Genomic DNA, 57,671 nt, shown 5'->3' with positions numbered 1-57,671 from the left:
TACGGCGCTTTGTCATATACACTCCCTCGTGATTATCCACGTTTACGTCAGTTGCGCATACAAGATATTTACAGTTATTATACACACAATGTTTGCTTTCATCGCCATTTCTTTATATCCCACTACATATGATCTACCCTGCCGTTTCTTCAATGAAAAAAGAGGAGATGCATCGCTTCAAGCTCCTCAACCATCGTACCCGTTAGCGCAACGATTTATTTTCATCAATACAATCGTAAGCATCTCCAAGTGATTCAAACTCTTCTTTCAGCCAGTACCACCGTTCACCGTTATTCTGAAACAATTGATTCAATAACTCAGTAAATGATTTAGCAATTATAGGACATTCTCCTACAACTCCATGTCGGTCCCTCACGCCAAGTTTTTGCAAATCACCCATTACGAATCACAAACTCCTGTAATCAATTTCTATCTCCTCTTTTGTTCCCGTTTTGAAAAAACGTATCTTTCCTTTATCCTTTACAACATATAAATCCGTTCCAACTGGCATATTATATATCATAAGTATAGAGGGATCGATGTTAGCAAGTGTATTGAAATCTAAAAAAACATTATTATCGGCTATATTTATATATGATTCGCTATCAGATTTACCGATGAAGCGCCAACCATTATCCTCAGGGGCTACAGATTTTACTCTAAAGCACCATTTAATTGGAGTTTTTCCATTGAAAATACTTTTTGTGCATATGCATCCACCAGCATTCTCTATGAAAATAATTGGCTTTTTGATGCCTTTCCTTAATTTCCAAGCGTTCCAAAAATTCCAAAGCATAAATTTCCTCCGTTCCAACCAGAGAGTGAAAGTTAATCCGTTCCTTCATAGTAGTTGAGAAACGACAGCCATTTTTCTTGATACCTTAATCCGCGTATAATCCATTTAAGAATGTGTTGAAATCCGGAGCTAGTTCAATAATCTGTTCAGATTCCACATCGATGTAAATAACAGGAGGCTCTTCTTTTGTATTTCTGTAATCAAATGCAACCCACGAATGTCCATCTCCGGAGAATAACACAATGCTTTCCGGCAATCCCCATTCTTCTATTAAATATTTGCTTTTTAAAATACCGTCTTGTTCACCTATTCCCATAATATGGTCAACATCAATATGGTCTTCAGCCCATGAGGTTGGAATAGTAGAGGGGAATGAGTCATAAATTATGTATCCGCCATTCTGTTCTTTCAGTAGATTGATATAAGATTCAGGCAGCTTTACCTTAAGGTTTTCTTCAGCTTCTTCTACTGCTTTATCCGTTAAGGGTTTTAACTTAAAGTACTCATTGTCTTTTCGCCATATAGTTTTCATCATTGAATGTCTCCCTATAAAATGTTATAAAACGACTTCCATCAATTAATCTAAAGTACGTTTTCGGAACTGAGAAGAGTTAAAAGGTTTCGCCGATCGGGAGGGTATTTTTACACGGTGTTTTAAGGCCGTCCCCTCCTGAAATGCTTAAGGTTGAGTAAAAACGCGAGTCAGTAAAAATTGTCATCAATATTAGAGATACTAAGAAATTTTTCTGCGATCGCGATAATTTAATGAGCGAATAGTATCGACTCTTTCAAAGTCGTCAATATGTTTATGAACCGATTATTACACTTACATACCGAAAATTCCAAGAGCCGAAAGGCTCTTTTTTCCAAAGCCTAAAAAACTTTCCTTGATCTTGCTGTGGTTCCCTTTGTTATTCTGCTGCTGGACGCTCTGCCTAAAAGGCAAGCCCTTCGGCCTCGAGCCGCCCGTTCCGCGCTGTTCGCACCATCCTCCATTTCCACCATCCGACAATTACTTAACAATAATTTTTCCATTTGCTAATCAATGAGTCACTGTCTTAGGGTTGACGCTGTTCTCGTCGTTCTGCCGCATGATCTTTCCATGGTGAGCTGTTTGTTCTAAAACATACAAAACAAGCCGAAAAGTCCGTCAACCTCCAACTTCGGCTTGTTTTATTATAGTTATAATTGAACACGGTGTTATCGTTTGCTTACCATCCCAATTCCGCGAGATATTTGGCGGTGCGGAATCATTTGGCTTGTAAAGGAGTTTTCGTTTTCATACCATGCCGCTATTTTCACCAGGGTATTGTTAGTGAGCCGGCCATAACCGGCACTCTTTGGGACGTACTATCCAGTTTGCCATCCAAGGACGGGATGACGAGCCCTATTGCTTTTGCAGCCCAGGTTGACGTTGGGATGATGTTGCTGGCAGTAGAGCGTGCCCGTCTTAAGTCGCCTTTGGCGTGTGGGCCATCAAGGGTATTCTGGTCGTTCGCACAGCGAGGCTACTGATCAATGCCGGAAGCCTCGTCTAAGTTGATTATTGAACTAGCGTACCCGTTTAGTTAAGCGAAATATCTCAAAGCAGTCCGGCTAAGCGTATTGAAGTACCCACTCTTTTATACGGGAAGCAACTTCGGTCACATTGCTGTTTGTTGTATCTACAGTAGGCATGGGTGGAGAATACGCGGTGTCTGCATTATCGATCAGCCATTTTGCAAAGTTTTTATAGTCATGAATCTTATTTTCTGGCCAATCCCTTGCACGCAGTCTCTGTTCTCTTGCATCGTTAGGCCAATTTCGTTCCATATATACTCCACCTTTTGAAGTAGTGTTTACATTTTTTCTATTTTATTTTCCACGAAATTAACTCAAGTCAACAAGGTAGAGTTTCAATGAAGTCAATATTTAGTATATGAGGAAGATTCCATTTAATTGTCCGTGTTAAGGCTGCCGATAAATGCCGGCAGCCTCGTCTTAATTGATTATTGAGCTCTCGTACACGTTAACGTAATGAGGTTATCCACGAACATTCCTACTTCTCGTTTATCCGTCCCGGGCTCTCGCCGTCTGGCCGGACACGAAATATAACAGCCCGCCCGCCATCCAGAACGGCTCCCAGAAGAGGAGCCGCCACCAAGCTGAGTAAGGGTCTACCGGCAAGCTCAGCATGCGAACCAGCGCGAGCAGCACCGCCGCGAAGTTGAGCAGCCCGTATAGGAAAAGAAAAACTCCGCCGATCATGACGGCGAAGCGGAGCGCTGTACGGATGAGCCCGCTGTTCCAACGGATCGTCAGAGCAAGCAATACGAGCGCACCGGCAACCTTGGCCGCCCCTGTTATCCATACGATGAGAATGAAGGCTTCGTCGCGCAAGACGGCTTGCCGCGAAATTTCTGGCCCGAGCGTGTCGACCCCGAGCTTGCCGCCGCCCGCCCAATAAAAGCTCATGCAGGCGAATAACAAAGACCAGACGGCCCCGCAAGCGATAGGCCATCGTTTTCGTCGAGCGAGCATGGCGGCACCACCTTTGGTATGTACTTTTGAACTATCCTGCCCGTTCTTCAACGGACAACGGCAGCCGATCGTGTGCCGACTGCCGTCATGTCGTTATTGAATTATCGTACCTGTTAGCCATCCATGCTGCACAAAGCGCAGCACCACAGAGAGTGAAAGTTAATCCGATCTTTCATTGTAGCTTAACAATGAGTTTGTGTTAAATTTTATCTGAATCAGGGTGAAGATTATTTTCGATTACTAAGAAATGATTGAAAATACCTATTACACTTATTTTATTGTCCTCGTCCCCGAAAATATAAGAATCCGCTATCAAGTATTCGTGAAGTGATTTAATTATCATCTAATGAACTGGAGCAGGTCGCCGAGGCGCCTGCTCCATCATTTCACTATCGTACCCGTTAGTTGAGCATTCGCCACACATACTGAAGTAATTTTGACTTACAAAAGAAATCATGAGCAAGCACCTAGTCACTTCTGCCCTTAATCAATTTTGTATATAGAAGTGTAGTGTCCAAAGAAAATAAAGTTTTAAATCTTTGTGGGATTTCTATTACTAATGAATTTTTGTTCCTTGATTTCTTCAAATCTTTCTTCAAGTAATGGAATAAACATAACAGCATCAAAATCTTGAAAGCGGTCTTTGTATTTTAAGATAATCTCTTTAAAATATAGAAAAATATCATCGCAAAGCGTTTTTCTAGTTTCATCTTCTGATAAAGTTTCATACTTATTTAAAACAAGCATTTGGTCTATTATAAGTTTATCATCCTTTTTAATATATCTTGCAAACGACTTTAAATTACCCACTTCAATATATCTTAGAAGATAAAATCTAAGAATAGTACCCAATGTAATATGACTGTATTGTGCATTGATCTTCCTTAATTTGGGGGCAATTGAATCTTGCCAAACATAATCATTTAAGGCATCGGTAATATACTGTAACACCTTATTATTTATATCAGCTTTTTCTACAGTTTCTCCCCCATAAGAATCAGATGTAATCTTAAAAAAAATACCCATAATGATCTCCTCGCCTAATATAAATTAAATGTCCATGAGTAAATCCACGTAGGATCAACAGATCCAGTTTAAAACTTTATTTTCTTCGGACAGCAGTTTATGAAAATGTTAAATTAATTTACAGAACTTCTTTAGATTCTGTTTCAAAGCAGACTTAGCTTTAGCATTCATATCATATCCCCGTCCAATAAAATGACTAACCGTTTTCCACTCTTGTTATTATCCTAATTGGATTGTACCACATTTTTTAAGAAAGTAGAGTAAAGGGCTGGGGATCCCAGCCCCTCCTCATCAAACCGTACGTGCAGTTTTCCCGCATGCGGCTTTCGACGTTCTTCATCCAGGGCAGTACGGTTTTTCCATGTGCATAATGTTTTCAGTCCTGTACGTTGAAGCAGAACATGCATCTCTGACCAATTCTGCTTGTGCTTTCTGCGTTTGTTATTCCAGAACAGTCTCAATCTCCTCAGAATATACCAGTCCACTTTAGAAAGGAAACAGTTTGCCATACATTCTACTGGATGATCTGGACTTCTACGCTTTACCACATATGTGATACGGTTCTCCGCACTGTCTATAACGGCAAGTTTTAGGGCCATCCCACAAAGGATGGCCCTATCATTGAACCAAAATGAAATCAATTTGTTCGGCTCAGTTATGATAGCTCCAGGCATTTAAGCGGTTACCATCAGGATCGTAGAAATGGAAGCATTTTAACCGATCCCCGACGATCTCGCTTGTTTCGATTCCCCGTTCTATCAACCAGCGACGTGTCTCGACCAAATCGCTTCTTTTCTTGATTTGCAAATAGAGCCGCGCGCTTGGGTTTGTCCGATGCGGTGTGACCCGGCGGGAACTTTCTGCAGCCATACGAAGTCCCACTTATACCTTTCATCGCGCATAAGGGCAAAGCCCTGATCCATGTAGTTTTTTTTGCCCGGCTTCAAGCCGAGCGTCTTCTCATACCATTCCTGTGATGCCGCTAGATCGGTCACCCCAAGCCACAATGGTTTTAAGCCGTAACATAATACTCTAGACTCGGGATGTTTGCCTTCGAGCTTGCGATCCTCAGTCAAGGTCAGTTTGGCTCCGCCAAAGGCGACGATATCCGCGGCCAATGTACCACGCTTCCTGATGAATCCAAGAGCTATACACATTGGGAGTATGATTATGCCGGAGAAGCGGGCAAGCCTAGATTTGCTTTTGTTGTCACAGATGAAGCATTAAGACAAAAGTCATACGACTTCGAAGCAATTGAATACTATCAGAAGTTTCAAGAGTTAAGCAATCGGTCTTGGAACAAATTCCTACCTATTATGTTGAAGATGTACGGCACATTAAAATGGTACTTCATGATCAATTACCGGAGTATGTTAGCCCCTCGCTTTTTTATTTTTGATTGAAAGGAACGGGATTTTTATCTTTTAAACTTGGATTTGGCCTAGCGTTTTGTTAAAGTGTCAGCACTTCCTCTTAACCGCTCTTCCAAAATCAAGCGCAGCTCATCAGGAATCCGTTCAAACTCGACCCCTTTCCCCAAAAACAAAAGCCAATCCGCATAATACTCTAGCGCCTCAACATCGGTCACATCCAGTTGATCATTGAAAATCCCACTCGACTGGAACATCCCTGTAAAGGACAAAATAATCCCCGGTGGGTGTAAGCGTTTAAAGCGCTGAACCCCAGTCGTATCAAGCTTTACAACCAGATTGGACTCACGTGCACCAAGCCGTTTTTTGCTTAAAATCTCTTGCTCAGACCGCTTCATCTCCTGCTCGGAAATTGCCGAATCCCGCAGCATCTCAACAGGCAAATAACGAAACTCATCGATATCAAGATCATAAACCTCGACCAGCCAATGAGCGTTTGAGTTAAAAATATGAATCAAAAAAACGTCCATCAACTGCGGCAAGCCGGGACTCGGCTCATAAATCAAGCGCAGGTGCTTATCCCGCGCAGCAAGCGAAATCAACTGGTTCAACTCCGCAGGCGCCGCATCATCGAGTTCCAAAAGATTCGGATTGGCAGGATTTGTATTTTCAAAAAGCAAGATATTATTCAGCTCGATCAGCTCGTCGTGCTGGGTTTGCGACGCGATGCCGATGAGTTTTTCAGTGATGGAGCGGCGATTTTGCAAAAAAGGAAGCTGCGAATTTTTCGAGGCGATAAAGCTGATAAATATCGCTTTCAGCTCTTCTGGCGTGAAACGGACGGCGGACAGATACTGATTTTGCAGGACATTGTAGCCACCCCCGCGCCCAAGCTCGGTCGTCAGCGGAAAACCCATCGCCTGTATCTCGTTAATGTCGCGGATCGCCGTCGCACGAGAAATCTTGAACTCCCGCTGAATCTCTGCAATCGTAAAGTGCGCGCGGTTATTGATGAAACGCATGATCAGGTTCACTCGTTCTGTCTTTTTCATGAATTTATTGTATCAGAAATGCAGCATCAGTACTGATTTTGATTCTGTTTTTACATTACTTTTTAATTTTCAATAAAAGTATCGTTTTTTGATACATTTATCGAATAATATCAATCTTGTAAAAATAAATCGACAAAGGAGAAATCAAAATGTCTAACTACTCCATCCAAACCATTTCAGAAAACTACAAAATGACTGCTTACGGTGTTTCACTTGAAGACTACAACGATTGGGCAGGTAATGCAGCAAAAACAGCAGCGAAAAAAGCTGAAATCACTGAAAACGGCAAGCTTGCCGATCTTCTCGCGCTCGCTGACGGGCAGGAATATCAAATCAACTACGTCATCGACGGCAAAGCCTGGCGCGGCTTCGGCGTGATGGGTGCATACGAAGTGGAAGGCGCGGTCATCCTCGACTTCCTCGCTGGGGACTACCTCGTGGTTCCTGGCAATGGCGCTGACAAAGACCGCCTTGCTGACGAAATAACAGGCAAAGTTTTCGGCGGCCTGCTACAAGAAATTACAGACTACAAATATGTTGGCCCTGGTAACTCAACCTTCGTAAAAGCAGCTGAAGACGGTAAATTCTACGGCGAAATGTGGCTTCGTGTAAAAAAAGTAGTAGGCTAATCTCAGTCAAAGGAGCACTCTCATGGCAAATTACACAGTTGAATATAAAAAATCATTTACATTGACCGCTTTTGGTTTTTCAATTCATTCCAATTTCCAAGACGTACCAGCTTTGCAAAAGGAAAAAGCAGAGTTTTGGGGAGGACTTAAGGCTGACGGGCGTTTTGATAAGCTTAAGGCGGCCGCAATAGATGATCGCGAATGGTCAGTCAACGAGGTTTATCAAGGCAGACCGTGGAATTATTTCGCGGTAGAAGCTAGCAAATCGGTGGCTGACGCAACACGCATCATCGAGTTTCCAGAGGGCGAGTACATCGTGCTTGCAGGAACCGGCGACAAGGAAACTTTGTTTGATCAGTTGACTTATCGTGCTTTTGGTGAAGTCTTGGCACAAATCACAGACTATGCTTACATCGGCGGTCCAAATGCGACTTATCGCAAAGAAAACGGTGACGGCACTTTCTACGGCGAATTTTGGGTCCCTGTGGTTAAAAAATAGTAGGATGGCAAGAAACTCACTGTAAACAACCTATTTCTCCAAAGATAACTCATTGCAAGCCAAGAAGGCTGCCCATGAACAGGGCGGCCTATTTACTATGGATACAATGTATTGAGTTATCGTAAGGCTTCATTGACGAGGATTGACGATAAAAGAACATAAAAATGAAGATCAGCCTTGCGCAGAGTTGACTCAGTTCTACTAATCTACCTGTTAGTTGAGAAAAGGCTGCATTTATGCCGGCAGGTGACACTCTCACATGTGCATTTGTCCAAACAATTATACAAGTTTAAAGCATACGATACATCACAATCAAATCTGAGTAAGGACAATGTATTAGTTGTCATATCCGATCGGAAGAGGTGGGGTTTGTGACTGTTTTGACTCGTAAAGTAAAGGGAACTTTCTCTCTGTTTGCAACAACGAGTGTTCGAAGAAATAACGTGGGGACACTCGGAGCAAGTAAGGTTTTCATTACAAATGCTGCAACGGGCGTACATGATACGCTACTTAGTGTTCAACTTGGTGGCTGTAATCTGATTACGATTAAAACCCAATCGGTATCCAGAAATACTAGCCGTCTGACAGCCTCTTTCGGTAAACAAATTCGCGGAATAACTAGTGCGAATTTGACCATTACCCAAAGAAATGGCAAGACATTCATCCAAGGACTCATCAACGGAAAGCGGATTGTACCCTTTACTTGCAGCTCAAGCTGTAGTTGCGGATTTCGCAAAACTGTGAAATTCCAGAACGGAACTACGCTTCGCGTTCGTATCGATAAACAATTGGAGCTGGCATTAAACCAGCTGCTTTTAAAGCTGGCTCGGGAAATCAGGCGATCCACACCTCACCGGGGTACTCCTAATTCGATATGTAGAGCTGCTTGTCAAGCCGCTGCACTAGCTTGCAGAGCTGCCTGTCTTCCCTTCTTTTTGCCTCCTTGCTTAAGACTGTGCGAGGCTGCTTTAGATGCCTGTCTCGCCGCATGTTAACCTAGATGGAAAAGTCCTTACATGTCATTCTCAAGAGGTTTTGGTTAAAATCGATTATTGTTAAATTATCATGTCCGTTAGGTGAACAAAAAGCAGCCGCCCATTTTGGCCGGCTGCCTTCGCGGTATCATATTCAACTACTTGTTAGATGTTAAAGGGATATCGGTAAGCAATACATTGCTAATTTAACTCCATCCTATCTCACGACGATGCCTGAGCGTTATAAATGAGTTTACCTTATTCCGTAACTCGCCGCTGCTGATTTGATAGGAGTTGCCTTACTTTCTGCACCATTATTATTCACTGCTGTGACCTTGTAGTAGTACGTTTTACCAATTGCTGCCGTTGTATCTGTGAAGGTCGTACCGCTCACCTTATCGCCTATAGTCTGGTACGTGCCGTTCGCGGCATCAGAGCGCATTACGTTATAGCCCGTTGCGCCTTCAACTGCTTTCCAACTGAGGATAACTTTCCCGCTGCCTATATCCGTATCTGCATTGAAATTTCCGGGAGCAGGCAAGACCACAAATATTGGGATTATGGGTATATCCGGTTTAATTATTATGATGTCTTTAAGATTAATAGCCGATTCCGGCTTAGCCTCTTTAACAACGGAGTCTTTGCTTTCAATACCAATATTATTCACCGCTGTGACCTTATAGTAGTACGTTTTTCCATTTTCAACTGTGGTGTCTGTAAACGTGTCGCTATCTGTGGAACTTATTGTTGCATAGGTGCCCTCGGAAGCATGCGATCGCTTCACATTGTAACTAGTTACATTGTCATCTTTGTTCCAACTGAGGATGACCTTCCCGCTTTGCGATTCAGCGATGAAATTGTCAGGAGCAGGCGGTATGATCAATTGGGCTATCGGTCCTTGTTTTAGTATTTCAGGGTCTATAACGCGAATCTCCAGGTCATTAATTCCCTTGTCAACCCATGCCCAATTACTAAGTCCGCTTTCCCCATATTTATCCACTGCCGTGACGACGTAAAGGTATGATTTAAGATAAGAAGCCGTAGTATCCGTGAACGTAGTGCCGGTAACTTGAGTAGCTATCGTTTCCAATCCTTTGGAATCTGCATTCGCTCGCTTCACATTATACACGACAAAGCCGCCAACATTGTTCCAGTTGAGAACGACTCCTGAACCACCCCTTGCAGCGGTTAAATTTTGAGGCTCAGGCGGGGGCAAATCCACAATCTTAACCGATAGGGTTCGGGATGGCGCGCTTTCTCCATATTGATTCACTGCTGTGACTTGATAATAATACGTGTTCCCTTTTTGAGCTGTCGTATCCGTAAACGTGGTTGTTGTAAGGTTGGAGCGTTTTGTCACGAACGGACCTCCAGGTGAATCCGATCGCTTCACATTATAGCTCTTTGCAGCGCCAACCTTTTCCCAGCTCAGTTTAACATCGGTTCGGTCTATTATGGCTTCATTAAACTTACCGAATTCATATAACACTCTATTTAATTTGGCATTCAGGTTATTAGGCGCCGGCGGTGGCGGACAATGAATATCTTGCTGATACAGCGGAGCATTCAAGTCAAGTAACGTCTTTTTGACTTTCCCTTTTGCTACCCAAACATCATAACCTGCGATCACATCCAGTTTGAGAAAAGCATCAACCCGGATATTGTCGCATCGCCCCTGCTCGTAATATCGATAATAGCCCGCTCGGATTCCAGGATAAAGTTCTATACCCGCATATGCTATATCCAATAAAGTCAGCGTTAATTGAAAATCCGGGCCGGCAGCAAGACTGGCATTGACATTGGAGTTGACATCTAACGTTGCCGTGTTCGTTGTGTTATTAATAGGGCGGAAACCGTTACGAATCGAATAGCTGAAGCCCTGTTCCAGATGGAATCGGTCTTCAAATTTGATTTCTAATGAAGCTTTAAAATCGGGATCGATTCTCAAATATAGTTGCCCTTTAATGAATACACCGGTAAAAACGGGTACATAAAATGGAGTTGTCAACGGAATAAATTTGGACTGGGTTAATGCTCCTTTTGCTTTCACGGTCACGTTCGTTGTTATATCTCCGGTAAGCACAAGTTTAGCGTAGAAATCCAAGTCCACATCAAACCAATCGACGTCAATATCAAGACCGATATCTGCAATAGCCCCCAAGTTACAGAAATTCATTCCGGCGTCGAGAACAATTCCTTCGAAACTTGCATTCTTCATAGCTATTTTGAAACATGGCAGCTTCAAGGATGTATCCTCTATGCTTACATCATTCGTCGAAATTTGGATCGAAGGATCAGCCGGAACGAGCATTTTCGGATTAATAGGCTCTATGGAATGCACGTCAAGCTTGGAAAAAACTTCTCTAATCTTTGGAACTGATGTTTTCACAACAAGAGCGCCATTCTCCTGACTAACGGACTCCACTTTTTTTGCAATACCGCCATAATATTCATCATTCGGAGGCATGACAAACACATCGCCAACATTTAATTTCAATTCCGGATCCTTAATAATCCATGTAACATCATCTTTTTTGGAGTAATTTGTACTCTTGCTTTGCTTCACTTCAGGTCGGTATTCCACAATTTTTCGAGTAGCTTCCGGTTCCGGTGAAGGTAATTGCCCCGGTTTATAATGAAGGGCGCGTACCAGCATAACTGCCGCTTCAGCTCGGGTAGAATTATTTCCGCCTTTAAACGTACCATCCGGATATCCTTGAATAATTCCCGTACCTAACGCTGCTTCGATCAAGTCGCGATTCCTCATAATATCCGCTTGATCTTTCACATTTTCAAGTAATTTCTCATCCTTTTGCGGCGGTAGCTGCAACGCTCTAACAATCCAAACCGCCATTTCATAACGTGTAATGGGCTGGCTCGGCTTAAATCCGTCTGGAAAATCGGTGAGGAGCAAGATGCCGTTCGTTAACCCAGCAGCTATATAGGGTATAGACCAACGCTCCTGTTCAACGTCTTCGAACGGAACATACATGGAGTCTTGCGGAAGTTTTCTTAGCTCAACAAGCATCTTTAGAAACTGCTCCCGTGTTACATTGCCAGTAGGCTGAAACGACCCGTCTTCGAAACCAGCCACGATGCCCGCTGCGGAAAGCTCCATAATTTCGTTGTACGCCCAATGAGACTGAATATCTCTGAATGAAACAGGCTGCGGCTGGGCTCCTTCGTCGTTATTGCTTTCAGCAACAGCAAGATTCGGAGCGATTATGCCGAACAGCATCAGAAAAATGGATATCCAAATTAATGATTTATAGCTTCTTCTAAAAATAATTACACCTCCATTCTTACGTTAAACAGCCATCAGAATGAGTTGGTAAATAATTATTCTTTTCTTTTCTCCATTCCGATTCCTCCAAATCGATGTAGTGTAATCAACACGAATATACCAAGAGAACCGTTTCAAAAGCGTTTCAATAACAAACCGTTAAGTTGAGCGCTCCCGCACTCAAAAAAGTACCGACGGCGTTTCGTCGAACACTTCCACACACAAACATAAGAATCTTTTTCCATATGGAGTTATGATCTTTGGCGTAAAATTCCTCAACACTAACACTGCGTGAAGTCCTAAAATATCACAATACCAGCACGGACATAAAAAACATCGCCGCATTACTGGCGATGTTCATTCAGTTAATGTACAATTTTTTTGCTAAGTAGTAACTCCTGCTCCAATTAACAAGTTGAAAAATCAAGCGGCTTCAGTTTATTAGGCAGCCGGCTTACCTACTTATCGGGATCTCGAAACTAATATCTCTCATACTTTGTATCCCCTATTGGGTATCTTATGAATCCGATCCGTCCGGCTCGAACAAAACCTCTTGAGGCGTACCAATCCTCCCGATTGGATGGGTTTTATTTAATTTATCTGTGACTCTTCCAAATCAATCCGTATGTATTGTACCTGGACAAACGGCATTTTCGCGTATCCCTTTTCATGCATACTCATTTGAGGGCGCTTCCTTTTTTATGTAACTAAACTGCCTGTTAGCCCCACCATGCCGCGCTTCGCGGCACCACAGATGATGAAAATTTTGTTAACCATACAAATAATGGAACAAACGTATGTGTAGTCACAGTACCACCCGTTCAACTGGTGGTTTGATTTGACCCCTTCAAGGAGCATGTTACTGGCAGCGCCTAAAGGCGTGGTTTCGCCAGTCACTTTTATCGCTCCCCCTAAAGGGTTTTCTTAATTGCCTTGTCTTCGATGATATCCGCTTCTTCGTGAGCGTCAAAAAGCCCCCACCTGGCGGTGGGAGCGGATGATCAACTTTTGTTAGTCCAACTTTTTCTTCACCCTTTCTTGTTGTGCATAATGGGTCTCCCAGGTTCCTCAATATTCAAACAACGCAAATCATGCTATAATCCCACAATGAGGTGATATCAATGAAATTTCTAATCGTAGTTATAATTTTGGCAGTGTTGTTTGGTGTTTTCAAAAAGAAAAAGAAGTAATTCGTCGTGATGCGCATCAAGCACGGTTCTCTTTTAGGAGAATCTTTATATAAGGGGTACTCCCTTACCTGTTTGTATTCAGATGTCGGAAACCCATTTCAGAGGTGGATTACATTATTCTATTTACCTCACGGTTTGAAACATAATGCTTTCGGCTTGAATCACGGTTCCGGACTAGATTTCCGCATGAATGGCGCTGCCGGTTGTTTTCGACTCAATCTTACCTGCCAACAGCTAACAATCTCTTAAGCACCACAGCAGCTTCCGCTCTGGTAGTCAGACCTTGAGGCACAAAGCTGGCGTCTGTTCTACCGTTCATAATACCTGAGCGAACAACCAATTCAACATCCTCCATGGCCCAATCGCTTATGGAGTCTATGTCATGGAACTCCAGCTCAACCGGCGGAAGCTTCTCTGTAGATGTAGCACCCAAAGCGAATTGCTTCGCTCTCATGAGCAGTACTGCCAATTCTTCCCGTGTTATAGGATCTGCCGGGGCGAAGCTGACGTTTGTCTTCCCCTGAATGATTCTAGCCGAATAGGCGCTGTTTACTGCATCCTCATACCAAGAGTCTTGTGCCACATCCGTAAAAGGACTTCTGGCTGCACCTCCTGTTTTCAGTTCCAGTGCCCTCACTATTAATGCAGCGAATTGAGCTCTGGTTATAGGAGCTTCCGGCATAAAATGCTCATTATCCATCCCTTCTATAATGCCCTTGGAAGCTAGCAGCTCGATATCCTCCTTGGCCCAATGTCCTATTAGATCCAGGAAACCTTTTTTTGGAAGCCGTTTGGCATCCACTGTGACGCTTTTCCCTACTTTGTACGTTTGATCGGATAAATTGTGGTCAAGCGCCTTGATCGCTTCCCATCGCACAGTGGAGTTACCCTGCTTTTTGAGCTTGAAGGTTAGAGTGCCGATGACCATATCTCCGCTTTCACCATTCACATTGCCGATTTTGGTGTGAGCGATGGTAATCTCATTTTGTTTGACAATGGGCGATACAGAAAAACCCTCCATATTCGCCTCGGCTTCCACCAGCTCCAGATAGCCAGGTTCAAAGGTAAACCTTGCTTCAAAAGCGTATAAATCCTTGATACTTTTTCCCCTCATAGTAAGGATGACCTTGCCATCTGCCGGTTCATCTGCCATCCATTCAAAAGACGGAGCCATCTCTTCACTTGCACTCCAACTTGCATTTGCATTGGTATTTCCGCTAATATTAGCATTCGCGGTTGCAGACATCCCCAACGCGAGCATAATGATAAAAAGAATTAATTTACGATACATACGGCCATCCTTCCATTAGGGCGTGTCTGAAAACCCGCTCGGGGTCATCTTTCACCGCGTAAAATCTGCTACCCTCGGAGTTTCCAGACACACCCTAGGAGTTTTAGTTAGTCATGATCTACTTCTTTATCTTTATCTTTCTCTTACTCTGAAATTCTCCTGGCAACCGCCGCCAGATCCTCAATATCAATTTTCCCATCCTTATTGAGGTCGGCCTGCTTGACTTGCTCCCAGTCCGGGCTGCTGCTATTTTTGCCATAATTGGCTGCTACGATCGACAAATCCCCTACGCTCACTTTACCATCATGATTGATGTCACCGGCAATAGTTCCCGCGCTTCCTGCTATAACAAGCATACTTATGGAAGACGACGCGGCTTCGGTCTCATTGCCGCCGGCATCCCCCAGCGTAGCACTTGAAATCGATATAACACCTGAAGCTGGAAGGGTCGTTGCCTTGGCCTTAAAGGTAAGCTCGACTACTTCCTTATTACCTGTTATTCCATGACCAGCACCTTCGCTAGCAATAAGCAAGCGCAGCTTTCCAACGGGCTCCTTAATGGTACGAACAACTTTTATCCCTTGGTTTAGGGACGTCGCCGATACAAATTCCATTACAGCAGGATCATAATCCAGCTTGATATCTTGTGCATATACACGCTCAGTAACACCGCTGAGTCCGACACGTACTGTAAATTTATTACCTGCCTGGACCGGGCTGTCGCCAGTTATAGTCGTCTTCAACTCAGCAGCAGCAGATTCCTCATCCAGCACATAGAGCCTGCCTTCTCCCGGCGCAAAATCAGCGGATAAAATTCCCGTTACATTGTTATAAGCTGCGGCAGTTTCCAGCCCAGTAGCCTTCGATACTTCTTTAAGCGAGTTTGGCAATGTCGATAACGAAAAGCTCTGGGAATAGGCATTTTGCATATCTTTATTCACAACCATCACGTATTCTCTGCCATCTGCATTCTCGAAGCGTGAAACAATCATCGGCATTACCGGACCGGAACCCGATGGCTGCCAGAAATAGGAGGAAGGCAGCTCTTTGGTAGCAGACGGCAAATCTCCGGTGTGATACACATCTTTGGATGTAAGTGATAAGAGCGCCGATCCAAGATTCAATACTTCTGCATTTAGATTTTTCGCCCATGTATATGAAACGTTTTTCGCTCCTCCAGGTAAAATCAACCCGTTGTTGAACCCGGAAAAAGGAGGCGTCTCATAGGTGAAGTAAATTAACCCCTTAGCTCCGTAAGCGAGATTCGTATAAGCTTGATACCTCATCTCGCTTTCCGTTGGCAGCCGCAGACTGTTAGTGATGCTGACCGACTGAATGTATGACCAGAAATTCACATCGCTTAACAAAGCTTGCCGACGGATGATTTCCAGGTTTTCGAAGTAATATGGGTTGTTCTGGCCGTTGTACTGGAACGGATAATGGTCGAAAGCTAACACGTCAGGATTCAGTGCTACGTACTGGTTTACGTAGTCTTCGTACGCTCTTCCAATAATGGACTGGTTAACGGCGTAGTAAAAGTCCGCGTCGATTGCTCCACCGTTTATATAACCGGTTCCGTCAGAAAACCAGTCATGGCCGTTCGCCGAACGGATAACATTTTCAATCTTATTATCTCCGCCGCCGTTGTGCGTCAACTCCCAATAATAGGTCGTATCTTCACTGACTGCGACATTTAACGGGATAGAAATCCATGTCTTTCCGTCAGCACCGCCAATCGTACTATCGGCAATCAGCGTATGTTTAGCCGGAGAATCCCACAATGATAATGTCAAATATTCATCAATATTCCAGGTAGTGTGATCCAAATACAAACTGATGTAGTCAATGAACGTCTCATTCGGTCTTGTCTTGAAGGTTTGACCTAATGTAATAGTGGAAGATATATTCTCACCGGTATGATACCACATCGTCCCTAATTGATAATGGGGGTCTGCATAGTTCGGGAACAGGTTGACGAAGTTGATAGAATCGGGGTCATTCAGCTTCAAGCGATCCGATGTTGCTTTAATCTGGGAATACATGGTAGATGACGGTTCATCAATAATATTGTAACCGAGAACAGTTGGGTTATCTTTGTAATGATTGGCGATTTCATCGATTGTCGCATCTGAAGGTCGTTCACCATCCCAATAAGCAGGACTAGAAAACTCAGCGTCAAACACCAGGTCGAACGGCTGAGCAACGCTATCTATATAAGCCTGTCCCCCTGTATACTCATCCGCGATACTCGCTAAAATCCCGATCGGTTCGGTGCTGTCGGTGGTGAGTTCGTAATAATATTGATAGTTATACACACCCCCAGCATAAATATCAAACGTAAGGTCTTGCGAAGCAAACGGACCCGTCAACGTTCTTTTCAAAGCGATGGGACCTCGGGCCGGAGAGGGGTAAACGACAACCGAAATCGTTGAAGTGGTCGACAAGCTCGCCGCATCCAGGCGTATCGAGAATGTACTGTGCCCATTCCAGTCCCCCGAATAAAATGTTTGGCCTACCGGCTTGGTACTAGTAAGCTCAACGACCCTCCCGGTCTCCACCTGCGTTACATGCTCCCTGCTGTTAAACGATAACCTTCCATCGTCCACAATCATTTTTAATCCGTTGGCAGCTGCGTAATGAAGTGCCTTGTTCGTTTCATCGAACGTATCGACAAAATTCGTGCCTAGCATAAAATTGACATTCATATCCGCGATTTCCGCATACTTGGCATTAGTCGTCTCCCAAGATGCGGGAATGAAGTTTATCCCGATGGGAAACTCGCCGTTAACTGTAGGATTGGCGGCATTGACGGGTACGGAAGCTGCAAATAGCGCAATGAAAATCAAAAATACGCAGAGCTTACTTCGTGTACGATTCATTTTAAATACCTCCTATTTTATCATTCTATCGACCACTGTTTTCCACTTTAATCATTGCTTCCACTCCACTTCACATTGATCTCACCTCCTTCGAGCAAAAAGACGAATACGCGCCTGCGCCTAGTTCCAGCTATGGGATCGTTCCTGCCGCCCATAAAGTATGTCCTTCTATTGTAACCGCTTACAATATGTCTAATAATAACCTCATGACTCCGTCACCTGAACAAATACGATGATGGAATGATCACTTTACAAGAAGAAATTCGGTAATTTCATTCCATGATCCCATGAAGCGCTGACCGTCATCGATTCGGCGCCTCACCAATCATGTGAGGCACCGATCAGAACGGTTCGCATGCATAATTGATTCCGCTATTGTCGGCTCAGGACGGTCAGCTTTACGACAAGCCTAACGTCTCTTAGCCAATCACGCGGTATATTGCACTCGAATTACATGTCAATGTCAGAGACGCCGCCGCGATGCGACTCTGCCTTCACCATAGCGATCGATAGCTGCTCACGCTTCCCGTTCGCAGACTCGACGCATAGTGTGGCATAACTGTAACCGCCGACCTTACCCCGGATCGCTATGCTTTTACTCCCGGTACCGTCAGCCGCCGTCACATGCACAACCTGTACCGCCACATCCCATGAGACGAGCAACTCCCTCCACAGGTCGGCACTGCCCGTCAAATCAATGACAATGCACTGCTGCAGTACCTTCTCCGTAATTTGCCGTACAGCCTCGTCACTGCTCGTGTAATGGACCGGATCGATATATAGCTCGCTCAGGATCAGCTTGGCACCGGACAGGTCCGATGCCGCCTTCATAGTGATCCGCAAACTTCCGGCGCTGCCGTAAGGGAAATTGAGGCAGGCTACCGCCGTTTCATTCCCCGTTTCGCTGCTCGCTTCCGCTGCCAGTTGCATGACAGGCTTGCCCTCTTCCTCGCTAACCGATACGCCTCTGCCGCCTGTCGTCCAAGCGGCAAGACCGCGGTCAAACCACTCCGTCATCGTGCGCTCTTTTAGAAACGTCGCAGAAAACTGCACAATTTTTGCATGCGGCTCAATCCAAGCCTCGCCGTCCTTGCTCTGCACGGTAAAATACTTCACCAGCACGTCATCGCCGCCAAATGCGGTCGGGAAAGGATACGAAATATGCGTATCGGCAGGATCGTCCGTCCGTCTGTGAACAATTTCACGATAACCATTCCAAGTGATACCGCCATCTTCGGAAATGGCCGCATGCATCGCTTGACGGGCGTAGCTGATACTGATGGCTTCGTTAGACGGATAACCCTCGCAATGGTTCCATATTTTCACAAGGTCCCCGTTATCCAGCCGCACGAGCGAGCTTGGTGAATTGGAGGAACGAAATCCTGTTCGTTTCACTTCCCCCCACGAAGCACCGCCATCCGCAGAAAGTGCATAATATAGGTGACCGAGCGTAGTACGGATCAGCATAAGTAGGCTTCCATTGTCGAGTTCACCTATGATCGGCTCCATCGCGCCGGTTTCCACATGCGTCTCACCGTCGGATACACTTAAATCGTTGGAGACTTGCCACGTCATCCCTTCGTCATCGGAAAAAATCGTGCTGCAAACGAAGCATAAGCTCTCGCCGTTTCCACTTTGTACCAGCGTCGAGAATGGCACGACGATGCGCCCGCCGGATGTTTGCAATACACTGTTGATCGCGCCGGTATAGCGATCCAGGCACATCACCTTCTGTGTGACCGCATTCGTGCCGTGAATATCATCCATGCGCGTATGCAGAATGTCTCCTTGGAAATCGTTTTCCTCCCAGTTGTAGGCCGTGATGCGAATGGAGAAAACGTGTACAAAACCATCGCGGCTTTGCAGCAGATGTACCCCGCTGATCCAACCCGGCTGGCGGGGAAAGGAGACAATCGTTTCCGGATTTGTCCACGTCCGTCCGCGATCGAACGATTGCCGACCGAACACATAATGCGAGCTGATTGTGCGGTCGAGTGAATGGAGCGACTTCTTAGTCGCGCCCATGATCGTGAACAAGCTGCCATCCGACAAGACAATGACGGGACCGACATTATAGTTGCTGTCTTCGTAAAGCAGTTCGGCGACTGCGGAATGAATCATATGTGATTGCATGGAAAATATCCTCCTCGTTTAGAGCCTGCGTTACATCCGGTTCTATCGTTCAAGATAACTTGTCAAAAAAAAGCTTCAGCTTCTCCATCTGATCGTCGGTCAAGTTATTATACGGCGGCCGGCGCCATCGTTCAGCCACGCCGAACAGCTCCATCGCCCCGTGGATAACCGCGTCGAAGTCGGAGCCCAGCTCAGCAACCGTATCCATGAATGAAATATCATACACGTTCACAATGCGCGCCGCTTCGCGGATATCATTCGCCTGCACCGCCGCCCAATACTGATGCGCGATATCCGGTTTGAAGCGCATGTACATCGACAAATAGGCATCAGCGCCGTAAGGCAGCGCGTCCAAATGATTTTCTTTCCTTCCGCCGGACAGGAACGTCCAGCGCCCTTCCACCATATGCGCCAGCCTTCGGCCGTACGCTCCAACGATGTCATCTTTGACAGCAACAATGCCATTGTTGCCCTCCACCAGCGTTTTGATCGCCGCAAGCGGAACGCCGACGCCTGGAGCGAGCGCCGTCACAACCATCACCGGCATGACATCGCTGATCCGAGTGAAATGTTCGACCAGTGTCTGCACCGTACTGGAGCCGGCCCAATGAGGCGCAAGCGGCATATACACATCGACACCGATGTCTTTGCAGTAGCCGGCAAAACGGATCGATTCACCCGTCCACCAATTACCGGTGGCGACCACCAGCTTGCGGCCGGCATTCTGTTCCACAACGACGCGCGTCACTTCTGCGATTTCGGCGTCTGTCAGAATGCTGTACAAGCTATCTCCATATGTGAGCAAAATCGTACCGCTGCTCGCCGTCTCCACGATAAAGTCGACGACGTTCCTCAGCGCCTTGTAGTCGATATTGCCTTCCCGGTCAAACGGGGTGCTGACCGATGCGATCGGCCCCTTCAAATAAGCTTTCACTTTGTCTCGTATGTCCATTATCCTTACTCACCCTCCTTTAAGGACTAGCCTTTTATCGAACCCGTCAGCACGCCTTTCACAAAATGCTTCTGCAGAAACGGATAAACACAAATGATCGGCAATGTCGTTACAATGATCATCGCCCCCTTCAAGCTTTGCGGCGTTGGCTTCGCCGTCAAGGCGCCCATCAGCTCCGCATTCAAATCCTGACTCGTCATCGTCAGCACAATCTTGCGCATCAGTACCTGCACCGGATACTTATTTACATCATTGATATAAATGACTGCGTCGAACCAAGCGTTCCAATGCGCCACCCCGTAAAACAGGCCGATCGTGGCAAAAGTAGGCAGGCTGAGCGGGAACACGATACGAGTCAAAATACGAATCGGCGAAGCGCCGTCGATTGTCGCCGACTCCTCGAGATTTTCCGGCAGCTGAGAGAAGAAACTTCGCATAACGATCATATTCCAGGCGCTGATCAACCCGGGCAACATGAGCACCCACAACGTATTCGTCAAATGCAAATATTTCATTAGCAAGTAGTTCGGCACAAGTCCGCCGTTAAACACCATCGTGACGAAGACAAACATCATGATCGCGCTGCGCCCCGGCAGTTGTCTGCGCGACAGCCCGTACGCCATCATCGATGTGAAAGCGAGATTGAGCGCCGTACCGATTACCACTCTTGCGATCGTGATGCCATAAGCGTTATATAGAATCGAACCTTGCGAGAGCAAGACATGGTACGCGCCGAAGTCCAGCTTTTGCGGGACCAAGATAAAGCTGCTTCTGCGCAACAGCTCGGCTTCACTGACAAGGGATGTCGACAGCACGACGAGAAAGGGCAAGACGAAAAGCAGCATCAGGAAGGTCAGAAAGGAATAGTTCGCTACCCGGAATGCGGTTTCTCCCATCTTTCTCTCCATTCGGGACATCGTCTTTTTCATCTTCCTACCATATCCCTTCCTGACCGAATTTTTTGGCAAGCCAGTTCGTGCCAATGATTAGTACGACCGCAATAGCCGATTTGAACAGTCCGACCGCCACACCGAACGAATACTGCACTTCGACAAGCCCCTTCCGGTACACGTACGTGTCGATAATATCGGCAACGTCATAGACCGGGGGAGAATAGAGCAGGAAAATTTGCTCGAATCCGGCTTCCATCACGCCACCGATTTGTAAAATAAACAAGATGACGATGATATGACGCATGCCGGGCAAAGTAATATGCCATATTTGCCTCATGCGGCCAGCGCCGTCGATGCGTGCAGCTTCGTATTGCTGCATATCTATGCCTGCGATAGCGGCCAAATAAATGATCATCCCCCAACCGACTTCCTTCCAAATGCCGGAGGCGACAATAACGGAGCGGAAATAGCGCTCGTCAGTCAAAAACGAAACCGGTTCATAACCGAACAGCTTGACGATCTCATTGGCTAAACCGCCGTCTGTCGTCAGCAGCGTCGTCAATAGACCGGCAACCACGACCATCGAGAGGAAGTGGGGCAAATAAGAAATCGTTTGCACAGAGCGCTTAAATGCCATGTTTCCGACTTCATTAAGCAACAATGCGAGCAAGATTGGTGCGGGAAACCCGAACAGCAACCGGTACAAGCTGATAAGTAGTGTATTTTCAATAATGTCCCAGAAATAATAGGAGTTGAAAAAGTTTTGGAAATGCTTAAACCCAACCCAATCGGCGGTTAGCATCTCCCGCAGCCCATCGAATGGTGCAACATCCTTGAAAGCAATAATCAGGCCAAACATTGGCGTATAATGAAAGACAAGAAAGTAAATGATGCCGGGAACGATCAGGCTGTAATACAGCTTGTTCTTCCGCAGCAAAGAAAACGTTCGCGCGTTCATTGGCCGCTCCTTTCTGAGTCAAAAAGTCTCGAACACCCCCATTTTTTCATCGTCCGTTACCCTCCTTTTGATAGTTGATCGTTATCGGATTTGTCGGCAGCACTTCATCCAAAATGCCGATGCCCGCATTCTATCACCGTGCCGAGTCATTCGAAAATAGCAATGATATGCTATCCATGCCACTTTATTGCCAACTGCATGATTATGGAACTTTTCTCGGTCGAGTAACGGCATATTCTCCAGCCATATGTCCCCAATGCAGATAATCTTCGCAGTACTTTACTTATCCCAAAAATGCCAGCTGATCTTGTGTTAATTTCAGATCTTCAGCTTTCAAGCTAGCTTCCAGCTGATCTTGTGTTCTGCAGCCAATAATCGGGAAAGTATGAAAAGTCTGCGAGGTTAAATAGGAGAGAACAATTTCGGTGATTGAACGCGATAGCTCCGATGCCAGTTTCTTAGTCCTATCAAATCTTGCTCGGTTGACAGCCGTTCTATACATAGGGCTGATCCTTCTATCATCCGGGGAAAATTGGCCGGAATCCCATTTAGTAAATAAACCCTGCGCTTGGGAGGAGTAAGGAAATGCCGGCATCCCGGAAACGATATGGTACTGCTTCATAACACTATCCATAGCAATAAGCGTTGGATCGACAACTTGTGTTTGATCGGCTTCCGCTAAGCTCCACATCATTTGATTACCGGAAAATCCTTGAACACCGTTAGCTTTTGCATAATCCTGCGCTTCGATAATGCGCTCTGTAGACCAATTTGAGCATCCAAAATAACGGATCCTCCCCGCTTTTACCTGCTCATTCATTGTTTCGAGAATTTCCTGAACGGGTCTATGCGTATCATCACGATGCAAGATATAAAAATCAATCGTATCGACCTGCAGGTTGCGCAAGCTCCCTTCTACATCCTGAGCAATATCCTTCTGCGACATTCTCGATAACTGCATGCTTTCCAAAAACGGATGAGCCCCTTTAGTGGACACCAGCATTTGATTGCGGTTTTTTCTGGCTTTCATCCATAAGCCGATCGTTTTTTCACTGATGCTAACTTCAATTGCAGGCAGCCAATTCGCATATACCTGTGCTGTATCAATAAAATTGCCACCGCGTTCTGCATATGCATCCATGAGACGGAATGATTCCTCTTGATTCAAGCGACTGCCAATACTCGCCCCTCCCAAACAAAAGGTTGAGCATAATAAATCCGTTCCTGTTACAGGTTTAAGTTGCATTTCAGATTCCTCCCAATCCTTAAATAAGAAGATAAGGCATGTTCGCGGCGAAAAGAATCGCTTGCGTACATGCCTTCCCTCCTAGCAAGTCTTCAACTATGTGCAGCTACTTTATCTCATTGTAAGCCGCTGTATAGGCGGTAATCCATTTTTCCATACCAGCCTTATTCAACTCTTGCAGGAAGCTGTCCCACTCTCCGATCGGCCTTGCGCCCCGGATGAATTTGATCGTCTCCTGCTCAATCATCCGGTTCAGGTCATTAAGCGTTGGGATTTTCTCCGCCAGTGCATTGCTGTCAAACTTGTACTCCACATCAAACAAAGCAACTTTTTTTGCCTTTTCCGGATTGGTCAGGAAGTTTCTGTAATACTCGAAAGACGGTGCATTTTGCGGGCTGGCATCGCGGAACTGGATCGTCCAGGCGAACGACATCGCGGCGATAAGATCGCCGAGGTAATCGCGATTCAGTCTCTCGTATACGTGATTGGTTTTATCCACCCACTTCCAATGCTTCCCCTCGATGCCGAAGTAGGCCAGCATGTAGTTGTCGAGATCCGTTTGCAGCCAATTCATGTATTTCATCGCCGCTATCGGATTTTTCGAATTTTTGCTGATCATCCACCCGTTTCCGCCTGGCCCGCCCATCGTCATCGTCAGTCCTTTTGGTCCCCGGAGCTGATCGGCGACGACGTACTTCGCTTCCGGCACGCTCGATTGCAGCGCAAATTGATTGCCAAGCTCGCGGGAATGCCAGTGCGCCCCGACCGCTACGCGGTTTTGCTTGATCAATTCGATCTGCTCGGCACCTTCGATCGTGAACGCTTCTTTGTAGATATACCCTTTCTTGTACCAGTCGGCCATTTTCGCCACGAAATCTTTGTACCCCGGGTTAAGTACTTCCGGCTTCACTTTGCCGTCCGCATCCAGCCATTTGCCGTATCCGACATCCATAAATCCAGCGGCAAGCGAATGGGATAGTTCCTCTAAAGTCGTGAGCAACGGGATCGTTTTGCCGCCGCCTGCCGGGTCTTTTTCCTTGAATTCCTTCAGTATCGCTTCCAGTTCTTCCATCGTCGTCGGCATTTTCAAATTCAGCTTCTTCATCCAATCTTCCCGGATCAGTACCGTGTTGCCGGCTGCCGGTGCATTGATCGGAAGCCCCCATATTCGGCCGTCCTTCGTTGAAAGCGCTTCCCATCCGCCTTTCCATTCAACCGGCCACAGCTTTTTGCTATTTTGCCCGTATTTGTCCAGCAGATCGTTAAGAGGCATTGCCGCACCTTTTGCCTGATGAAGCTCCATACTGCCATTAAAAATGTCCAGCGGCTCGTTGGAAGCGAGCATAATGTTTAATTTGTCATCCTCCGAGCCTTTCGGCGGGATGATTGGAATGACCTCAATGCCGATTTTGTCAATAATCGCTTTGCGCACTTCTTCGACTGCTTCCGGTTTGCTGCTGTCAGTTACCGACGATAAATTGCCGCCGTTTGCGTACACATATACCTTCTCAATTTTTTGCTCTCCCGGCGTTGCGCCCGGCTTTACTGATGCCACATTGGAAGTCACGGCCGGTTCGACAGTTTTGCCTGACGAACAGCCTGCCCCTACCAGAATGACGAGGCATAGAGCGTTGCTCGCCAACACCCATTTTTTCATCGTTGTTGCCCTCCCTTTATTATTTGATTGTCGGCATCGCATTGGCCAATTGCGAATACTGATGGCCGAAGTTTATCACCGTGCCGCGTTATTCGAAAATAGCAAAGTTATGCTTTCCATGCCACTTTATTGCCAACTGCATCATTATGGCACTTTATTCGGTCGACAGCACCTCCATCTGTGGATTTTGCGATATTCTTCGGGGGAGTTCCGGTTAGCTAATGCATTTCCGCCAACTCGCGACGTCGTGCTAGAGACTTTCACTCTTGCTTCGATGCGCCGCCAAGTACACAAAAAACACCGTTGGCCGGTGTTTTGTCGAGCGCTGCCTATTAGCTTAATAAATAATGAGAAGTCAACTATGATTGGACTGCGAGAAATCTTTCCACGATGCTATCCTCAAAGTGATGAGGCAAATTCACCTTCCCCCCGTATTTAGCTGAATGATAGATTGCCATAATAACTTGGTATGACAGCATCGAATGCTCAAGGTCACACAAATGCCCTGATTCTTTATTTAACACATATTCATTAATCGAGTCCAGATAAGCAATCAACGCCGCCATATACCCTTCTTCCCAACTCGATTTCTCAATTGTATGTAAGTGGGTCCTATAATTTATCACTTCCAGGTTCTGATTTAAGGCAATTTTCAGCTGCCCCTCCGACCCATAAACATCAAGACCGATATGTAAGTGCAGATTCGTTTCCCCTGGAATAGACCTTGCGAATGCCCCGCATTCGATAGTTGCGCGAACGCCATTTTCGAATAATATAGCAGCCATCGACTCATCCGGCGCGACGATTGAGGACGTTCCTCCACATAGTCCGGTTTGCCCCATCACCCAGCTTACAGGACTGAAATCATTAAAGAACATGACCATATCAATGATATGTGAGCCTTGCTCCATAATGTTTGCTCTTGAAGAAGCGCGAATAAACTCGATTTGACCTATGGCACCTGCTTGTAACAAATTGCGGGCCTTACTCCAGGCTGGCAAATATTTATGTTGGTGGTTAACCGTCACCAGTTTGTTATGCGCTTTACATATACGCTCAATCTCATAGGCATCGGATGGTGTTAGTGCCATCGGTTTTTCAATATTGATTAATTTAACACTAGGAAACTGCACAATCACCTTCACCAATTCAAGTCTCACATCCGCACCTGTAACAATATCGACAACATCCGGGTTCGTTGCATGCAACAATTCTGCTAAATTCAAGGAACGATTGGGGATCTGGTATTTATCTGCAAGAGCATTCAGTCTGTCTAAATTGGAATGACCACAAATACCTACCAGTTCAATGCTATTACATGCTCGGTAAGCATTGGCATGAGCATCCGCCCACCCCTTAGTCCCAACAAGTACGGCTTTCAATTTCATAATTTTTGTGCCTCCAAAATAATAAAATAATAGTATTTGACTGGATTTTTACACAAAAATGCGCCGGTATAAATAGCAAAGTTATGCTTTCCATGCCACTTAATTACCAACTGCAAGATTATGGCACTTCATTCGGTCGCAAGCTCCTCCCATCCATGCATTTTTCGATATTCGCCGGGCGTAAGTCCCGTATGCTCTTTGAATACTTTGATGAAATAATTCGTATTGTTATAGCCGATCCGCTCAGAGATATCCTTGATCAACAATTTCGATTCGAGCAACAGCTTCTTGCCAGATTCGACTCTTGCTGTCATCACGTATTCGGAGAACGATTGGCCGGTATGTTCCTTGAAAAGGCGGCTGAAATATGACGGGCTAAGCTGCAACTGCTCGGAGATCTGGACGAGCGAAATATTATCGCAATACGTTTGTTCAAGCAGCCGAAACGCCTGCTTCACGTATTTGTTGTTCTTTTCTTTGTAAGCTTGGCCGATATAAGTTGTGAAATCGCCGATAATGTCCGAGAACCATTCTTCAATTTCTTTCAGATCTTTTTTCTTGAGCAGCACCTCATACAGATTCGTCTTGCGTCGCAGTACGCTCTCGATGTCAAGTCTGAGGCTTGCGGCCGTCTCTACCAAGCTGCCAAGCAGCCGGATAAACGCTTGCTGCAACTGGCGAAAATCAACTTTGCGCTGCTGCTCCTTCAAATCTTTGACAAACTCAGTGAACATCCCTAGTGCCTCTTCCATCTCTCCGTTGAGTATGTAATTGTTTAACGCGGCTTCCTTCTCCTTCGGATAAACAAGCAGCGGAATATTCTCCAGCCTGACATCCTCGATGTAGATAACATCGCTGTTGCCCGAGATGACGCGGTGCCGCTGCGCTTCTTTCGCTTCCGAATACGCCCTCTGCAGCTCACAAACCGTCCGCGAATGGTTGCCGATTCCGATCGTACAACCGATTCCGATCAATTGCCGAATATCATGTGCAACCCGCTCAGCGAGTGCGATCATGTCCGTCATTTGCGTTGGGTGACAGTTGATCATGACGACAAAGCGATCCTCGATCAGCTCCATCACGATCCGGTTCCTGCCGGCCGGAATCATCGCTTCGATCATGTCTTCGATTCTCAGCTTGTTCATCTTCATTCGCTCAACGTCCGCTTCGGGATCGGCGATTTCTGTAAGCGTTATCACAAAAAGCGCAATATCGTCCAAATAGAGTCCCAGCCCGAGGAATCGCAGCCGATCGTCGATCTCCTCGAGTGTAAAGTGGTTGGGGCGCAGCAGGGAGTGGACGTACATCTTTTTGTAGGCGGGCAGACTCTCCTTCAATCTCTTCTGCAAGCTCTCCTGCAGCTCGTATGCTTCCATAAGGCTGCTGCGAATAACTTTCAATTCACCAAACACTTTAGGATTTGTGGCGGTCCCGCCGCCTTCATAGCTCTTGTCTTTGACGAATGACAGCAGATGACGGATCGGATTATATATGTTGCGCGATGTAATAAAGACGAATACGCCGCTAGCCGCAACAAGCATCAGCGCCGTGAACAGAATCAAATTTTTCGTGTTGTTAACGCTTTTATAAATGTTGTTCACCAGTATCCCGTTGATAAACGTCCATCCGAGCACTTCGGAAGACATATTCGTCACGTGCCACTGTTTGCCCAGCATTTCCGTTTCGAAAGAGCCTTGCCTGTGCTCCTCAATGAGACGCAGTACATTCGGGTCGCCGCTCATCTGCTCGCTGACCGCAAATTGGCGATCGTAGAACATCAGCTTTCCGCCAGCGGACAGCACGAAAAACGCGTGGTTGCCATCGCGGATCAGCTTGTGGAAGACGGCGCTATAGATCATTTCCGCATCAAGGTTGATCACCACATAACTGTCAGACAAGGAGGCAGACATGTAGACGATCGGCAGCACCAGCTTGCGTGTACCGTCCAGTTGTTTCGCTTCACGCAGCTCGCTGATCGTCGGATACGCGCTTATGCCTTCCGTCGACAAACTCCACGTATCATCGTAGAAATCGTCAAACGTAAAATTGGCGCTACCGGTCAGCACGATATGTTTGTTATGATCAAAATAATAGACGGAATGGATGAATTCATTCGATTCTTTCAAATTGTTCAAATACCACTGCGCATTCGACTTGCTGTTCACGTACAAGTACAACTCGCGCAAGTCCTCGTCCCGATAAACTCCGTCCAACGTCTCGTAATAGCTGCCGAGCGGGAACGCCTCAAACTCCTTGATCGCGCCGCTGAGTACCGTTTGTTGGAAGCTCGTGCCGATGTGCTTGACGATCATCTCCATCGTATCGACCGTCTGCTTCAAATACATTTCGTTTGCCGTGCGCAGCTCAGTCTGCATGACCGACGTTATGTTGCGATACAACACGAGGCTAATAATCAGAATAGGCAGTAAAACGATTACCATTGTGTACGTGAATAATTTAATGTAGAAATGCTTCTTTTTTGCCGAAATGAGCCATCTACTTAGCAGAACGACCACTCCTTTCCCATATCGCTGACTAACCGCAACCCACAAATTATGCAGCCGCATTGTGGACTAAAATTATAAAGCATAGCGGCTTCTTGTAAGTTATAAAGTTATGCGCGCGATGCCACAATTTTGTGCCGATATGTAACATTTAAGGAAAGCGTCATTGCGTTTTGCCTTTGAACTGATATTTTGTAGTGCGATTAACCTGTCAAATAAAGGGATAGAAACCATTGGAGTATATACGATTAGAAATGAAAAGCAGCCATTTCAGAATAGTTTATTTCCTTTCTAAAACAAATCACCCGACCGTGAAACCGTTAACATATAGTGTTCCTATTGTAACCTACGACCACATTAGAGAAAACGGAAATTTATTGCTATCAATGCAAATTTGATGTCATTTGGGCAACAACATGAATACGAAATTCAGCTTTTAATCCTTTTATACTTCGAGTCTTTCTCTAAACCAGCTGTGCCCTCATACCGCGTTGGGGTGTTTCTATTATGCCCGCCCCTAATTGATAAAAACCGAAAGCGCGACCTTTTCATCGAATTATTGAAGAAAAGGCAATAAGCTTGGGGAAAGATGTCCTCCGGTCTCCAATTCCCTAAGCCTCGCCATTTTCCAGTTCCCTTGAAACAGAGGATTGTTTGCCCGCTTCAAAATGTTTTTTAGGTTTGAAAGTCTATTAATGGACCATCCGCTCTGCTCAACATAAAAACCGTTCCATCCAGAAATATACTGGAAGAAGAACGGTTTCTAAGTAGGTCTCTCAGGCTTTCTCAAGTAAATACGCGAACGGTTTATTCTCCTGCCAGCATGAGCTTTTCCAGCTCAAGCGGTTCTATGTACACGCCGTCCTTGTAAGCTCTCATGTTCCCCCCAGATATCTCATCGATAAGAACAACTTGCCCGTCCTTTTTCAACCGGCCAAATTCCAACTTGATATCATACAGCTCGATGCCCTTCTTGCTAAGCTCGTCTTTCACGACTTGACTGATTTGCTTCGTCAGTTTTTCCAGATCTGCATACTCTTCTGCCGACAAAATATGCAGCATTTCAAGAGCGGACTTGCTGATCGGCGGATCTTGACGCGCATCATCCTTTAACGTCACTTCCACAAATGCATCCAGTGGTTGCCCTTCTTGCGCATATAAGCCATAACGACGAAGAAAGCTTCCTACCGCACGATAGCGACATATGACCTCAAGCCCTTTGCCGAACACAGAGGCGGGAGCAACGGTCATCGTTGCTTTCTCGATATCCGCATCGATGTAATGCGTCGGAATGTTCGCTGCATTCAATTTCTCGAAAAAGAACCTCGTTAAGCGGAGTCCTGCCCGCCCTGCACCTTCCATGACTAACCCGACTGTATTGGCGCCGGGATCGAACACTCCGTTCTCCCCTGTTACATCATCCTTAAACTTCAGCAGGTAATCCCCATTTTCCAGCTCATATACATCTTTCGTCTTTCCCGTGTACATACGTTTCATAATGTGTATCCCCTTCTACAACAGTTAATTTAGCGAATATTTTATATTATAGCATCATTAATTTAATTGCCATACCGAATAAACAAACAAAAACAAACAATACTAGCTTGTAATGCTCCGTTCATCCTCCGTTCATATTGCAACTGTATACTCATAGTGCAACAGAGAGAGGGAGGCACAGTTATGAATATGGCATGGAAAGAAATCAAGAAGAGTAAAGCGAAGTTTATTATTCTAGGCTCCATAATTTTTTTAGTTAGTTTTTTAACCTTTATCATATCGGGACTCGCCAATGGTTTATCACAAGATAATGCAGCTTTAATCAAGGATCTACGCGCTGGTCATTTCTATATGAATGAACAAGCCAATGAAACCTATAATCTTTCCAAAATAGATCCAAGTGTACAAGAAAACATCTTAAAGGAACATAAAGATGCGGCAGCACTTTCCATTCAGATGGGATTTGTGAACGATGCAGAGGACAAGCAGCATGGTGTTGCTTTTGTGACTTCAACCGAATCTACTTTGTTCGAGAACGTGAATCCGGGAGAAATTGTTTTAGATCGTTCTTTAGAGAAAGACGGTATTCAAGTAGGAGATGTATTAACAAACAATCAGTTCAGCGGTGAATTTAAAGTCATCGGATTTGCGGACCAGAAGAAATACAGCCACGCACCCGTTGCTTTTATCCATATGGATAACTATAAAGAAATGTACCGTGTGAATACGATGCAATTGCTTTTCATCCCAGGGCAGGATCAACCACAGTTTATTGACGGATTACAATCATTTTCAAATGATCAGTTTCTGAACACCATTGCGAGCTATAGTGCAGAACAAATGTCCCTTAATATGATTATTTGGTTTTTAGTCGCCATTAGCGGCATGTTGTTTGCGATTTTCTTCTATATGATGAATGTGCAGAAGATCGGATTATACGGGATCTTGAAAGCAATCGGTGTAAAAACAAGTACATTATTCCGTATGATGTGGGCTCAAATGTTCTTCATTACCGCAATCGCACTAGTATTATCCATCGCACTCAGTCAGGGCTTTAATAGGATCGCACCGCAAGGCATGCCTTTTAGTCTGACGATCGGGACAACCATTCAATTGTCGATCTTATTCTTAATCATTGGATTTATCGGTGCAACACTTTCCGGTCTTCAAATTCGAAAAGTTGAGCCGCTACAAGCCATACAGCAAGGAGATATCTAATATGACTACCTTCACAATACAAGACGTCCGAAAAACATTTACGAATGGCGAAGTCAACGAACAAGTATTAAACGGGATCAATCTTTCCCAACAACAAGGGGAAATAACGGCTCTCGTAGGTGCTTCAGGTTCTGGAAAAAGCACGCTTCTAACGATCGCAGCAGGTCTTCAGCGCGCATCTGGTGGACAAGTCATTTTCGAGGGAAAGAACATGACCGACATGACACAAGAAGGGATTCGCAAAATACGCGCCAGTCAGTTCGGATTTATTTTTCAATCCTCTCATCTCGTGCCCTTCCTTACCGTAGAAGATCAGCTCATGCTGATGCTTCATGTGTCAGAGACCAAAATGAGTAAACGCGAGCAAAAAGAAGAAGTCATAAAGGTACTCAAATTGGTCGGAATGGATCATCGTAAAGACGCCTATCCAGCCTCATTGTCGGGTGGGGAGAAACAGCGGGTTGCGATTGGTCGTGCCATCATCCACAAGCCAAAAATGCTATTTGCTGATGAGCCCACTGCAAGTCTAGACTCCAAAAGATCCAAGGATGTCATGATACTCATCCGTAATTTGACGAAAGAATTTAACATTACAACCTTACTCGTGACGCATGATGAAGAAATGCTCTCTTATGCAGACCATGTCATCACGATGAAAGATGGATTGATTATTTATTAACGAATAAGCACCTTCATTCTGAGGGTGCTTGTTTCTTATCAATGCTAAAAGCTCCGGGGGGAAGTTTTCCCACTGGAGCTTTTTTGCCGATGCTTTCGGTCAATTAAATAGTATCGTATTTGATACCAAATTTTTCTCCAAGTCATCTCTGCCGATTATCTGCAACAACGGATTTCTGAGGTTCGCCCACGATACAAGATCAGCCGGCTCTAATTTACCCTATTACATGAGCTCAATGACACAAAACAGGGTCCCGTCGGGTGTACTATTGCTAGGTCCCATGCCTGGGTATGGACCTAAAGGCTGAAGCGAGAGAAACTTATGCCAGGCTTCATGTGCTTGAGGGGAAATTACGACCAGGTTCGGCGGCGCCAGTATATTGCCATTTGCGTCATACTCGCCTTCTGCCAGTTCGGTGTCGCCAGGGCCGCCTAGAAAGAGCGGCCACTTGTGATGGATCGGCCACCCCAAGGGCACTGTTAAGTTGAATGGCGGCCCTTCAATCCGAGTTCGGTACCTCCCGATTTCCGGACGCGATGGGTTGTAAAGTGAGCTTCCAATCTTTACTAATAGTGGTTGGTCGGGCAAGTCAAAACGGCTGGACTCGGGTCGAGATCCAGGATCGTTGATCCCCTTCTCAAAATGCCAAAGCGGCATAGGCCAGTGGATAGGTATCGCCCCCGGGTATCGTTCCTGACAACGACGGACCTTTTGATCAACAGGAAAGGCCTGCGTTGAAGTATTGGTGACCGATAACGTGGCTGTACCAAACGCTGCTGCTACTGCCTGTGCTGACGGCCCAATCGGAACAGGCGGAGTTTGGGCAGGAAGTGGTGGAACAAGCCGCAGAGGCGGGGCGACCGGTTGCGCTAAGGCTACCGGACTTGCTTGAAGGGCTGCGCCGCCTTGAGTCCCAAACCCTGTAGCTAATGGGGGTTCTGCGAGAGGCACTGCTGCCCTCCCGCCACCCAGGATTAACCGTAGCGTAGGGGGCGGTGTAGGCGGCCGAGTAACTACGCTGGATTCGCTTGCCACTAGGCCACCTGCAGTTGACATTATAGCCTGCTCCCACCAAGCCGAATCTTGCATAGCCGCTTCCCAAGAAAGGATCCATGATTCTTTTGCACCGCTAACATCTCCACGGAACATAGCGTCGATAAATCGGGCATACTCCACCTCGTATGGGCGGGGCTCCCCTCTAGAATAGGACAGGTTTCCGGTGAATTGGTAGGCTGAATGATGTTTTAGAAATAAGTCCAAGGAGTCCGGACCGACTACGTACTCGTTGCGTCTAGCATCAGTACGATAAGCGATATAGTACATAACTCGGGGCGTACCTTCAACCGGATTGCGCACATTCGGGGCCAAGATGTAATTCCCCATACGAATATTGCTATTGTTGGGGACCATGACATTAAAGGGTAAGTTATTTTGCGTGAAATAAAGGGAGATGCCGTGAAACGCATCGGGGTCGGCGGGCAGTCTGGTTGAATCTTCAGGGAGCGAGTCCCTTTGAAGCATGCCATCGGTGGTTTGAGTAAGCCACGTCGACTTTCCTTGCTGGAGCACATGGGTCAGCTCATGGGCCAGTAAACGTTGTCCATCCGTGGTTTGCGGTGCGTATTCTCCATTCCCGAAAACAATATCGGTTCCGAATGTAAAGGCCCTTGCACCAATCAAGGCTGCCGCTCCCGCAGCGCGCCCGCCGGCATGGATGCGCACATTGTCAAAACCGGTGCCAAAACGAGTTTCGAAGAACTTACGGCTGTTCGACTGCAAAGGTGCTCCCTCCGTGCGAAGCCCTGCTATTACCTGATCGAAATCGGTTGGCACCGATAGATTGGACATAGCATCGCCCGCGGGTTTGCGAAGTATCTGGCTGGCCAATTTGTCGGATTTTAATGAAGTATACGAAGGCATTTGCATCACTTGATCCGCAACACGATCCGCTTCCCGCTCATAGGGGTCTCCTGGCTGATTCATCGTAAGCTTGGCCTGAACCCACATTGTCGGTTTGGATGTCCGGGCCTCTCCTCTACTCACCGTGGAGCGGGATCGAGTTTGTACTTCCATTGCTCTACTCATTGGGACCACTCCCGAAAAAAATATTTTGAGCAAGTGGTGAAGTTATTCGGCAACAACCTTTTCCTAATCGTGATCAACGGTCGTTTCATGGTGAGATTCAAAGCGGTTCTAGTTGTCAGATTGCGATAAATACCGAGCCTTCGGTCTTTTTGACAAGCTCATCTTCGGCTAATCTAGCCAACAATTTTTCCAAGTTATCTCTGCCAATCGGCTTCAGCAACGGATCTATCGATAGTTGATCCGATGTCCGCCCACGATACAAGATCAGCCGGCTCAGCACATATTCTCTGTACCAGAGATCATCTCCGTCAGCGGTCATATCATCCTTGTTCACCGATGGCGGAATGACCCAATATCGGATCATGTATGTTATCGCGGCTTCGTCGTTGTTAGAACGCTGGTCTTGCAGCAGGATTTGGAACGTAAATTTCTTCAAATCGTATATCGCGGTCAAGTTAACGTCTTTATCAATCAGGCGGCCCATAACGCCAAACTGCGACTTTTTGGAAATATATTCGACGGCAAGGTTAATGGCGCAAGGTTCTTTTATAGGCAGCTCAATTTCCGGGGAAATACGTGTACCGTTTGCCTTCACCTCTTTGAAAAGGACCCGACCCGTTATGACATCGTTGACTTGAACAGGCTCTGCCCCCTTACCAGGAATGGTAACTACAGCAACATTATCGTTCTGAGCTACCGAAACCCCATCGCCCACAAACTGAATGCTTGCAGCGGTTATGACGGTTCCGCCAGCGTCGGTCACGGCCACCTTTTGCGGTTCGGTCAGCACGCCGGACAGATTCGAAACATTGATTTCGTCTGAGCCGCCTTCTTGATGGCTTAAACCGTGGCGCAATAGCTTCCCTTCGAAGGAGTCTTCGAGACCGAAAAGCTTTGCGAGCAGCGGATTGCTATATACGTAAGTGCGCCCAAAATCCAAAACTTTTCCAATGGATCGATCCGCTTTTACCTCGATTTTGGCCAAGTAAATGAATGACTGCTCAGGAGCGACCCAACCGCCTTCATGCTGATCCGCGAAATGCTGTGCTGTGATTTGGTCGAAAATCTCCTCATGCGAATGGACGGAGACATCGCTGCCAGCAGAGTCAAGATCTTGAAGCGCACCATTATCGTCAAGATGCAATTTGCCAGTGATCGTCGCGACCATCTTCGCCAAGCCAGCTCTTACGACATAGGTGAGTTCGAAAACGGTTCCGGCAGCGACATTCGTCAGCTTAAACGCCAGATTGTCTTTGAATAAATAAGTGTAGGAGTCAGGCAGTTGCTCCTCAGCTTGAACGACAATCGTTTCGTCTGCCGGAATTGCCGCAAGAACGGTCAGACGGAGAACGACCTGGAATGCGTCATCCGCTTGAATCCACCTCGGTACGATGCGTACGAGATCTAACTTATCCGTATGCAACAGCGTCGTTGTTTCATGCCTGGCCCATTCGGGCTTATCGACTTTTGGAGCAATATTCGTAAGCCTGAGATTGTAGCCCTCCGCCATCCGGTTCGATTCGCATTCTTCGTGGCAGCAAGAACCATTCAAGACCGCAGGCATCGGTTCAATCGGACAATCCTTGTACGCCAAGGTCAAGTATAGAACTGGATCGTTTTCTGCGCCGGCCGGAAACACATCCAGATCGCGTAAATCGGGTTCGATAGGTTGCCCGACTACGATTTCTTTTCCCGCTTCATCAAGCCCTACCCCTGACTCGATATGGAGAACATGGTTATCGGCGGCTTTTACCCTTAACCCCCAAACAATGCCATAGCCATGAATCAGCCGGTTTAATAAATGGCGTTTCTCATTGAAATATCGCTGCTCGTCTTTGAAATCGCGGGTCGTCAACAGTTTGCCGGTAAAATAGTTGTTTCGCTGAAATACATGCTTTTGGTTATCGGTCATAGGCTAAGGCCCCCTCGTTCGAAATCAGATCACCTGAGAATGTCTTATTGAATCCGGCTATTTACAGTACCAAAATCTTGTGTTTTCGGGATCGCCCACCATTTTAGCGCAAACGAAGCCGGTTCCCGCGCCGCGCGGTTATCTGTCATACGAAAACGCAGCTTTTTTTCCTCTTTGAAGTAGATAGCGTTTACGGTGATTTCACTTGGATTGGCAGGCGTTAGTTCGTTTTCCGTCTCTAATCCATAGGAAAAAAGCGTGCCTTCCGGCAAATCGATGTCGATCATATCGGACAAGAAAACAGCGCCTCTTCTGCTGTGGCTAATCACAACCGTGCCCGAATACACCTGCATTGCTGCTCTGACCAGCACCATGCCATCAGCTTCTTGTACGGATAGTCCGTCGCCGAATACGATTCCTGTTGCTTGCGTTAGCTGCTTATCGTTGTCGTAATGGATGCTGACCTTTTGGGGATCGGACAGTAAGCCGCTCAATCCGCCTACGTCAATCGGATCGCTCCCTCCGGCTTGATGGGTTAGCGCGTGAGGAGGTAAGTGATCGAAACCCCTTCCCTCGCAGCCGAGAAGCTGGGCCAGGTAAGGATTGCTATATACATAGGAGCGGGAGCCGGAGTCGATCTTCTTGATCGCACCTGCAGCGCTTAGCTGTAAAGCAGCGAGGACGATGCCGGATGGTTTTTGATCATGCGAGTCATCGCCTGATAATTGGGCCAAATAGCCCTCAATCATCCGCTGATAGTAGGAAGCTGCGGGAAGAATCTCAACCGTACTTGCGGTTTGATCCGCTGGATCTTGTTCATAGATCAGAAGACGGATCGAGCCAGAACCTGGTTTGCTGCCTGCGCGAACGGTATATTTCTTCTCGACTTTCGTATTCTTAACGGCGTTATCCAATTGAAAGCGCAAGGAGTCCGAATGAATCACCGTGAAAGATGAGGGCAGCTGCTCGGTGATCTCGTAAGTCAGAATACCTGAGATCGTTTGTTTAACCGTCACCGAGAGTACGATTTCGAAAATATCACCTGGTTTCACATAAAGAGGAGCCGTTCGCTCAATGACAACACTATCGTTTTGAAAGACGACTTTCGTATCTATCATCAGCGAGCAAAGCTCGGCTTTAGGCACAGGTGCGGTCGTCGTCAGCTTAACATTAAAACCTTCTAAAATTTTATTTGCCTCGCAAGGATCGCAGCAACCCGCTGTCGCATGCACATGCTTACGCTCTCTGGCGCATTCCTCATAACTAAGCAGCAGATATACGGTCGTCTCACCGTCGATTTCCACCGGGTACCCATCCATGTCGCGGATGTCCGCAAGCTGATTGTAATCCCGGCTTACGACAATCTCCCTTCCACAGCTGTCGATCCCGACTCCCGCGCGAATCAGGATGCCGCGTTTGTCCGTACTTCCCGGAAGCAGTTCTACCTGTAAACCGTAAACGACGCCGGACCCATGGATGAAACGATTCAATAAGTGCCGCTTCTCGTTCAGATAATGCTGCTCCGTTTGAAAATCTCGCACCGTCATGAGCTTCCCGGTATAGTACCGGTTTCTTTCGAAGGCGTGCAGCTGGTGATTGGCCATGAACCCGGTTCCTCCTTTTACAAATTAAGCGAGCACCGTGTAGGCGCTTCTTAGGCTCGATATCTCAACTTGGCCGAAAGGCGAATCATTCAAAAGCACAGAATCGCGCGAAACGATGCTGGAATCGAATCGGGAATCCGGCTTGTTAAGCGTCGTGTTGATTCCGAGATACGTGTGCTGATCCAGATAGATGTATGGTTCCAGCAAGGTGACTCCTCCGCATGTATGCGCAGGCTTCTCGGTTTCGACGATGCGTCTTACCGTGGCATATTCGCTTTCCGTACGAATTTGTCCAGGCTTTAGCAGCACGCAAAAGTGATAGGGATCGCTGCCGAACAAACGCTCCAGCAGTTGAATGACGGCTTCGTCTTCTGCGCACCTAAGCTGATAATGCTCGACGATATAGGGACGCTCGCCTGTAAAGAGGCGGATCAACTCTTCCATGCCGTCTCTTGTTCCGCGCTGGCTGTATAGCTTAGGAATTTCGCGGACCAGGCCGCGCAGCCTGTCTTCCGGCCAATTCTCGTCGTATGCAACAGCGAGCCAGGATGCGAGCCATCTCAAGAAATCCCCGGATACACTGTCCGCATCGAACCAGCGGGCAATGGTATCGATACGCCGTTCCGATGCGGAAAGAAATGTCTCGAACAGCGATAGAAAACGTTCGAGGAAATCACGGTTATCCTCATCCTCTTGATAAACGGCTGGTAAATAACGCAAATAAGAGATTCGTGGAAAGACAGCTTGAATGCTGCGGATGATCGGCGATTGATTCCCGTTACCGATGAGTTGGATACGGACCCATAGATACCTTTCGCTGCGGTTACGAATGAGCAGCTCTTTAGGGTTCACGAGCGAGGACGACCAACCGTTTATTCCTTCCACATCCACCAAGTTCTCATTTGAAGTAAAGTAAGACACTTCGATTTGCGCGTCGTCAGGAATCCAGGCGTCGATCACCAGCTTGTGCCACGCCTTCCGATCTACCTCTTTCGTCTTATCGAAGGCTTTCGTATAATATGTACCTGTTGACAGCGGACTTCCAGACTTCCGATAAAGAACCTGTTCCAGCTTCAGCCCCGTGATCGTCCCGTTCTCACGATCGAGGATGTACAAGCGGCCGCAATCATTGAGCTTCAGTCTGTCCACATTGCCTCTATATGCGGCTATCGGTTCCTGGCTCATGCCTTGCTTATCAAACCGATGCACAAAGCGGTCTTCCTCCAGGCCATGCGGCTTCCGATTCTCGCCAACGAAGAAGGAACTGAAGTTGTCGATGGCTAGTCCGGAAGGAGATTGCAGCGGAATTTGGAATGCCGAATCAAACTGGCCGCCTTTGAACGCGATGATCTGTTTGTCCGCTACATCAAGGATATGCAATAACCCTTCCGGAGATAGGGTTAGCGCAACTGGTTGCTTCCCGTTCAGCTCGGCAGCCCCGATATCTTTCACGTGATTCCCGTTGGCATCAAAATGAGAGACAAGTTTACGATCCGTATCAAGCACGTAAAGCCATCCATCCAATGAGACTACGAGTTCATCAGGATGAAAAGAAAGACCACTGCCGAATGCTTGACCGTTGGCATCAGTCGACTCCCCTACTCGCCATATCAACTGTCTATTAGTTTCGGCAAATCGTAGCATGCGGTTATAACCTTCTCGAGAAGTAACGATAATTCCGCCTTCCGCATAAGCGATTGCCGTCGGTTCGTCCGCGCAGTAGTCATGGAGGCAAATCCATTCCTCGAAGCGTGATTCCAGCAGATCGTATTTGTATACAAAGCGTGCTTTCCCGTCCAATAGATAGAGCGTTTGGCATGGACCAACAGCGGCATCTGTCAAAGAGAAGCCTAGAGGCAGCTTCTTTGAATCGACCACGTACTCAAGGGCATATCGCTTCACTTTGCGCAGCGAAATGCCTTCTTCTCCTTGCGGCTCGACATCGTGAAGCCGACCTTCTATCCAAGCCTCCCGATGATTGACCGTCAGAAACAAAAATTCATGTTCCTCGTTTATCGCCATAGCAACCTCCGTATGGTCCGCAGTCCGCCTCGGCGGAAACAACTTCGATAAGGTGCGAATCGGAGTAAACCAAGCTGTGCGGAGGAATCATGACATTCCCCTCCGTATCTTGCCGGATTCCTTTGCCAGAGGCAGTCATCCTGACTTGGTGCACGCAATCGACGCCCTGAACTCGGCCGATAACATCGTAGATTTCGGACAAATAGATAGCCCGGCCAAACGACCACCCCGTTCCATCGGCACCACCGGTCAACGGATGCATGAAACGCAGCAGAGCGGCGACGGCTCTTTGTCTGACGGCTTCCGCATCATAGCCAGGCTTGATGCGTATTCCCGCTTCTGCCGATGATTTCACATAGACCGGCGGCACCACGCATAATCTCGTTGTCAGCAGTCGATGCGGATGAAGATGCCGGCATACGTTGTCCAGAAATCCTTTGCTTGGCATCGGATTGGCATATTCGCTGTATGGCACGACAACAACCGTGACGGTTCCCGGGGACGATGTTCCGCTCGAATCCGAATTCGGAATCGCTTTTGCGCGCGCTACCCGTAAACCAGGCGTAGACAACGCAAGCGTTTCATAATCTTCCGAGGTGGCGGCGCTATGTGCAAGACGCAGTTGTTTTCTTGCCCGGATCTTGGCATTTGCCAAAGATTCGCTGTCCGTTCCGCCAACTGCCGGGATAACGTTATCGACCGTAAGACTTGAGAACAATGCGTTCGAACGGAGCCATCGCGTGATGGTGTGAGCGCCGATATTACCTTTGTCACCAGAGCTGGTTTGGTAACGAGACACCATGATGCTGCCGATGCCGGGAGAACTGCTGCTTGCAGGCTTCGGTATCGCTCCGTTAATGCCATCACCGAACAGGATCCGGCCCGTCTCCGGCTGCAGAACATAATGCTTGTCTTTCGGACCCGAGGCATCCAGCGAGTCGACTTGCTTCCAATCGATCCATTTCGGTAGGTCATTCGTCTCTTCGTAGACTTGAAGCTTCATCGATTTCGGCAATACCGGACTGGCGGTAAGATCAAAGTATTGTCCGGGAAGGCCATTCGAGCTGCCGGCTATTTCGTCTAAGATCGTTACCCGTTGAACGGCTGACACGGTATTAAGAAGAATCCGGTCAATCAATGGGGACAGTTCGTAACCGGCCGTTCGAACCGTAGCGCGTATCCATATCAAATCTTCTTTGAACCGGTCCACGGTACGTCGAAGCGAATCTCCCGGCGCGCGTATAACCAATCTGCCGCTGCACGACAGCATTCTCGTATTGTCCGAAATGACGATAAGCGGTGACCATTTACCCCCATTGGCTGCTGAAAAATACTCCCACTCGAGCTTTGCCGATGGATGGATCGGCATACGCCGGCTTCCGTTAGCGCCTACGCCTCTCGCAATCGGGTAATCTTCAAATAAATGAAAGGTAATGGATATAGGCTCATCTGCAGGAAAAGGATCATTGAATCCGAGATACAGCTTGTTTCCCGCTTCCGCCCCTTGCCCGAACGCATGAAAGTACAAGCCTTCGCGACCGTTTGCATCGGAATGATCAGCGGCGCCTGAAGGCTCGATTCCGATGACTTTCTTAAGCTTGACTGAGGTCGCGAGTAGCGGCTCTTTCGTTTCGAACACGACATCGTTATCTTCGGTGGTCAACGGCGTCGACTTGGGAATGAGTATCTTCGCACTCATGTTAATGCCGTCATTGAATGCGAGTGTCACATCCGTAATGGCAGCTTGAGCAGCTTGAGGCATCTGGCCAATCAGCTTCAGAAATTTAAGTTCGTTGACATCGCGGACTTGGTCCAAGTAATAGTGCTGAAGCTCGGATAACCAGGAAAAGAGCTCGATAAACGTCATGCCTGGATCGTGCGCGTTATGGTCCGTCCACCCGGGGGCAACCGAGGGGATTTTTTTTCTTGCATCTTCTACGAGTTGCTCGTATGTTCGATCATCTAATCTTGGTAAAGGCAGCATGTGCTCCCCCCTCTCATCGCGCTCCGGTTACAGGCAAGCTCGTTACGGTCAACTTATGTTCGCCGCTGTAAATCAACAGATACGGCACGGTTCGAATATCCATCGACGTCTCCGGCGTTACGGAAATTGAAGTTCCGGTCACCGCGTCTCGAATCGTCATACTGAGCTCCTCAACGTGGTCCACATTGCGATCCGCCTCGAACAGCGTATAGAAATCACTTAAGCAAGGCAGCTTTCCAAACTCCCAGCCCCGTCCATCCTTACCGCCTGTCAACGGATGCAAATATTCGCTTACCGTTCGGTGTGCCGATTGCGAGACGATCGGGACGTCATCAAACGAGCTTACGACTAGCCGTGCGGATACCGAGACTTCCGCGTAGAGCGGGCCAAGCGCTTTAATATGCCGCGGAGATGAAATAACGCTCGGCGCCCTTTCGCGCAAATACGCTTCTACTTGCCGGCGAAGCTGCGGTGAAGGGCTTGGCTTGGCCTCGGCGCCTTGCGGGACGAGAATCACGGTCACCCAGCCGGATTCATGCTCGCCTCTATCATTGAAATTCGGCAAGCATTTCACTTTTGTTATGCCTTGAGCAGCCTGCAGTGTCAGATGCTCGTAGTCTGATGCCGAGACCGCACGATTTCGGATTCTGAATGAGCGCGGTCCCCGTTCCAGCGCTTGTTCGAGCAACTCGGTATCGAAGCCGCCGCCAAACGGGTAAGGATTGCTTGCGCGATCGACATAAGCAATTGACGTTCGCATGATTTTGATCTCATTCGCGCCGATGTTTCCCGCGGTTCCTCCGCCTGCAGCATAGTCGGCCTTGATGTTGTCGGAACCGATTGACGGAATCTTGCCGTGGTTGTCATCGCCGAATTGGATGCTGCCGAAGGTCCGATCGATTTCATAATGACGTCCATTTGGAGTGGAGTCCTGAATATGCTCAATCGGAGTCCATCGTACCCAGAATGCCGTTGTATTGCCGGCCTCATCTTTCGTTTCCCTAACCTGCGCGGCCGGATCATCTCTTAATGATTTGCGTTCTTCCTCTGTGAGTGTGCGAAGCTCATCCACAAAGATGTCTTCCGTAAGGACCGGAAATTTGCTGAACGAGAACGTCTGCGATGCATTTCCGCTGCTAGAGCCTAAACGTTCTGCCGTTATGCTCTCAGCATGAGCGGTCATAACCGTGTTGATATGTATGCCGTTCATCTTCGGAGACGGTGCGAGATTCGTGTTCGCATTATGCGGGAAGCGCGGATCAAATAGAGTAAAATCTGAACAAGGCGCCGGTCCGCATGTACAATCCTCTCCCCTTCCTTCTTTCTCCGCGGCCGCTTGAATAATCCTGATCTTCCTATTTATTCGCAAAGCAGTGCCTAGCGGGTCGGCTGAACGGTAACGATCCTCGACATCTATTGCGCGGATCCAATACAGCGATTTGCCGAATTGCACCGAAGCCGAAAAGTCGTTCTGCCCGATGAACGCCACGCATCCACTTTGCGTCATATGTTGCGTATCGTCCGAAACGTCCAGCCTCGCCCAACCTTGATGAACTTGATTATTGCGGTAATACTCCCACTCCAACCGGGGAAAGGCGGCTTCGGTGTAAGCTTGATCCTGCAAGTTGACATACATGCTGATCGGTCCTTTTAACGGAGGCTTGTCGAAGCCAATATACAGACATTGATAAGCGTCGGCCCGTTTGTAAAAGGGCTGAGCCATTTTTCCGTTAGCCCAATCGGTGGTTCTCTCCTGGAAATCCAAGTTGTTGTGGGTGAAGATGTACTGCGCATTCGACTTGTCATTGCTTGTATAGGTAAATCCGATACTCTTAAGTTGAGGTTCTAGTATGGATGTGCGATCGATATTACCGTCGGATGGAGTATATTTTTCTCTACCGTAGTCGCCGCTTACGATTCTGCACCGAATCCAATAATTCGGTTGGCCGTTAACGGTCGTTTCAGCGATATTTGTCTGATTTTTGAATTGAATCGTCCGAACCGAATCATTGATCTTATTATCAACGACTCGAAGACTCACCCAGCCCCTGCCATCCCAATATTCCCAAGAGAGCTTGACCAGGGCATCATTGTAGATATCACTTTGTACACGGAAGCTGAGCGTAACCGTTGCTCCTTTTTTGGAGAGGGCCTCCTGATTCGCTAAATAAAAAGTATCGTAAGTCCTCGGCGTCGTTCCGAAGGGATAGATTGGATCTTCAGACAAATTCAGCGGGATGTTATTGTAAAAAGCTAGATCCGGCGGCAAGGGCGTTAACTTCTCAACCGAAAAATGCAGCGAGTCGAGCAGCACATCCTCCGCTTCTTCGATCTGGCCTGGCTTGACGATACCCCGAATCCAGCGGCTCTTGATGCCATTCACTTCATTTAGTGTGAGCGGAGTACCAGCCTTCTTCTCTAGATCAATGTAATTCTCTTTGCGCACCGCATCGAAGGGTAACCATTCGTCAGCCGTTGCATATTGCCAGTCGAGCTCGGCCAATAATTCGAGCTGCCGATCGGTTAACGTCCTCCCGACGAAATTCAGCCGAATTCGAACGTCTGAAATGACGTTGAATAGGTCGTTATGACCTAGATAGATCGCATGTTCTTGAAGATCGGTCTCGGCGAACAACTCGAACGGCTCGCTGGCTTTCCCATCCCATAAACCGGAAGGCGCCTGCGTAATCATATTCGCGCTAGGCATATACGTAAACGCCTCAGTCGGCTTAGCCGGTGTTGCCATGATGGGCCTTTCGGTCTCAAAGACGATTGGGCTGCCTCCGTTCGAAGCTGGTGCCGCGATCTGTGTTCGCGCAGGAATAAGCACGGGATCACGCGCTCCCGCACTTAATTCAAACGTAACCGGCCCTCTGGCCTGACTAGCCGGCTGCAGCTTCATTCCGAGCATGTTCAGGAAAGCGATGAAGTTTTTATCCGGCACCCGATTCAGCCGCTGAATAATGCCGGCGTACATCCGGGCAAAGATGTTCATCAGCGCCGTGCCGCTATCTTGATTCGTCGCAGGCAGCCATTCCGGTGTGTAGTAGGGGGCCAGCTCTAGCATTTCCTTTACGATCGCGTCGATGTCTCTTGCGTCCATGATTGGGGCTTTCATCGCTTCACCACCAGGCCGATAGTCGTTCAACCTTCTTTTAAATAAAACGGAAATACGAGATTATAAGACTGGTTCGTCGATCGAACCATGAACTCGATATCAATAATTAGCTGTCCGAGGTCCAGCAAAGCGGGTTCTTGCGACACCGTTACGCCGATCACCTGGATGCGAGGCTCCCACCTGATCAGCGCCTCTTTAACGCTGGATTCCATTAACCCGATGGTCGCTGTATTCAACGAGGCGAACACGAAATCGTGAATGCCGCAGCCGAAATCGGGCTGCATGACCCGCTCACCTTTGACAGTGAACAGGATAATCCGTATGGATTCCTCGATATCCTGCTCGTGCGAAGACATTGCGATCTTCCCGGACAGTCCGTCGACTTTGACGGGAAACCGCCAGCCGGTACCCAAAAAATCGTTTGCCATCTCGATCCCTCTCTTATCCGATCATGACATTTGGTGCTCCGGACAATATCGAATTCGGTGGACCGCCTTCTACGATGACATCTCCGAGTCGAGCCGCAGGAAGTGAATTAATGTACACGGTGGCACTTCCGACGGTGACCGTGCCTACACTGTGGGGATTAGGCGAAGTTACAGGACAAGCATGCGTATCCGATATAGCACGCCAGGCTGGCATCCCGCCGATAAATACGTTCACGCTTCCCGGACCTGGCCCGAGCGGCGTTCCATGGCCTGTCATATCACCTACTCTTGCGGCTGGCGGCATATCGTTCACTCCTAGCGTCAGTTAATGTTTACCATCGCGCCTTGAATCGTGAGGGCTGCGCCTGCTTTGATCGTTAATGTGGAGCCTGCGTCTATTTCGATCGTTTGCGATTTCAGCACGAGACGCATGGTACTTTCCATCACGATTTCATTCGCATTGGAATCAATGACGATGGAATTGGATCCGGTTTGGTCGACAATTTCGATTTTCTCTGACGCCGACGTATCGTCCAGTGTAATCCGATGACCGGATTTCGTATGCAGAGTAACCTTCTCCTTGCCGCTCTTGTCGTCGAAAATGATCTCGTGTCCGCTGCGCGATGTGATTTTTCGGATATCGTTATTGCCATTTCCGTTCTTCTCCGGAGGTGCATCCTGACCGTTCCAGAGCGCTCCGATCACGTAAGGATGGTCGATATTGCCCATTTCGAAGGCGACCAGTACTTCATCTTCGACTTCCGGCAAGAAGAAGCTGCCACGGCCTCCGCCGGCCATTAATGTCGCGATTCGGGCCCAATGGCTTTCGTCATCTCCTTTGCGCCACGGAAATTGCAGCTTTACCCGTCCCATGTTCTCCGGGTCTTGATTGTTGGTCACGATTGCGATTACGACACCTTGCATTTGTTCGCCGCTCTGTTCGCCATTTTGCAATAACTCCATCAAGCTCATAGCGCATTCTCCTTGATATGAAAAGTCGTCGTGTACCCGGAGCTGCCGATCGTATGCGTGCTCTTCTCGATGTAATACGCTTTGCTGAATCGCTTGCCGAGTCCCTCGAGCTGAATTCGGGTTCCCGGTTTAATCTCCGGAATGCCGATCGATTCACCGCTTCCTTTGATCAGCCCTTCTGCATGCTTGTTCAGAATCGATTTCGCGAGCTGATCCGCCTCTTGCTGCGAGAATACGGGGTAGCGCGCGTTCTCGCTGATCTTGTCGGTGGCCGATGTCGACACGAGCTCGCCTCCGCTTTTCTCTTTGGACTGCTTGCCGGCTTCGTCTCCAACCCGGGCGGTACCGATAATTTCTTTCTTCGCTTTCGGGTCCCATCCGCGCACTTCCACTTCCTGGACCTGTCCGGCAAAGTTAAGCTCGGGTTGAAAGCTGATGAGGTTCTGCTTCCAAGCCAAAGTCAGGAGAGGATCGCTGTCTAGGGCAGGTTTGCGGAAATAGAGCGTGTCGCCGAACACGTAAAATTCGAAGTAGTTTTTTTGCGCGAGCGTTTGTACCAACTGGTAATCGTTTTTACCGGAGTCTTTCGAAATTTTCGGATAGATCACTTTCGTATCGTCGACGACGCTTTTAAGCCCGTATAGCTTTGCGAGCGATGCGGCAATTTCGCTGTGAGTCATGTCGTTCCAGGACTTCGGCTCTTTCTTCTGCATCAGCAGGTTGGACAGATCGAGTCCGCTGACTTCCAAATGCGGATTTCCGCTCGACGGAAATTTAGTCGTGATCGAGGTGACCATCCCGACTAGCATGAGCTCCAGCTTGTCCGCGTAGCCCATTTTGATCGTGATTCGTTTCGTCGCTGGAAGGAACGAGTCGATCCATTTCAAATCTGCCGCGACATCATCGAAGGCCAAATCGATGGTAAAGGAGAAATGGTCGGCTTCATCTAACGCCAAATCGACCGTTAAATTGGAGATGACCATACCTGCCTTTAAAAGGTTTCGGCCTTCGATTTCGATGACGAATATTGGTGCGTAGAAGTGGTTGTATTTGAGCTCCAATTTCTCGAACTTCATGCGATCACTCCACAGGTGGGATGGAAATCTGCTGGCCCGGCGGCAGCTTGCGCGGATTGGTTATGCCGCTGGCTTTCGCGATGTCGCGCCACTTGCTCGCATCGCCATATTGCTGCTCCGCGACTGCGGCTAATGTCGTGCCAGATTTGACGGTGACTTGCCTGATCTGATCGAAAGGTGCGTTTTCGGCAATCTGTTCAATAATGGGTTTGTATTCTTTGAACGATACGTTTAGCGTGGCGCGGACGGGAATGCCCGTTCCGAGAAACATCGTAAACTTCTGCGACACTTTCTCGATGACGCCAACGAACTGGAGCTTGCCCCAGACGAACTTGCATACCGGTGGTGCATGCAAGCGCTGATCGATATCAAGCAGTGAGACGACTTTCCCCGTATAGGTCCGCACGTCCTCCCCCTGCTCATAGGAGTCGAAGAACAAATCCATCGACAGTGTCTGCGCATTGCCGCTGGTGAATTGCGTAGCAGGTACGGACCTGCCGGGAATGGTGACCGACTGGTATTGGTTTGCCTTCTCGATGGAATATTCCGTCGGATTGAACAAGACCTTCACGGGCTCCCCCTTAGGGGCGCCCATCTCGTCTAGGGGCTGAATGAGCGCTTTTTCTAATGCCACGGGAACCTCCGGAAATTCGGCCTAGTAACCTTTTCTTTGTCGTTCAAGCTTCAGCTTGCGTTCGATCGCTTGATACACTTCATCGGATAACCGCTTCATATCGATAAGCGGCGTCGTACTCTGCATAGTCGGCTGCGGTGCCGGGGACGCTTCAGCCTCACTTCTCCTCTCGGGTTGCATGAATGGAGGACGGTCATCTCGTTCCGTTTGAGGCTTCGCCAATTCCAATGATACAGGTTTCGAGTAATTAAACGAGTATGATGCATTCGTTCTTGAGCGAGAATAGCGATTTGCCGTCGTTGCCGAGTCGAAGTTGAATTGATTAGTGCGCCAATCGGATTGGAAACGTGCCAGGGTCCGTACATGCGATTGCGAGAATCGATTGGAGCTTATGCGAGATGCTTGAAGAATGGTTCGATGCATGGAGGGATGATCATGATGATGAAAAGAATGAAATTCGCGTTTCTTGCGAGCGAATTCATCATGAAGCGATATATCAGACGAGCTTCTCTGTATTGCACCGATCGCCGTTCCGCTATGAAAGGCATTGTTAACCTTCCATAGCGGCTGGAGGAAAGTTGTCGCGAATGAGCTGGTTGTTCGATTTATTGCAAATGGAGAAAAAGTCCGCTGCTCCAGCCGATGATTATGGTGATTAACATGAAGATGAAGACCAAGGTTCCAGTTCCAGGACGGAATTGGAACCGGTGCTATCTCACGCCTCCGGCTAGGCGAAACGTGCTGCCAGCGAAAGGACGGCGGTTTGAGAAAGATAAGATTCGGCAAAACGGCCTTTCTTCTTTGTGCCGTCTGATATTTGCTCGTAATCTGCTCCGCGAATTCAAATGGCGTCATCGTCAACCATCCTTGCTGAAGCCGTTATGTACGAGCTCGACCGACTCGAAAGCGATGCTCCCGCTGTCGGCTTTGAACTCCGGTCCGGCCCATTTGACGGGATAAGCTTGACTGAAATTCCATCTCCAGCTTTCGTTTCCGGAAGCGTCGAGCACGATCAAGGACCCGTTTCTGCGTTTGATCTGCCCGTTCGCCGTGGCGTTGAACCAGTTCCAGAGCTCTACGGAGTTTGTCAGCCCCCGCTTTAGAATGAAATTCGGATACTTGGTCGCTTTTGGAAGCTTATGCACGTAACTGTTGAGTCCGCCTTCGCGGTAATCTTCCGTTTCCGTTTCGGCTTGAAGGCCTGACACCTCGGAGAATCCCCCGACGATCATCCCATCCAGTTCGACGCGAAACCGAAACGCTGCAAGCGGATCTCTTCGTTCGGCCGTTGCCATAGTAGTATCCTCCTAGAGCTTCAGCTCGTTGCTGGGCTCCTTGTTCAATTTCCTGTTGATGCCCGAAATTTCCTCGCACCAGCGCACGCGTTCCCGATGCTCCAAATGCATGATCTCCGTATGCGGCCAGTGAAAATAATAAGCGATGAAGGCTACCTCCTCGTAGAGCTTGTCAAGAGGATAGCCGGTTAAGCTTCCCCCGCGGCAGCTACCTCGACGGCAAATTTATTCTCGCAGCGCGGGCATTCCGTTTCTACGCCGGTAGAACCGCTTTCATTGATTTGCCGATAAAGCTGTTGAAGATAGGCCAAATCCGCAGAGAACAGCCCTTCTATCACGCCAGGGTTGATGTCTTGCACATCGCCGAGCTTCGTAATGACGCGCGAAAGCAGAATGACGGTCAAATAAGCTGGATTCTGCTGGACCCGAGGGTCCTTGAGCGGTAGAATTTCGTCCGCCGCAGTTGCAAGGCGCATTACGCCTTCGCGGTGAAGATTTCCATGTCTGTCGACATATCCTTTAGGCAGCACAAATTGGAATTCGGTTATAAAAAACATGGACAGTCTCCCTTCTCTCATTCAAAATCTTAACTGACTCTCGTCATGCCCTCATGAACGATTTCAAGTGATTCGATGGCGATTTCGTTACCCTTGGCGTTGAAATCAGGGGCGTCGTATTTGGTCGGCCACGCGCTGACGAAGTCCCAGCGTGCTTTGTCTTTGCCGGCTTCGTCTACGACGATAATGGACATGTTCTTGCGCTGCACGTTTCCGCTTGCGGCTTCTTTATGCCACCGATAGAGATCCAGGGAATCGGTTTGACCCCATTTCAATGTAAGGTTGCCGAATTTGGTCAATCCGGAAAGTTTGCGCATATGGGTAGGATCGCTGCCTTCTCGGTACTCAATCACATCAATCGTCGAGTCGAACCCGGTGGCATCGCTGAACCCTGCCTGCTGAATGCCGTCGATCTCCACGCGGAACCGGAAATTTCTTAACGGATCTCTACGCTGACCTGTTGCCATCGTTGATCACTCCTAAGTTTCAGTATTGGTTAGGCTTCATTAATTTCGAGGCCTGAGGAGACTTGAGCAATTCGGAAAATAACGAATTCAGCCGGTTTTACGGGAGCTACGCCGATCAGCACAATAAGTCGGCCGTTGTTGATGTCATCTTTAGTCATCGTAGAGTCATCCACTCGGACGAAGAACGCCTGTTCTTGTTTCGTACCCATCAGCGCCCCGTCCCGCCACACGCGGGTAAGAAACTCGTTCACGCTGCGTCTTACTCGAGCCCACAGCTTTTCGTCATTCGGCTCGAACACGACCCACTGCGTACTTTGGTCGATAGACTGCTCCAAGAAATTAAACAGCCTGCGTACATTGATATACTTCCAGGACGAATCACTAGATAACGTGCGGGCTCCCCATACGCGAATGCCACGGCCCGGGAATGCGCGAATGACATTCACGCCTCTCGGGTTCAAAATATCCTGCTCTTGCTGCGTAGTCTGGAACTCCAGCTCTACCGCTCCGTTTACGATCTCATTGGCCGGCGCTTTGTGAACGCCGCGTTCCGTGTCCGAACGGGCGAAAATACCAGCGATATGCCCGCCTGGGGGTATCGTGATCCTTGTCCCGCCGGTCGGATGAACGATCTTGATCCACGGATAATAGAAAGCGGCGTTTGGTTTATCGTAATCGTCACGCGGCTTGATGTCATCGATGTTGGACATGCCTATTTTTGAATCGATGATGGCAAATCGTCTTTTTGCCTCGCAATGTTCGATGAGCTTATAAGTTAATCCGTCTACGTCTTGTGAATTAGGCGAATACACGATTGATATTTCATCGATCTCGGTGAATCCGGCCAATCCTTTACGGTTAGGCTTGCTGGAATCCTCTCTCGTGAAGTCGGCTAAGAACAGCGGTGTATCATTAACGATCCGATATTTGGAGTCTGCTGAAGGAGGCGTTGACCAATTTGGCTCAATCGTTGCGGTTGTGTTTGTCCCATCATAAGCCTTCATTTTACGGACTTGGTCTTTTCCAGTTCCGTCGATAATCTTAATAGACATGCCGTTATAAAAATCATTAGTCGTGGAGGCATTCGTATCTAGTTTTATCGTGGTCGCCGTTCCACTATCAGCTTTGCCTTCCAGAGTGAATGTATCTGTGCCGTCATGCAAATAAGCAATAAGTGACCGATTAATGATTTGATATTGGGAATCTGCTTTAGGGGAGGTTGCCCAATCACTATCGACTGACGCAGCACGTTTCGTTCCATCATAAGCAGTGATCTTCTTCTTCTGACCTTTACCAGTACCATCTATGATTTCGATCGACATGTTTTTGTAGGCATCGTTATCTGGGCTGGCAGCGGCGTCTAGCAAAATCGTATTTGATGGCGCGCCTGCTGCGAGTCCTTCGATTTCTTTTGTTACGATCTGATAGTTTGAAGTATTATCAGGTGGCGTTGCCCAATTGGAATCGACAGTTGCTGTGTTATTCGTCTCTTCATATGAGATGATTGTCTTTCTCTCGCCTACACCGGTACCAGCGGTTATCGTAATGGTCATATCTTTATAGGCATCATTTTTTGGTGATGTATCTGCCGGTGCCAGCTTAATCGTATCTGCTGCACCACTGTCCGCCTGCCCGATGGTGATTGTCTTTTCTATCATATATTGGGAATCATTTGCCGGCAGCGTTGCCCAATCGGTATCGACCGTTAAGGACTTGTTCGTTCCATCATAGGCCGTTATAATCTTACGCTGTCCCTTGCCAGTCCCGTCAATAATCTCGATAAACATGTCTATATACGCATCTTTTTCTGTTGATGCAGCTGCATCAAGAATAATCTTGTTTTTGACTATGCCAGCCGCTGTTCCTTCATTTACCTTATCGTCAAAGAATGGATCCGGCTCCGATCCGGAATCACTACCCATTTTAGACAACACGATTAAATTGGAAATGCCGTTAACCTTAGTTTCATAATAATCCGGCGAAGTAATATCAACCTTGACATTATCGAACACTTCCGTTATCGAGGGTCGCGGAGTTGTTTTTGTATCCTTAACGGGATTAAATAGTTCCTTTGGCAACTCATTCCTCCAATAAAAGACACTGATTTTAAATCCTTTGATCGAAGCGGGCTCGAGTAGCACGGCAATCCGGTTTCCCCACACGCCTTCTCCGATTGCCTTTACCGTAAGTGCATTCGATCCATTTGTCTTTAATCCCAGCTCTGCCGGGTCTGCCCCTGCTTTCACAATCCTGCCGATGTAGCAGCGTTTGCCGCCGTTATCGAAGAAGCCCTGCACCGCGAATGGCAAATATTGATTATCTGCCATTAAGCCGCCATAGATTCGCTGATAACTGAGCCAACTTGTAATGAGCCGTGGCGTTGTCGGACCACGTTCCGTCTCGCCCAAGAAACCGGCGGTGCTTGTCGACACCCCTTCAATGGGCTTGCTGCCTAGCTCGATCTCTTCCACATAAACGCCAGGCGATAAGTATTCAGGCATTGCCGCGTTCCTCCCTCGTTATGATCGTCCCGAATCGTTAACGTCATAAAATGTTGATTGCAATATTCGCTTTTGTACCCGGGCCGGATTGTTCTGCCGTGCCGATTGAATTTGGAGCGGGGATACGATGTAACAAACGGAAGGTCTCAAATTCAAACTCGAGAAAGCCGTCCATATATCGGATAGCTCGGGTACCATAACTGGATTTAACGTAATTCGCAAATTCTGATCGCTGCCGGCTAATCCTCCTTGAAGTGATTCGTCTCCAAGCGAAGCGTTGTCATGCAGCACGCTCATCGCCCTGCCAAGGATTTCGTGTTCTTCTAGCGTCCGCTCTGTTAAATCTGACGCTGTCGAGTAGGCGGTCAGCATGTAATAGAGATCGAGAACGAGCGGCGGCATTCGAAAAGGTCCTTCTTGCGGGAAAGACGTGTCTTGAAATCGCATATACGGATTTTCCAGTACATTGTACATAAATAAGGTAAGTCGAGTTGGCGTTGCTACTTCAGTTAGATCTGCTGGAGAATGAAGTTTGATAGAGTCTGGACTCAAATCATCCAGTTTATCTCGCAGCAGTTTGATCAATGTGGACCCAACATCGGCTATCGCTGTTCCGCTCACGCACGTTTCCCTCCCAGCAGGTCGAAATAGGGTCCGAAAGCTTCTTTCGAGGTCAATTTACCCATCTTGTCCAATTCGCGTCTTAGCGAGCGAACGATATGCGCCATTCCGATCGGTTCTTCGTCTTTGGCAGCGAGAAAAGCGGCTGACAGAACGACGTTCTTAATATGACCGCCGGCCATTTTGAAGTTTTTCGCTAGAAATGCATAATCAATGTCGTCGCTAAGGGGAGCCTCTTTCGGAAACATCATTCTCCAAATATTCAGCCGGTTGCTCTCATCCGGCAGCGTGAGCTCGATACTGAATTGCATGCGGCGAATAAAAGCTGCGTCCAAATTCCCGTACAAATTCGTCGCCAAGATCGTAATTCCGTCGTACTCCTCCATTTTTTGCAGCAAGAAAGCGATCTCCATATTGGCATGACGGTCCAATGCGTCTTTCACTTCGGTTCGTTTGCCGAAAAGCGCATCGGCTTCGTCGAAGAACAAGATGGCAAAGCTCTCCTCTGCCTCTTGAAAGATGCGATGCAGATTTTTCTCCGTTTCCCCAATATACTTGCTGACGACTTGCGAGAGATCGATACGGTAAAGATCTAGGCCCAATTCATTCGCGAGCACTTCGGCGGCCGTCGTTTTCCCTGTGCCCGGAGGGCCGTGCAGCAATATATTCAAGCCTCTTCCCCGAGCCAACCGGTGCTGGAATCCCCATTCGCCGTGTACGACACGGCGGTATTTGACTTGATCGATCAGTTCTTGGAGGCTTGCGGCTTGTTCAGGCGTCAGAATTAGATCCTCCAGCTTACCAGTTGACGTCAATTTGTCGGCCAGCCGATGTTCGTGATCATGATTCGTTTGCAAGTAACAAGCATGCTGCAGGTCTTTCATGCTGATGCGTCCATGCTGCGGATCCCGCCATAATGCCATACTGCGTGCGGCGAGCAATGCATGTTGAATTCGGCCGGGAGAGAAGCGGAATTTCTCAGCTAGCGATTCGAAATCGATCGGTACCTCTAGGCGAACTTGCTTGGACATTCGTTCCCATAGATTTTTCCGCTCTTTCACATCCGGCAACGTAAATTCAACCTGAAAGCACATACTGTCCCCTCTTATAAGCAACGAGGAGCAAGATTTCAGACCTATCATAAATGTCAAATTTGGAAATCGTTCGATCGAATCCAGCAATGCAGCGATTTCTTTAGGATATTGATTCGGAGATGAGAGCAATGCATCTGTATGCAGGAGACATAAGGCAGCAGGGTGAAGCAGTACTTCGCGGCATAGTAGAAACAAGTTGTCGGCAAATGCTGCCGGTTGATGAAGCATGTTGGCAATATTGCCAATGATGAGCGATACCCCGAGTTCGCGGCAGACGGCTTTAACCGTGCTTAATTTCCCGGAACCAGCTGCGCCGAATAAGTCAAACAAGAGCTTGCTGGTTAGCTGTCCATCATTGGTAAGCTGAGCTCGAACAAGTTTTAGAAGACGGCGTTGATGGTCATCATTAAAACAGTTCGTTTCTGTTTCCGATTGTGGATCGGCAACATGCGCTACTGCTGCCAAACGGCTGTCAAGTTGATCGATTCCAATTAGGAAGTTGACGATTTGCGTGTCTACGTAGAGCGAGCGTTGAAGCAGATAATTGGCATTACCCGGGTCCGTAAATCGCAATAACCGATAGTTCATCAACTTTGTGTTAGCATCGAAAATCGATTGCGCAAACAAGCATCCGCCTTGGAAGATGGAAAGCAGTCGTGTAGCTAATTCGACGGTAGGTTTGGTCTGGTATCCAGGTTCCTGTAACTGAGCGTACAAGTTGCCGAATTTGGAGTCCAACTCTGGTGCGAGGGCAATCATTAGTGCCATTTCTTCTAATTCGGTTAACTGGACGAGCTGTGATAGATAAGGAAGATTCAAATGAACCCCGTTGAGCCTGCTCAGATTTATTCTTTGTCTGATGATGGCTTTTTCAAGTTCAAGCGGTTCCCGTCCCATGTTGCTCGAATCGGAATTCTCCTTTTCCGTTATTCGATTCATGTGTACTTGGATGAGGAGATCTAGCAGCATTAGCATGTCTAATAGGTACTCCGAATTGTTGGTGTAGGGTGCCTTTACGCAGCCTTCCATGGTTGCGGATTGCCGAAACAGATCCATTAAGCAGCTGATGAACCTCCTTAAATTAAGATACGTACTGTATCAAAATAAACAGGGTACTATCCTAGCATAGACCGAAGCAGCATAGATGCATCTATTTGTTGATAGTGATAGTACTCAGCTTTACCTATATATTCAGTCAAATGTCTTTTTATACCAAGATGCTCAAGTGCCTATTTTTGATACTGTTTTAGCGTATCGTTATCGTCAAAATATGGTGCAATTCTACAATGCATCTTCCTTGAAAATCTACTTTTTAGTTCAATTGAGTGACGATTAGTGTTTTGGTCACACTTTTTGAAAATCGAATAAGGGATTCATTTGTCGCTTACTCCTGTGGGATACCTACAGGATTTTCGTGGCCCTTAATGAGATAATGTTTTTGTCATGCGACAATCAGTCAGTCGGATATGAGAATAAAAAAATCGCCAGCTTGTGAGTGAACAGGGAGCAGCTGCCGCGGCGATCTGCTCCCTTATATTTGCACTATCGTACCCGCTAGCGTAATAACCTGTTGCACACAATCGATAACAATTTCGGAGCTGAACCGCCGGCAAAAATCGTCAGATTACGAACAATGAAAATAAAGCAGCTCCGGACATATATGTCGGGTCTGCTTTGAACGATGCTTTACTAGCTCTATTGGGTTCTCATGCTGCCATACTTTTAGCTTAATCCTAAATGCCGCATTACATCCGGTCGTTGCCTAAACAAAATAATATCTTGTCTAGCTTCTTCTTCTAACGCCAGTATTTTTTCGTCATTTAATTTATATTCATTTCTTAATATTTCTTTATACTCACTAATTTTCGGATTATTATTTAATTTATAATACATTTTAAATAACGCTTCATCATCATCTTTGTATTGGTTAAAAAATGATGGAAGTTTAGTTTGAATGTCTAATTCTTTTATCCTCTTAATTTCTTCAATAGCTTCTTCGTAACGATTCAAATAAACTAATGCCCATCCTTTATATAAAACACAACCANCTTCATCATCATCTTTGTATTGGTTAAAAAATGATGGAAGTTTAGTTTGAATGTCTAATTCTTTTATCATCTTCATTTCTTCAATAGCTTCTTCATAACGATTCAAATAAACGAATGCCCATCCTTTATATAAAACACAACCAAAATATATAGAAGTTAAAGCTTTTGCTTTTGCGCTAGAAGTATCGACAGGAATATAACTCATCATACGATTACAAACTTCTAATACTCCTTCGTAATTACTCATTTTCAGATATAACTGTATCAGTTTTTCTCCTACAGTTAAATACTCAGAGTCTAACTCATACGCTTTTTCATAGTATTCCTTAGCTTTTTCTAGTTTTTCCTCTTTCCAATAAATATCACCTAACAGCTCGTAGTTTTCTTTAAAATTGGCATCTAATGCAACCGCTTCTTCTACATAACGTTTGGCAGCATCAGTATTCATGCTTTCATAACTTTCATAATAGGTGAATGCCAATTGATACCTGTAAGTTACATTCTCCGGATATTCATTGTTTATTTGGTGTAGAATCGCTAAGGCTTGAGCAAAATCACCGTTATTTCTATACTTTTTGGCTGCGGAAAGTTGTTTTTTAACTTCTTTTTCGTTCATCTT

The 57,671-nt window shown here is 47.2% G+C and carries 44 protein-coding genes, 3 pseudogenes and 1 riboswitch (1 of these 48 running past the window's edge); of the genes and pseudogenes, 5 read left to right on the top strand and 42 right to left on the bottom strand.

All coding sequences use genetic code 11. The features are described 5' to 3' along the window. Window positions 1–65: riboswitch (ZMP/ZTP riboswitch) on the bottom strand; it reaches 16 nt to the left of the window's first position. A gap of 137 nt (window positions 66–202) precedes the next feature. The 8 genes and pseudogenes from DQG23_RS36210 to DQG23_RS42675 all read right to left on the bottom strand — a co-directional run bounded on the left by DQG23_RS36210 (window position 203) and on the right by DQG23_RS42675 (window position 5,460). Next, window positions 203–400, bottom strand: coding sequence for a hypothetical protein (locus DQG23_RS36210; RefSeq protein ID WP_113035926.1), 198 nt, complete (start codon window positions 398–400; stop codon window positions 203–205). A 6-nt stretch (window positions 401–406) separates the two neighbouring features. Continuing rightward, window positions 407–796, bottom strand: a complete 390-nt coding sequence (locus DQG23_RS36205) for an immunity protein Imm33 domain-containing protein (RefSeq protein WP_113035925.1) — start codon at window positions 794–796, stop codon at window positions 407–409. An 85-nt stretch (window positions 797–881) separates the two neighbouring features. After that, window positions 882–1,331, bottom strand: coding sequence for an SMI1/KNR4 family protein (locus DQG23_RS36200; RefSeq protein ID WP_113035924.1), 450 nt, complete (start codon window positions 1,329–1,331; stop codon window positions 882–884). A 775-nt stretch (window positions 1,332–2,106) separates the two neighbouring features. Beyond that, a pseudogene (locus tag DQG23_RS43900) lies at window positions 2,107–2,289 on the bottom strand (type I glyceraldehyde-3-phosphate dehydrogenase); the annotation flags it as partial. Between the two features lie 103 nt (window positions 2,290–2,392). After that, on the bottom strand, window positions 2,393–2,608 hold the full coding sequence (locus tag DQG23_RS36190; protein ID WP_113035923.1) for a hypothetical protein: 216 nt from the start codon (window positions 2,606–2,608) through the stop codon (window positions 2,393–2,395). 237 nt (window positions 2,609–2,845) lie between these two features. Further along, complete coding sequence (locus DQG23_RS36185; RefSeq protein ID WP_113035922.1) at window positions 2,846–3,316, bottom strand: DUF3995 domain-containing protein; 471 nt, start codon at window positions 3,314–3,316, stop codon at window positions 2,846–2,848. Between the two features lie 531 nt (window positions 3,317–3,847). Then, window positions 3,848–4,342: a hypothetical protein gene (locus tag DQG23_RS36180; RefSeq protein ID WP_113035921.1), complete on the bottom strand. Its 495-nt coding sequence runs from the start codon at window positions 4,340–4,342 to the stop codon at window positions 3,848–3,850. A gap of 758 nt (window positions 4,343–5,100) precedes the next feature. Continuing rightward, complete coding sequence (locus tag DQG23_RS42675; protein WP_192894681.1) at window positions 5,101–5,460, bottom strand: VOC family protein; 360 nt, start codon at window positions 5,458–5,460, stop codon at window positions 5,101–5,103. Between the two features lie 6 nt (window positions 5,461–5,466). On the opposite strand from DQG23_RS42675, the pseudogene DQG23_RS43285 reads away from it, so the two are divergent. After that, window positions 5,467–5,735, top strand: a pseudogene (locus DQG23_RS43285) (DUF4062 domain-containing protein); the annotation flags it as partial. 48 nt (window positions 5,736–5,783) lie between these two features. On the opposite strand, the gene DQG23_RS36165 reads toward DQG23_RS43285, so the two are convergent. Further along, entirely contained in the window at window positions 5,784–6,746 is a 963-nt protein-coding gene (locus tag DQG23_RS36165) for a helix-turn-helix transcriptional regulator (RefSeq protein WP_238178204.1), read from the bottom strand. A 167-nt stretch (window positions 6,747–6,913) separates the two neighbouring features. On the opposite strand from DQG23_RS36165, the gene DQG23_RS36160 reads away from it, so the two are divergent. Both DQG23_RS36160 and DQG23_RS36155 read left to right on the top strand, forming a co-directional pair. Continuing rightward, window positions 6,914–7,393: a hypothetical protein gene (locus DQG23_RS36160; RefSeq protein ID WP_113035919.1), complete on the top strand. Its 480-nt coding sequence runs from the start codon at window positions 6,914–6,916 to the stop codon at window positions 7,391–7,393. Window positions 7,394–7,415: 22 nt separating this feature from the next. Then, window positions 7,416–7,892 carry a GyrI-like domain-containing protein gene (locus DQG23_RS36155; RefSeq protein ID WP_113035918.1) on the top strand — a complete coding sequence of 159 codons (477 nt, stop codon included), beginning with the start codon at window positions 7,416–7,418 and terminating at the stop codon, window positions 7,890–7,892. A 1,227-nt stretch (window positions 7,893–9,119) separates the two neighbouring features. Here DQG23_RS36155 and DQG23_RS36150 read toward each other — a convergent pair. The 12 genes from DQG23_RS36150 to DQG23_RS36095 all read right to left on the bottom strand — a co-directional run bounded on the left by DQG23_RS36150 (window position 9,120) and on the right by DQG23_RS36095 (window position 30,737). After that, entirely contained in the window at window positions 9,120–12,104 is a 2,985-nt protein-coding gene (locus DQG23_RS36150; protein WP_113035917.1) for an S-layer homology domain-containing protein, read from the bottom strand. A 1,455-nt stretch (window positions 12,105–13,559) separates the two neighbouring features. Then, window positions 13,560–14,630, bottom strand: a complete 1,071-nt coding sequence (locus DQG23_RS36145; RefSeq protein WP_113035916.1) for an S-layer homology domain-containing protein — start codon at window positions 14,628–14,630, stop codon at window positions 13,560–13,562. A gap of 143 nt (window positions 14,631–14,773) precedes the next feature. Beyond that, window positions 14,774–17,509 (bottom strand): cohesin domain-containing protein, encoded by a 2,736-nt coding sequence (locus DQG23_RS36140; RefSeq protein ID WP_238178203.1) that lies wholly within the window; start codon window positions 17,507–17,509, stop codon window positions 14,774–14,776. A gap of 450 nt (window positions 17,510–17,959) precedes the next feature. Continuing rightward, window positions 17,960–19,642, bottom strand: a complete 1,683-nt coding sequence (locus DQG23_RS36135) for a sialidase family protein (RefSeq protein ID WP_113035915.1) — start codon at window positions 19,640–19,642, stop codon at window positions 17,960–17,962. A gap of 49 nt (window positions 19,643–19,691) precedes the next feature. Then, window positions 19,692–20,594 carry a dihydrodipicolinate synthase family protein gene (locus tag DQG23_RS36130; protein ID WP_113035914.1) on the bottom strand — a complete coding sequence of 301 codons (903 nt, stop codon included), beginning with the start codon at window positions 20,592–20,594 and terminating at the stop codon, window positions 19,692–19,694. Between the two features lie 26 nt (window positions 20,595–20,620). Further along, a complete protein-coding gene (locus DQG23_RS36125; protein WP_238178202.1) occupies window positions 20,621–21,523 on the bottom strand; it encodes a carbohydrate ABC transporter permease in 903 nt (300 codons plus the stop codon). Window positions 21,524–21,527: 4 nt separating this feature from the next. Continuing rightward, a complete protein-coding gene (locus tag DQG23_RS36120) occupies window positions 21,528–22,445 on the bottom strand; it encodes an ABC transporter permease (protein WP_113035913.1) in 918 nt (305 codons plus the stop codon). Between the two features lie 283 nt (window positions 22,446–22,728). Beyond that, window positions 22,729–23,691, bottom strand: a complete 963-nt coding sequence (locus DQG23_RS36115) for an aldo/keto reductase (protein WP_113035912.1) — start codon at window positions 23,689–23,691, stop codon at window positions 22,729–22,731. 106 nt (window positions 23,692–23,797) lie between these two features. Next, window positions 23,798–25,348 carry an extracellular solute-binding protein gene (locus DQG23_RS36110; protein ID WP_158560880.1) on the bottom strand — a complete coding sequence of 517 codons (1,551 nt, stop codon included), beginning with the start codon at window positions 25,346–25,348 and terminating at the stop codon, window positions 23,798–23,800. Between the two features lie 359 nt (window positions 25,349–25,707). Beyond that, window positions 25,708–26,736 (bottom strand): Gfo/Idh/MocA family protein, encoded by a 1,029-nt coding sequence (locus tag DQG23_RS36105; RefSeq protein ID WP_113035910.1) that lies wholly within the window; start codon window positions 26,734–26,736, stop codon window positions 25,708–25,710. A 128-nt stretch (window positions 26,737–26,864) separates the two neighbouring features. Beyond that, window positions 26,865–29,288 carry a helix-turn-helix domain-containing protein gene (locus DQG23_RS36100; protein ID WP_158560879.1) on the bottom strand — a complete coding sequence of 808 codons (2,424 nt, stop codon included), beginning with the start codon at window positions 29,286–29,288 and terminating at the stop codon, window positions 26,865–26,867. 759 nt (window positions 29,289–30,047) lie between these two features. Further along, window positions 30,048–30,737, bottom strand: coding sequence for a phosphoribosylaminoimidazolesuccinocarboxamide synthase (locus tag DQG23_RS36095; protein ID WP_113035908.1), 690 nt, complete (start codon window positions 30,735–30,737; stop codon window positions 30,048–30,050). A gap of 183 nt (window positions 30,738–30,920) precedes the next feature. Between DQG23_RS36095 and DQG23_RS36090 the strand changes: the two genes are divergently transcribed. Further along, window positions 30,921–31,955, top strand: coding sequence for an ABC transporter permease (locus DQG23_RS36090; protein WP_113035907.1), 1,035 nt, complete (start codon window positions 30,921–30,923; stop codon window positions 31,953–31,955). Between the two features lies 1 nt (window position 31,956). Further along, window positions 31,957–32,634 (top strand): ABC transporter ATP-binding protein, encoded by a 678-nt coding sequence (locus DQG23_RS36085; protein ID WP_113035906.1) that lies wholly within the window; start codon window positions 31,957–31,959, stop codon window positions 32,632–32,634. A gap of 222 nt (window positions 32,635–32,856) precedes the next feature. Here DQG23_RS36085 and DQG23_RS36080 read toward each other — a convergent pair whose 3' ends face one another. The 21 genes and pseudogenes from DQG23_RS36080 to DQG23_RS35985 form a co-directional block, all read right to left on the bottom strand. Beyond that, window positions 32,857–34,719 (bottom strand): eCIS core domain-containing protein, encoded by a 1,863-nt coding sequence (locus DQG23_RS36080; RefSeq protein WP_113035905.1) that lies wholly within the window; start codon window positions 34,717–34,719, stop codon window positions 32,857–32,859. 115 nt (window positions 34,720–34,834) lie between these two features. Then, a complete protein-coding gene (locus DQG23_RS36075) occupies window positions 34,835–36,631 on the bottom strand; it encodes a hypothetical protein (RefSeq protein WP_113035904.1) in 1,797 nt (598 codons plus the stop codon). 44 nt (window positions 36,632–36,675) lie between these two features. Beyond that, window positions 36,676–38,235 (bottom strand): hypothetical protein, encoded by a 1,560-nt coding sequence (locus DQG23_RS36070; protein WP_113035903.1) that lies wholly within the window; start codon window positions 38,233–38,235, stop codon window positions 36,676–36,678. Window positions 38,236–38,259: 24 nt separating this feature from the next. After that, window positions 38,260–40,257: a phage tail protein gene (locus DQG23_RS36065; RefSeq protein ID WP_113035902.1), complete on the bottom strand. Its 1,998-nt coding sequence runs from the start codon at window positions 40,255–40,257 to the stop codon at window positions 38,260–38,262. Further along, window positions 40,235–42,241, bottom strand: a complete 2,007-nt coding sequence (locus DQG23_RS36060; protein WP_113035950.1) for a putative baseplate assembly protein — start codon at window positions 42,239–42,241, stop codon at window positions 40,235–40,237. The genes DQG23_RS36065 and DQG23_RS36060 overlap by 23 nt, the downstream gene beginning before the upstream one ends. Before the next feature lie 13 nt (window positions 42,242–42,254). Beyond that, on the bottom strand, window positions 42,255–45,359 hold the full coding sequence (locus tag DQG23_RS36055) for a putative baseplate assembly protein (protein ID WP_113035901.1): 3,105 nt from the start codon (window positions 45,357–45,359) through the stop codon (window positions 42,255–42,257). A 26-nt stretch (window positions 45,360–45,385) separates the two neighbouring features. Next, window positions 45,386–45,787, bottom strand: a complete 402-nt coding sequence (locus DQG23_RS36050; protein ID WP_113035900.1) for a GPW/gp25 family protein — start codon at window positions 45,785–45,787, stop codon at window positions 45,386–45,388. Window positions 45,788–45,800: 13 nt separating this feature from the next. Continuing rightward, window positions 45,801–46,064 (bottom strand): PAAR domain-containing protein, encoded by a 264-nt coding sequence (locus tag DQG23_RS43975; protein WP_238178210.1) that lies wholly within the window; start codon window positions 46,062–46,064, stop codon window positions 45,801–45,803. 44 nt (window positions 46,065–46,108) lie between these two features. Then, window positions 46,109–46,759 (bottom strand): phage baseplate assembly protein V, encoded by a 651-nt coding sequence (locus tag DQG23_RS36040; protein ID WP_113035898.1) that lies wholly within the window; start codon window positions 46,757–46,759, stop codon window positions 46,109–46,111. Then, on the bottom strand, window positions 46,756–47,835 hold the full coding sequence (locus DQG23_RS36035; RefSeq protein WP_113035897.1) for a phage late control D family protein: 1,080 nt from the start codon (window positions 47,833–47,835) through the stop codon (window positions 46,756–46,758). Before DQG23_RS36035 ends, DQG23_RS36040 begins: the two co-directional genes overlap by 4 nt. A gap of 4 nt (window positions 47,836–47,839) precedes the next feature. Further along, the gene (locus DQG23_RS36030; protein ID WP_113035896.1) at window positions 47,840–48,469 is read right to left on the bottom strand and encodes a CIS tube protein; all 630 of its coding nucleotides are present in this window, start codon (window positions 48,467–48,469) and stop codon (window positions 47,840–47,842) included. 21 nt (window positions 48,470–48,490) lie between these two features. Further along, window positions 48,491–49,324, bottom strand: coding sequence for a hypothetical protein (locus tag DQG23_RS36025; protein WP_113035895.1), 834 nt, complete (start codon window positions 49,322–49,324; stop codon window positions 48,491–48,493). Window positions 49,325–49,326: 2 nt separating this feature from the next. After that, window positions 49,327–49,764 carry a phage tail protein gene (locus DQG23_RS36020; RefSeq protein ID WP_113035894.1) on the bottom strand — a complete coding sequence of 146 codons (438 nt, stop codon included), beginning with the start codon at window positions 49,762–49,764 and terminating at the stop codon, window positions 49,327–49,329. Between the two features lie 12 nt (window positions 49,765–49,776). Beyond that, entirely contained in the window at window positions 49,777–49,989 is a 213-nt protein-coding gene (locus DQG23_RS43630; RefSeq protein WP_113035893.1) for a DUF6760 family protein, read from the bottom strand. Further along, window positions 49,953–50,321: a phage tail assembly protein gene (locus DQG23_RS36010; protein ID WP_113035892.1), complete on the bottom strand. Its 369-nt coding sequence runs from the start codon at window positions 50,319–50,321 to the stop codon at window positions 49,953–49,955. Before DQG23_RS36010 ends, DQG23_RS43630 begins: the two co-directional genes overlap by 37 nt. Before the next feature lie 29 nt (window positions 50,322–50,350). Beyond that, on the bottom strand, window positions 50,351–50,788 hold the full coding sequence (locus DQG23_RS36005) for a phage tail protein (protein ID WP_113035891.1): 438 nt from the start codon (window positions 50,786–50,788) through the stop codon (window positions 50,351–50,353). 29 nt (window positions 50,789–50,817) lie between these two features. Beyond that, window positions 50,818–53,289, bottom strand: a complete 2,472-nt coding sequence (locus DQG23_RS43280) for a phage tail sheath family protein (RefSeq protein ID WP_113035890.1) — start codon at window positions 53,287–53,289, stop codon at window positions 50,818–50,820. 18 nt (window positions 53,290–53,307) lie between these two features. Continuing rightward, a complete protein-coding gene (locus tag DQG23_RS35995) occupies window positions 53,308–53,910 on the bottom strand; it encodes a Pvc16 family protein (protein ID WP_158560878.1) in 603 nt (200 codons plus the stop codon). After that, window positions 53,907–55,004 carry an ATP-binding protein gene (locus DQG23_RS42395; RefSeq protein ID WP_158560877.1) on the bottom strand — a complete coding sequence of 366 codons (1,098 nt, stop codon included), beginning with the start codon at window positions 55,002–55,004 and terminating at the stop codon, window positions 53,907–53,909. The genes DQG23_RS35995 and DQG23_RS42395 overlap by 4 nt, the downstream gene beginning before the upstream one ends. Window positions 55,005–55,469: 465 nt before the next feature. Continuing rightward, a pseudogene (locus DQG23_RS43895) lies at window positions 55,470–56,033 on the bottom strand (hypothetical protein); the annotation flags it as partial. Between the two features lie 693 nt (window positions 56,034–56,726). Next, window positions 56,727–57,500 carry a tetratricopeptide repeat protein gene (locus DQG23_RS35985; protein WP_475113936.1) on the bottom strand — a complete coding sequence of 258 codons (774 nt, stop codon included), beginning with the start codon at window positions 57,498–57,500 and terminating at the stop codon, window positions 56,727–56,729. Window positions 57,501–57,671 lie beyond the last annotated feature (171 nt).

The sequence above is a fragment of the Paenibacillus contaminans genome, from assembly GCF_003285015.1.
Taxonomy (GTDB): Bacteria; Bacillota; Bacilli; order Paenibacillales; family NBRC-103111; genus Paenibacillus_V; species Paenibacillus_V contaminans.
Note: the sequence above shows the minus strand (reverse complement) of the source record. Positions and strands in the feature narration are given on the sequence as shown.

Coding starts and splice junctions, on each gene's coding strand:
- DQG23_RS36160 (WP_113035919.1), top strand. CDS start 6,914: ATGTCTAACTACTCCATCCAAACCATTTCAGAAAACTACAAAATGACT.
- DQG23_RS36060 (WP_113035950.1), bottom strand. CDS start 42,241: ATGCTGCCTTTACCAAGATTAGATGATCGAACATACGAGCAACTCGTA.
- DQG23_RS36005 (WP_113035891.1), bottom strand. CDS start 50,788: ATGGCAACAGGTCAGCGTAGAGATCCGTTAAGAAATTTCCGGTTCCGC.
- DQG23_RS36155 (WP_113035918.1), top strand. CDS start 7,416: ATGGCAAATTACACAGTTGAATATAAAAAATCATTTACATTGACCGCT.
- DQG23_RS36035 (WP_113035897.1), bottom strand. CDS start 47,835: ATGAAGTTCGAGAAATTGGAGCTCAAATACAACCACTTCTACGCACCA.
- DQG23_RS36200 (WP_113035924.1), bottom strand. CDS start 1,331: ATGATGAAAACTATATGGCGAAAAGACAATGAGTACTTTAAGTTAAAA.
- DQG23_RS36145 (WP_113035916.1), bottom strand. CDS start 14,630: ATGTATCGTAAATTAATTCTTTTTATCATTATGCTCGCGTTGGGGATG.
- DQG23_RS36010 (WP_113035892.1), bottom strand. CDS start 50,321: ATGTTTTTTATAACCGAATTCCAATTTGTGCTGCCTAAAGGATATGTC.
- DQG23_RS36095 (WP_113035908.1), bottom strand. CDS start 30,737: ATGAAACGTATGTACACGGGAAAGACGAAAGATGTATATGAGCTGGAA.
- DQG23_RS36115 (WP_113035912.1), bottom strand. CDS start 23,691: ATGCAACTTAAACCTGTAACAGGAACGGATTTATTATGCTCAACCTTT.
- DQG23_RS36150 (WP_113035917.1), bottom strand. CDS start 12,104: ATGCTGTTCGGCATAATCGCTCCGAATCTTGCTGTTGCTGAAAGCAAT.
- DQG23_RS36050 (WP_113035900.1), bottom strand. CDS start 45,787: ATGGCAAACGATTTTTTGGGTACCGGCTGGCGGTTTCCCGTCAAAGTC.
- DQG23_RS36025 (WP_113035895.1), bottom strand. CDS start 49,324: ATGACGCCATTTGAATTCGCGGAGCAGATTACGAGCAAATATCAGACG.
- DQG23_RS36140 (WP_238178203.1), bottom strand. CDS start 17,509: ATGAATCGTACACGAAGTAAGCTCTGCGTATTTTTGATTTTCATTGCG.
- DQG23_RS36135 (WP_113035915.1), bottom strand. CDS start 19,642: ATGCAATCACATATGATTCATTCCGCAGTCGCCGAACTGCTTTACGAA.
- DQG23_RS36065 (WP_113035902.1), bottom strand. CDS start 40,257: ATGGCGATAAACGAGGAACATGAATTTTTGTTTCTGACGGTCAATCAT.
- DQG23_RS36070 (WP_113035903.1), bottom strand. CDS start 38,235: ATGGCCAATCACCAGCTGCACGCCTTCGAAAGAAACCGGTACTATACC.
- DQG23_RS36205 (WP_113035925.1), bottom strand. CDS start 796: ATGCTTTGGAATTTTTGGAACGCTTGGAAATTAAGGAAAGGCATCAAA.
- DQG23_RS36210 (WP_113035926.1), bottom strand. CDS start 400: ATGGGTGATTTGCAAAAACTTGGCGTGAGGGACCGACATGGAGTTGTA.
- DQG23_RS36080 (WP_113035905.1), bottom strand. CDS start 34,719: ATGAGTAGAGCAATGGAAGTACAAACTCGATCCCGCTCCACGGTGAGT.
- DQG23_RS42395 (WP_158560877.1), bottom strand. CDS start 55,004: ATGTGCTTTCAGGTTGAATTTACGTTGCCGGATGTGAAAGAGCGGAAA.
- DQG23_RS36130 (WP_113035914.1), bottom strand. CDS start 20,594: ATGGACATACGAGACAAAGTGAAAGCTTATTTGAAGGGGCCGATCGCA.
- DQG23_RS43280 (WP_113035890.1), bottom strand. CDS start 53,289: ATGCCTGAATACTTATCGCCTGGCGTTTATGTGGAAGAGATCGAGCTA.
- DQG23_RS36090 (WP_113035907.1), top strand. CDS start 30,921: ATGAATATGGCATGGAAAGAAATCAAGAAGAGTAAAGCGAAGTTTATT.
- DQG23_RS36055 (WP_113035901.1), bottom strand. CDS start 45,359: ATGAAAGCCCCAATCATGGACGCAAGAGACATCGACGCGATCGTAAAG.
- DQG23_RS36110 (WP_158560880.1), bottom strand. CDS start 25,348: ATGAAAAAATGGGTGTTGGCGAGCAACGCTCTATGCCTCGTCATTCTG.
- DQG23_RS36190 (WP_113035923.1), bottom strand. CDS start 2,608: ATGGAACGAAATTGGCCTAACGATGCAAGAGAACAGAGACTGCGTGCA.
- DQG23_RS36120 (WP_113035913.1), bottom strand. CDS start 22,445: ATGAACGCGCGAACGTTTTCTTTGCTGCGGAAGAACAAGCTGTATTAC.
- DQG23_RS36180 (WP_113035921.1), bottom strand. CDS start 4,342: ATGGGTATTTTTTTTAAGATTACATCTGATTCTTATGGGGGAGAAACT.
- DQG23_RS36040 (WP_113035898.1), bottom strand. CDS start 46,759: ATGAGCTTGATGGAGTTATTGCAAAATGGCGAACAGAGCGGCGAACAA.
- DQG23_RS36105 (WP_113035910.1), bottom strand. CDS start 26,736: ATGAAATTGAAAGCCGTACTTGTTGGGACTAAGGGGTGGGCGGATGCT.
- DQG23_RS36085 (WP_113035906.1), top strand. CDS start 31,957: ATGACTACCTTCACAATACAAGACGTCCGAAAAACATTTACGAATGGC.
- DQG23_RS36125 (WP_238178202.1), bottom strand. CDS start 21,523: ATGAAAAAGACGATGTCCCGAATGGAGAGAAAGATGGGAGAAACCGCA.
- DQG23_RS36185 (WP_113035922.1), bottom strand. CDS start 3,316: ATGCTCGCTCGACGAAAACGATGGCCTATCGCTTGCGGGGCCGTCTGG.
- DQG23_RS43975 (WP_238178210.1), bottom strand. CDS start 46,064: ATGACAGGCCATGGAACGCCGCTCGGGCCAGGTCCGGGAAGCGTGAAC.
- DQG23_RS36020 (WP_113035894.1), bottom strand. CDS start 49,764: ATGGCAACGGCCGAACGAAGAGATCCGCTTGCAGCGTTTCGGTTTCGC.
- DQG23_RS36075 (WP_113035904.1), bottom strand. CDS start 36,631: ATGACCGATAACCAAAAGCATGTATTTCAGCGAAACAACTATTTTACC.